Consider the following 57,671-nt stretch of genomic DNA (forward strand, 5'->3'; position numbering starts at 1 on the left):
ATCTGTAGCACCTCGGCGATTTGCTCCGCTGTCCAGCCGGTCGCGAGCAGAACAACCGCCTTGATCCGATCAGCCTCGCGTTTATCGCGCGTACCTCGGTGGGCCGCACGCAGTTCCGCGAGTTGCTTATCAGTGAGGTGGTAGTCAGGCATGGCGAAGATTCTACAGATTCGGTTGAGTGTCACAAAATGCCTGTCCGCAAAAAACTCAAATGAGAGCGGTATAGATGGAACATCTGACGCATGCGCCTATTCAACATCAGCGCAACGTGCGGTTGTGTTCCATATCCATCCACATCGCGAACAGCAAGAACTGCAGGCCGCTCATAAACAGGAACATCGCGAACAGGGCCGAGGTCGCGGCGACCGGACCATGGAAAAGCCGTAAAGTCACCAGATAGAATCCGAACAAGAAGCCGGTTGGGAACAAGACAGTGCCGGCAATATAGAAGAACAGCAACGGATGAAAGTCCCGGATCACATATTTCTGGAGCATCCGGTACCAGAACAGCCGATGCAGCAGCAATGACAGGCGCGGGATCATCCGCAACGGACGAATTCCAGACTTCTCACCGATCCCATAGATGGGCCGGATCGGAATATCTTTGACACGAAAGTCATAGATATTGAGCCGGGTCAGCAGGTCATTGGGCTGACCGTAGCGCCGATACATCTGGTCCCAATCGATGGTACGCAACGCCTTGAGGCTGATCGCGGTGTAACCCGACTGCGAGTCGGCCACATTCCAGTAACCGCTAGCGATCTTGGTCAGAAGCGACAGCATGGCATTACCCAGATAGCGCACGCGGGGGATCATCTGCCAAGCCTCGCCGCTGAACAGCCGATTGCCCTTAGTGTAATCGTACTCGCCGCTCAGTACGGGCTGGACGATGGATTCGAGTTCAGCCGGATCCATCTGGGCGTCGCCGGCCATGACGGCGGTTACCTCAATGCCCTCGTCACGCGCTGCCTTGTAGCCGGTGGCGATGGCGCCACCTACGCCCTGATTGACCGCATGCCGGATCAGCACCAACCGATCCGGGTCTTTGTCCACATAGCCCTGAACGATGGTACAGGTCTCGTCCCTGCTCACGTCGTCCACCACGAAGATACGGTCGACGAAAGCGGGCATGGTCTCGATAACCCGGCCAATCAGCAGGGATTCGTTGTAGCAGGGGACGACGACGGCGATGTGTTGAGCGTTGAGCATGAGTTCATTCCGGGCTACAGTGCGCCTCGTTTTGCCTTGTTTTGCCTTGTTTTGCCTTTTTTCAGGCTCAGGCGCGAGAATGCGGCCTCGCCGCCTTAGCGATCATTAATTGACGTGATTCCCTAACCGCAGAGATTCTAGCGCGTGGGGACCAGAGACAAAGTTCAGAGATTGCCATCCATCTGCTATGGCGCTGATATTGATTGGGTCTTCATGTCCTTCTTCATCAGCCTGATCAGCCGCTCGATCTCAGCGATCTTATCGTCGCGCCAGAGCCGTTCGCCCTTGGATCTGGGTGGCGTCTCTCGCGCCTTCTGTAAATATGTATCCGCGTCCTCGAAAAGCCCGGCGGTCGCAAGCAACCAGGCTTGATTGAGCGCCACATCGAAACTTGGGCGGGCCGCGTAGGCGAGGTCCAGCGACTGTATGGTCGCATTAAGATCGCCTCGCTTTCTTTGGCGGTCTGCCAAAATGCGGTAGAGGAGAGTCCGCGCCGCCTCATTTCCATAAAAGCGGGGATTACTCAAATAAAGATCGATAATCTTTTCCAGGTCATCCTCTTTGAAATCGCAGCCCTCCTTTTTTGCATTCTTGGCAATCCAGTCAATACCTTCCAGGCTGCCATGCTCGAAGTGTGCCGAGGGCACCATTTGCTCCAATGAGCCCATGTCACCCCCGATGGGAGGGGCTGCGGGGTTTCGGCAGCGCTGAATGATAAGGCGCAATAAAGACAAACCCGCGTCGTTAGGATTCAGACGTTGCGCAAGATCGAATTGCTCGATCAGTCGCTCTGAATCACCGATCTTTGACCAAAATCGAATGGCGCCGATCTGCGCCCGTGCCGAGCCTGGATGCTCGGCTGCCCAGACAGTCGAGATCTGATTCGCATCACCCCACACCCTCGCGGATAGAAAGGTGATCAACAGCGTTAAGCTCAGAAACGCGGCGACGCCAACCCGGCTAATGACAGCCAATTTCCCAGACTGATTCATCACCCAATAGCTCACAGCGAAGGCAAAACCAAACATAGGCAGATAATTACGATGCTCGAAATAGAGCTCGATCGGCAGAATGGTCGACTCCAGCAGGTGCGCCAGAAAGAACCAGAGGATCGCAAAGGCCAGTAATGGATTACGCCGCCTCCGCCAGATGGCAAAACCAATGAGGCTGAAGATGGTGATGATCGACAGCAGGGTGGTCGCGGGTTCAAGCAATCCGCGCGAGATCATAAAGTCGTCGTGATAGGGGCCGGAGGCTGAAATCGAGGGCAACAGAATCACCCGCAAATATTGCATCAGAACGCGCGACTCGGTGAGCAGCCGCTCGATCATGTTGAAGTCGCGCTTGAGATAGAGTTGATCGATATAAGGCAGAATTGAAAAGAAGTAGGCGACGATGGCTAGAAGGGGTACGCCCAGGAACAACCAGGCCCAAAATCGCCAGTAATCAGGTCGTGGCGGACGATCGCGCGCAAGCAGGGTCGCCTCTATAACCATTACATAACAGACCGTCATGATAGCGGTCTCTTTACTGAAGATGCCCAACACGAGAAAAGAACCGAACCCAAGAATCATCCATCGGTAGCCGGCAATTGGACGGTCAACTGCCAGGCGTCGGCCATGCAGATAGGAAACAAGCGCCAGGAGCGAAAAGGTGCCCGCCAGCAGGGTCATACGCTGGATCACCATCATTGTCGGTGATAGATGCAGGGGGTGAACCAGCCACAATGACATGACCAACAGCGCGATCCAATCGGCGTGGTTCGGGTCGGTATCTCGATTACATATCAGATTCGCCAACATGCGAGCAAACAGGAAGACGAGCACACCGTTCAAGAGATGCAAGAGCACATTGAGGCGCTTAAAACCATATGCAGTGGTCGGCCATGCATTATCGTTGATAAGAAGTGACAGATAAGAGAGTTGGCGCCCGATTGCGCGCTCGCCACTAAATATCAGTTGATAGACATCGGACAGGGTATCGATCTGACCATTGTCGCCGGCCAACTTTGGTAAATGGATAAAATCATCTAACAGAAAAGGGCCGGAGAGTCCGGGGGAGAGGATTGCAAACCCCAACACAAGGATTAGCGGGAACAGGACAACAACGATTAGCGAGGATCGCTTCATAAAAAATTAATAACAAAATCAGCGTGCAAGTACTGCACTAGAATAATTCATGCAGCGCACAAACATTAGAAAAGTTTCACTAACAAGTTACGCATGGTTTTAATTGAAAGCGCCTAGCAAAGATGCTTGCTAATAACATAGCGCATAACTCGTTGTCTCTCTCGCTACTTAAGTATTGATGCGTCGATCATCGTTCCGGCCACCCTACAGCGATCCACGCGTAGCAATATATAAAATCACCGAGTTGCGAAGCAAAGACCATGCGTTATTTCTGGTTTTGGCCGGAACGATGATCGACCCCAGTATTGACTTGCTTCATATCAATATAAAACCCCCGAAGTCACCTTAGGGGGTTTGTCTGGTCCAGCACCCAGGCTTAACGGCAGTTTGCGGGCAGATATTTACGCGCGACGGTGTTAGACGTTGTCGCCGTATCGCAAACCCAGTTAATGTTGCCAGGAGTAAAAGAACCTTGATAAATGAGGGTATTACTCGCCGCTGCCAGGCCAATCGCAGTCGCTCTGTAGGTAATCGTAATCGTACGACCACCGATTGCAATACCCTGTACGTATTGGCTGCTTGGTGAGGTAAACCCTGCCGAAGTATTATTGGTAGGCCATGTATTCATCGCAAGCCGATGCTCCGAAACGGCTGTTTTAGCTGAGGTAGCAAGGCCAATACCCTCAGAGACTTTTGAGCGAATGATATAATCCTGATACGCCGGAATCGCAATCGCCGCCAAAATACCAATGATCGCCACAACGATCATGAGTTCGATTAGGGTAAAGCCTTGTTGAACCTTTTTCATGGATTTCTCCGCAATGGATGTTGAAACCGTCTGAGCGAGCGGGGAGGCTTGATGCGGCCTGATGCGTCTCGCCGCGCCGCTGATGTCTCCCGAGGCGGATAAAGCAGCTTGCATGCCATTTTTCAATGGTTTTGCGGTCAAGGCTCAGGAACCCACGCCATGACTAGAGCCGAGACGCCAGACGCCCCGTCTTCGCCCACCCAATCGGCCTCACCCGCGCATGTCCCTAATTCCAAAATCGTCACATGCTGACCAGAAATGTCAGCAACTGTGCCCTCCACCATTGTGCGGCGAGGACATCGACCTGCTCGCCCAACCCGACGCACTCTATCAGGCGGCCAAGGCCAAGCAAGCATCCCGAACGCTGGAGCACTGACACGCGCAACTGGTAGCCCGATACCACCGTCTTCCTCACCCCCCTGAAAACCCATGTGCCCTTAATGCGTTTCAGAAAGCGCATCAATCGACTCGCCGCCAATCGGCCTGCACCAAATTCCGAACCTGACCATCGAAAACCAGTCCAAGCTCGAACAGCCCCTTGCCGGGTAGATCCCGGTATTTAGCGCTGTAGTCGCGGGCGCGGATCTGGGCCAGGGCGGGGTTGGTGGATTCGCCCTTCTCCCCTGCCCCACTTCCCTCCGGTTTGCGGTTGAGCTTGATCTCGATGACGTAGATGTAGCCGGCGAGCTTGGCGGTCAAATCGACCTGGCCGTGATTGCTGATGTCCTCGGGAATGATCTCGGCGTTGAGGCTGGCGAGGAAGGCGTAGAGCACGCTGGCGTAGTAGCCCTCGCTTTCGGGTAGGTCGTTGTGGGTGAAGTTGCGCCAAGGAATGCCAGCGAACAGGCGCTTGATGGCGGCGATGAATGCATCGACGTCGCCGCAAGACAGGGGGCCGTAGACGGATTTCTGCCATTCGAGCCGCTCGCTAGGCAGGCGCTCAGTGTAGGCGTCGATCAGGTGATTCGCCAAGGCGTGGCGGACCTCCTGGTTGGGGATGCGCAGGGCGAAGAGCCATTGACCGAAGCGCTCGCGCGTGTCGGCGATGGTGAGATAACCGGTCTGGAATAGCAGGGTCACCGGGTCGATGCGTTCGATGTCGAAGGAGTCGAGGATCTCCTCGCTGGCTTCGATGCCTTCGAGGTCGGGCAGGAAGAGGCGACGGTTCCGAAGCAGCTCGATCAGAAAGCTGGGGTTGCCGGTCTCGAACCAGTAGTTGCGAAATTGGTTCGCTTCGCTGATGAAGAGCAGGATATCGAAGGGGTTATAGACCGATTCACCTCGAAAGGCATAACCGTTGTACCACTGCTTAAGACGCGCCCAGTCGACGCCCCGCAGATGCTCCCTAAAACTCGTCTCCAGATCCAACTGGGTGTAGCCGCAAATGGCGCCGAAGGCGGCGGACAGCGTGATGTCGCGCAGTTGGTTGATACCCGAGAAGAGGCTGACCTTGCTGAATTTGGTCACGCCGGTCATTAAGACGAGCTGAATATGGGCATCCTGCCCCTTGATGGCCGAGTAGAGATTCTTCAGCCCTTCGCGCACCTCGGCGGCACGGGCGAGGTCGGTGATGTTGTCGAGGATGGGCTTGTCGTATTCGTCGACCAGGATCACGACCCGCTGACCGGCTGCGGCGTGGGCGCGGATGATCAGCTCGGACAGACAGCCAGGAATGTCGTTGCGCGTCCGGTCACAAAACACGCCCAGGCGCTCGGCATTCTCCTTCAACATCCATTCGATGCGTAGATCCAGTTCGGCACGACTCCGCAGCACACCAGCGGAAAAATCGAGCCGGATCACCGGATGGCGCTTGCTCCAGTCCCAGCGTTCATGGATGTAAAGCCCGCGAAACAGCACCTCGCTGCCTTCGTGAAGCTCTTTGAGGGTGTCGAGGAACAGGCTCTTGCCGAAGCGGCGCGGGCGTGAGAGGAAGTAGTATTTGCCGCTGCTCGCCAACGCCCAGGCGTGGTCGGTCTTGTCGACGTAGACGTAGCCCTCCTCGATGATCTCGCGGAAGGTTTGGATGCCGATCGGGAGTTTTTTCAGCATGGCGTATCGCTCGGATGTTGCTCGTCCGCTGAACGCAGTGCGACCGGGCATTCGATCGCATCTCGATACGAACTAGCCCATCCTATCAGTGAATCAGGCCGGGATTGCGGCGAGTGTAGCGCGCCGACCCAAATGCCGGCGCAAATCTGACCCAAACGCGCTGAATCACGTATAATCGGCGCCCTTTCGTGACTCATTGCCGACCCCGACTCCCAGCAAATCCATGAGGCTTATCCGAGGCTTGCACAACCTGCGTCCCGATGACCGGGGCTGTGTCGCCACCATCGGCAATTTCGATGGGGTCCATCTTGGCCACCGGGCCGTTTTCACGCGTCTGCTCGCGCGAGGGCGTGAATTGGGGCTGCCGGCGACCGTCATCATTTTCGAGCCTCAACCGATGGAGTATTTCGCGCCCTCCACCGCGCCGGCGAGGCTCACTCGACTGCGCGAGAAATTGACGGCGATCCGCGAGGATGGCATCGAAAGGGTCATGCTGCTGGAGTTCGGCCCCAGGCTGGCGACGCTGGACGCACGGGCCTTCGTTCAGCGGCTGCTGATCGATGGGCTCGGAGTGAAATTCCTGCTGGTGGGGGACGATTTCCGCTTCGGGCATGCTCGGACGGGAGATTACGCCCTGCTGCGCGAGATGGGTACGTCCGCGCGTCGTGACGGCCACGGCTTCGAGGTCGCAAACCTGCACACCATCACCCAGGCCGAGGAGCGCATCAGCAGCACGCGGGTGCGTGAGGCGCTGGCGCGCGGCGATCTGGAACAGGCCAGGCATCTGCTCGGGCGGCCCTATCGCATGCAAGGCCGGGTGGCGCATGGCGACAAGCGTGGTCGCTCGATCGGCTTCCCCACCGCCAACATCCATCTGCATCGACGCGCAAGCCCATTGCGCGGCGTCTTCGCCGTCATGGTCGATGGGGTCGGAGACAGTCCCTGGCCGGGTGTCGCCAACGTTGGCAGCCGTCCGACCGTCGACGGTCACGAAGATCGGCTGGAGGTCCATCTGTTCGGGTTCGACCGAACGATTTATGGCCATCAACTCACGGTCGAGTTCCGGCTCAAGCTGCGCGACGAGATCCGTTTCGATTCCTTCGAGGCGCTCAAGACACAGATCGCACTGGATGCGGCAGCCGCGCGGTCTTTTCTGGGCGTTCCGCCCGTTTAGAGACCGCCTATTCGAGCCACGAAAAAAGGGGCGCCAGGCGCCCCTTTTTTCATTCAGAACTTGGGGTTCAATCGTAGATGAGTTCGGACCAGCGACCGTCCTCGATCATCTTCCGCTTGATCTCTTTCCAAGCCTCCTCGGATCCGGCCTGCTCGGCCATCACCTTGTCGAACACCGTCGCCACCTTGCCGAGTCCGGAGAGGAAGACGTGGGTATTGGATTCGTTGATCAGACGCCAGGCATCGGCAACGTTATGGGCAAGACCCTGCTCCAGCGCCTGCGAGGAGGTCTCCAGCGGACGGGTGCCGAGCGCACGGAAGGCCTTGAAGGTCTTGTCGTCGTAGTAGTTGGCGAGGTCGGTGGTCTCGTCGTTGGCGTACATGAGGTCGAGACCGCTGTGGCCGCCGTAGTAGAGACGCACCTGGCCCTTCCAGTCGCCGCGACGCTCGTAGATGAGCTGGGCGAAGGCGCGGAACGGGGCGATGCCGGTTCCGGTGCCGATCATGAGCAGGTTGGCACGGTTGTCCAACGGCATCTTGAACGGGCTCAGATGCGGACCGTTGATGCTGATACGATCGCCGACCTGGGCGTCGCAGAGATAGTTGGAGGCGACGCCCGGATAGCGCTCGCCACTCACCTCGTCGAGATAGAAGCAGCGACGCACCAGGATGTCCACCTGCACGCCCGAGCCCACCGGAAGGTTGCGGGCGTTGGCGATCGAATAGCGACGCAGATGGTAGGCGTTGCCGAAGTCGTGCGGACCGGGCACCAGCACGCCGATGCTCTGGCCTTCGACGAACTGGAAGGCGGGATCCAGCACCTCCAGCGTGATATGGCGCACCTCATCGGTCTGTTCGGAAGTGACCCGCTGCGACGCCTTGATGACGGCCTCGGTCGTCGGGCCGATTTCCGATGGGAACTGACTCATCCGATAACTCCTCGACCCTGTGCCGATGGGCACGGGATCATACGTTGGTCAAGTGGGATGTTTCACCGCCGATGGCGGTGCGGGCGGCGCGACGGATCGCGACCGCTGGGGTTGTTCGCAGTGCCCACTGCCACAGGAACAACCGCCGTCTTCCCGACGGAAGGGGCCGAGTTCCGGATTGCGGGCGGCAAAGCCGGCATAGAGCCGCTGGACCAAGACCCAGCCGCCCAGCACGATGAAAACGATCAGCGGTGCCAGCAGCACCTTAACCATGCCCGCCTCCGAGGCCGGCGAAGCCCATGAACGCAAGCGACAGCAGACCGGCGAGCATGAGGCTCATGGCCGCCCCCTGACTGACGCTCGGGACTCTGGCCAGGGCCAGCTTCTCGCGCAGGCCCGCCATCAGCATCAGCGCCAGGGTGAAGCCAGTGCCGGCACCCAGGGCATAGACCAGACTCTGCACGAAGTCGTATTCCTTGGCCGTCTGAAACAGCGCCAGACCCAGGATCGCGCAGTTGGTCGTGATCAAGGGCAGGAAGATACCGAGCGAGCGGAACAGCGCCGGACTGAAACGCTTGACGAACATCTCCACCAACTGCACCGCCGAAGCGATGACGGCGATGTAGCAGATCAGACGCAGGAACAGCAGGTCCAGCTCGGTCAGCAGCCAGTTGATGCCGAAGGCGGCGGCAGAGCTGACCAGCATGACGAACATGGTCGCCAGCCCCATGTTCCAGGCCGTCTCCCGCTTCCCGGAGACGCCGAGGAAGGGACAGATCCCCAGAAAGAGCGCCAGGACGAAGTTGTTGACGATGGCCGCGTTCAGAAAAATCAGCGACAAGGGCTCAGCGTGCATGGGCGGTCACTCCGATCTGCTCCGCCTGTTTGCGCTCCTTGCGCAGACGCAGCCAGTTGAACAACAGGAGCCAGGCGCCGAGGACGAAAAAACCGCCCGGCGGCAGGATCATGACGACCCAGGGTTGGAAATCGGGCGAGAACAGATGGATCCCGAGGATGGTTCCGTTGCCCAGAATTTCGCGCACCGTGCCCAGCGCCAGCAGCGCCAGGGTGAAGCCGGCGCCCATACCGAGACTGTTGACGAAGGTCGTCGTGAGCCGCTGTTTGGAGGCATAGGCCTCGGCCCGGCCAAGAATGACGCAGTTGGCGACGATCAACTGAATGAAGGCCCCGAGCGCGGCATAGAGCTCCAGACTGATGGCCTGGATGCTGTAGTCGACGATGGTCACGAAGGTGGCGATGATGACGATATAGCTGGCGATACGCACCTGCTTGGGGATCCAGTTGCGCAGCAACGAGACCAGCAGGCTCGAACAGACCAGCACGAAGGTGGTCGCCAGCCCCATGGCGAGGGCGTTCATGGTGGTGCTGGTCACGGCCAGCACCGGACACATGCCAAGCAGCATGACGAACACCGGATTCTCTTCCCACAGACCGCGCAGGAAGGTATCCGGGGTCAGCGTCTCTTGTGTATTGGGCAATTCAGCCATGGGTCTCGCCTCAATGTTGTTGCTTCAGCCAAGCCAGATCGCGCTCGATGGCCGGCACGGCACGCTGTGCGGCCGCGTTCGCGGCACGCCCCATGGCCTTGGAGGAAATGGTCGCGCCCGAGATGCCGTCGATCTCCCAGGGCTGGTTCTTGGTGCCGTGCTTGACGGTGACGATGGGGTTCGCGAGCGCCCTGCCCTCGGCATCGAGTCGCGCGTCCAGTGCCTCGAAGTTCTTGAGAAACTCGGGATCGAAGTCCAGCTTGTCGCCGAAGCCCGGCGTCTCGTTTGAACTCAACACCTTGCTGCCGTTGAGACAGCGGCACTCGGGATCGTAGGCGAACATGACCCGGATCGGTCCCGCGTAGCCGACGGCGACACCCGTGAAGGCCACGCCGACCAGATTGCCGGCGGCATCGTATCCGCCATAGACGTGCTCGCCGTCGACACCCTCACCGACGGGCGCCAAACCGCCCTGCTTCGTGAGGACGAAATCGCGCTTGAGGCTGGCCTGTGGCAAGACGCGAAAGACCGCCTTCTCGGTCAGGACGCGCTGATTCTCGGCGATGATCGGCAGTGTGACCTGATAGACCAGGGCGACCAGCAGACCCGAGAGCAAGGCGATGCCTCCCAAGGTGCGCAGCATGGCCCAGGTCGGCGTCGCCGCTGCGGGCCGGGATTGGTTCTGTGCTTCCATAGTCTGTTCAGTCTTCAGTGATCGGTGGACGGACGCGGCGAATCGGACGGGATAGCCAAACCATCAAGCCGCATCCCGTTTGTCTGCGGACTTCCGCGTCACGCCGTACACCCTGGGCTGGGTCCAGCTGGAGATGAGCGGTCCGACCGCATTGCCGAGCAGCACCGCGTACATGACACCCTCGGACAGTCCGCCGAACAGACGGATCACCACCGTCAGCGCGCCGATGAAGAGACCGTAGAGAATGGCGCCGCGCGCCGTCACCGGCGAGGCCACCATGTCGCTCGCCATGAACCAGGCCGCCAGCATGAGTCCGCCCGAGCAGAGCACGAACCAGGGGCTCGGATAGGTTGCGCTGTCCATCAGCCACAGGGGCAAGGCGACCATTACCGCGCCGGCCAGGACGCTGAGCGGAATGCGGATGTCCAGCATCTTCTGCCAGGCCAGCCAGAGCCCGCAGATGAGGATGAGGATGGCGGAGGTCTCGCCCGCCGAGCCGGCGACCATCCCGGAGAAGACGTCGGCGATCGGTGTCTCGATGTGCTGGAACTTCTGGATCGCCAGCGGCGTCGCGCCGGTCCAGGCGTCCATGTTCAGACCGGCGACCCATGCATCGACCGGGATCGGCTGCATGAAGGGCAGCGTCAGGGTCGAAGGAATCAGCTCGCCGAAGCGTCCGGGCGCGAAGGCTGGGGTCCAGGTGGTGATGGCCACCGGAAAGGCAGCCTGCACGAAGGCGCGTCCGACCAGCGCAGGGTTCATGACGTTGTAGCCGAGCCCGCCGAACAGTGACTTGCCGAGCCCGACGCCGACGAAGGCGGCGACCGCCGCCATCCACAGCGGAAAACCGGGCGGCAGGGTCAAGCCGAGCAGCAGCCCGGTGATGACGACCGACCAGTTGCTGACCGTATTGCCCTGCCCCGAACGCCGCGAAAAGAACCATTCCGTAAGGATGGACACCCCGGTCGTGGTGAGGAGGAGCAGGAGCGCGCTCAACCCGAACTGGTAGACCGCAAAGGCGCAGATGGGCAGCAGCGCCAGCACCACGGTGCGCATGATCCGCTCGACCGACATCACCCGCTTGAGGTGCGGGGAGGTCCTGATTTCAATGCCTTTTGCCATATGACTTCTTCAAAACCGCAAAGGCGCCGGAGGCGCCGAGGAATCATCGGGGATCGTGCGGCACGCGCGGGCTCGCGCACGCCACCTCGCGTTTCGTTTCACGCCCAACGCCCATGGCGAGGCCCCGCGACGGCGGAGACACAGGGCGTGGGTTGGGCCGATCTTCGCCCCCCACCCACGACCAAACGGCCTCCCGTGTTCAACCCTTGTCCCGATTCAGCGACTTGGCGATCCGGAAATACTGGGTCAATGGGATATTGGACGGACACACATAGGCACAGCAGCCGCATTCGAAGCACTGATCCAGATGGAACTGCTCGGCCATGATGCCGTACTCGCGGGCCAACGCCAGCTCGCCCAGCATGGATGGATTGAGCGAGATGGGACAGGCATTGAGGCACTCGCCGCACTTGATGCAGGGATGCACCTTGCGCCGGGCCAGATCCGGATTCTCCGGCTCCAGGGCCACCACGCCGGACACGGCCTTGGTCACGGGCACGTCCAGCGAAGACACGGCCATCCCCATCATGGGGCCGCCGAGAATCACCTCGCCCGGCTCTCCGCGCAGCCCGACCTGTTCGAGCAGGAAACGCAGCGGGGTGCCGATCGGAACCATGAAGTTGCCTGGATTCGCGACCGCCGGACCGCTGACAGTCACCACGCGCTCGATCAGGCCACGGCTCTTGGGCAGCAGATCCCCGATCTGGGCCAGGGTCCCGACGTTGAAGACCGCGACGCCGACATCCGAGGTCAAGCCGCCGGCTGGCACCTCCAGACCGAGCAGGCTCTTGATGAGCATCTTCTCGGCGCCCTGGGGATACTTGGTACGCACCGCCTCGGCCGTGATCGGCAGATGACGGGGGATGCGCGCGCGCAGATGGGCGACCGCGTCGAGCTTGTTGTCCTCGACGCCGATGATGGCGCGCTTGGCGCCGGTCGCGCGCAACGCCATACGGATCCCACGGATCAGCGCATCCGTATGCTCCAGCATGATGCGGTGATCGCAGGTCAGATAGGGCTCGCACTCGCAACCGTTGACCAGCAGGGTCTCGATCACCCGTCCAGCCGGCGGCTTCATCTTGACGTGGCTCGGGAAGGCTCCACCGCCGAGCCCGACCAGACCGGACTCCTGGACCGCCGCGATGATCTCATCGGGCGCCATCCGCTCCGGATCGCGCTCCATGTCGTAGAGCACCTGCTGACTGGCCGCGTGATAGACCTTGAGGTAGATCGCCTGGACCTTGGGACCTTCGGCGCTCGGCGCGAGACCGATCGCACGCACCACGCCGGTCGCCGGCGCATGCATGGGGACCGAGACGAAACCATCGGCGCGGGCGATCGGCTCGCCACGCACCACCTCCTGTCCGACCCTGACCAGTGGCTCGGCGGGCTTTCCCTTGTGCTGAGACAGCGGGATGACGAGCTCGGGCGCGAACGGCATGCGCCGAATCGGTTTGTCTGCGGTCAATTCCTTGTGCTCGATCGGATAGATCCCGTGATCGAACGTCTTGGACCGACGAAAGAATCTCATGAGACCTGTGCCCGAATGACCGTCTTTCCGTGACGACCGAGCCGTATCCGGCGCAAAGGTAGGGTCGAGTACCGCTATGTGATCTTGCATCGTTGGAGTGCCGACGTTGGTTAAAACTCTGCTGAGAAACCCGGATCCGACCGAGGCCGAATCCGGATCGCGACGCGAACGTCTTACTGGAACTTCTCAGCGCGCTTGATCAGCTTGTCCAAGCCGGTCTCAGCCGGATTCCATGGCATTCCGGGATGGATGCAGTTCGCACCGCACTTCTCCGCAGCCTTGACGATATCCTTGAAGGGACCGCCCTTGGGGTCGAGGATCTCGACCTTCTTGTCGGTGTTGTACTTGAAGATCTTCGGATTGATTGTGATGCACTCGTCACAGGCGGTGCATTCGGGCGTCTCGACCCACACCGGATCCGCGTCGGCACCGGCGCCATTGTTGCCGGAACCATTGGCCCCGGCATGGGCAGCACCATTACCGTTGTGACCACCGCCGTTGACGGGCGCCGCGCCGACCAGACCGGCGAGTCCATTGCCCTCACCGACCGCCATCGCCAACAGACTGCTGGTGAGCTTCTGCGCCATCTCGGCCTTGGCCTGGTTGCGGACCGCCTCGACGTCGACCTTGTTGAGCTCGCCGCAGATGCCGCGAATCTGGGTCCAGAAGTGACGACGCTCCTCGCAGCTCAACACCAGCTCCTGGGACACCAGCACCCGCATCAGACGATTCTTGGCATCGACCGCCCAGATATAGGGATAGAGCCCGTCGCGATCGGAGTCGTCCAGATTCAGGAACTCGTCCATGCGCACCATGGAGTCATTCCAGGTCTCGGGCGGCGCCTTGCGGAAGTGCTTGCGGAAGCGGCCCTCGCTCATGGCGAAGTCGACGAAGGTGAAGGGGACCTCCATCTCGGCCGGCTCGCCCTTCTCGTTGATGTATTTCAGCGACCAGGAGATCCAGTCCTGATCGACGTTGGGATTGCCCTCGATCGAGCAGCACTCCTCGAAGCTCGTTCCGGCGTCCGGGTCGAAGCGGAACAGCGGATAGGCGCGCGACTCCACCGCCATACGGGCATGCTTGTTGGACATGTCGTCGCCGATGCCATGCTCGGGCTGGCAGGAGGTGTAGACGTTGAACAGCGCCGGACGACGCGAGTTCAGGCCGTCGATGTAGCCTTCCAGCAGATGGGTCAGGTGCGACGCCGAGCTGTTCAGCACGAAGCTGGTGCGGTGCGCCATGCCGATCAGGCCCATCTCCTTACGCACCTCGGTCTTGCCCTTCCACTGCTTGCCGTAGGGTGCCATGTCGGCGACCTGACCGATGAAGCCCGAGGTACAGGACTGACCGCCGGTGTTGGAGTAGGCCTGGGTATCCAGCACCAGGATCTTGACCGGGTGGCCCGACATGAGGGCACGCGAGAGATTCTGGAAGCCGATGTCGTACATGGCGCCGTCACCGCCGATCGCGACCACGGGCGGACACAACTTCCATTCCTCGTCGGAGAAGTCCTTCCAGCCGAAATAGGTCAGATTGGACGCAGGATTGGCCGCGTTGAACGTACCGTCCAGCTCCTGACGCGCCTGACGAATCGCCTTGAAGCCCTCGCCCATCTTGCGCATGTGGCCCTCGAACAGACCCAGCGCCATGGAGGGGGCATCCTGGAACAGGTTGTTGGACCAGGGGAAGGGATAGGGGTTGTAGGGGAAGGTCGCACCCCACACCGAGCTACAGCCGGTGGAGTTGACGATACCCATCTCGGCACGCGGCTGAGCGGCGGTGTACTGCGACTTGAGATGACGCAGCTTACCGAGCAGCGCGGTGACCCACTTGAGCCAGTCTGGGTCGACCGGCTGGGCGCGACGATCCTCCAGCTCGGCGGACAGATCGGACAACATGAGATCGTTGTCCTTGTGCGAATCCAGCGCCTTGCCGATCGCCGAGGTATCGCTCAGATCCATGCTCGAGGCCAGCTTGAGCCGGATATGGGTCTCCAAACGATTGATGAGGTCGTCGATCTCGGCCAGATGGCGCTTGACGCGCGGCTGCATCAGGGCGGTCACCGTGGAGGTGAAGAGATGCAGCGCGGTCTTCTCGCCGCAGCCCATGCAGGAGCCATCGCCCGAGACCATCGACTGATAGTTCTTCTTGTCGAGCAGCAAGGTCTCCAGCGCGCCGACCTTGTCGTCCAGGTCGTCGATACGGATGAAGTCGGGATCGGTGGTCGGCAGATCGAGCCACATGCCCCAACGCGCCTGCATCTCCTTGATGCGGTCCTCGGTCTGGGGCTCGTCGATCAGGGCGCCGTCGTTACAGACCTCGATACACTCCATACAGCCCTTACAGGTGTAGGGATTGACGGTGATGCTGAAGAGTCCGCCGCTGCCCTTCTGCTTCTTCTCACGGTTGGTCCAGTAGGGCTTGGTGATGGCGAACTGATAGTCGGCCAGGGCCTGCATCATGAGACCGAATTCCTTCTCTGCGGCCTCCTTCTGCTCCGGCTCGCCGCTAAAGGCGGCCAGGGTCTCCAGCACAGCCTGGTCCATGAGCGCACGCATGTCGGCGGTCTCGCCGGCGGCCTCGATCAGCGCGCGCAGACGCTTCTCGACAGTGCGGGTCTCGCGACGCAGATACTGGGTCGGCATACCGCGCTCGACACGGGCGATGGCCGTGGCGAAAACGTCGGAGATCTTGTTGACCAGACCCGGCAGCGCGCTGTCCGGACAGACGGAGAAACAGCTGCCGCACGCGGTACAGTTCTCCGGGACGAACTTGGGATAGGCGAAGCGGATCTGGGTCATGTCGCGGTAGACGCCGGTGGAGGCAGGCATCAGCGACAGCGCCATGTGCGGATCGGTCAGATTGTCGCTACCGCGACCGCTGGCATAGAAGGAACCCGTCTGCTCCCAGAAACGATGCACGTCGGAGACGCCACCGTCGCCCTCGGGCAGGGTCTTGAGCATGATCGGCAGACCCGGTTCCTTGCGGGCCAAGAACTGGCCGGAGACCAGCGGCTTGTCGGTGATCTCGAAGATCTCGTCGAAGCCGCGACGCACGATACGCAGGTTGTCCTGCACCACGCGCTCGCCCTTGCCGCCGAACTTGGAGCGCAGCTGCTCCTCGATGGAGGCGAACAGCCCCTTCTCGTCCAGACCGGAACGCTCCATCAGCGGAGAGGCGGCGAAGAAGGCGCCCTGGAAGGCGTTGCCCTGCATGCGGAACTGGAGTTCCGGATTGGACGCCTCCTCACGAGCGATCTTGAAGCCGTCGATGTAGAAGACGCGGATCTCGCGCTCGACGATGAACTTGCGCGCCGCCGGCGGGAAGCTGGCCCACACCTGCTCGGGATTGTCGAGGCTCGACTGGATGACGAAGCTGCCGCCGCGATCCAGACCGGAGAGCGGATCGGAATGGGTGAAGACGTTCGGGTCCGGGCTCAGCACCACGTCGACGTAGGTGTACTCGCAGTTGAGTCGGATCGGCTCGGGCGCGGCCGAGAGGAAGTAGGTGGTCGGCTGACCCTTCTTCTCCGAACCGTACTTGGGATTGGCGCGGATGTCGTAGCCGAGCAGGTCATAGAGGGTCATGGCCAGGTTCTTGCCGGTGGTCACGGCACCCCAGCCACCGACCGAGTGCATACGCACGGTCACGGCGCCCTTGGGCAACAGATTCGGGTTTTCGCTACCGCGCAGCGCCATGTCGCCGATGTTCGGATAGGCGTCCTTGAGCGCCTGAATCCGGATCTCGTCCTTCGGATCTGCGGCCGCGCGCATGAAATCGACGGAGAGGTAGAAGAACTTGCGGCGCTTGGCCTCGGGCAGCATGTTTTCGACCGCCGCGATCAGCCCCTCGGGCTGCAGATCGCGCGAGCCCAGACCGTAACAACCGGAATAGAGACGCGGCATGTCGCCCGACTTGTAGGTCGGATAGAGCGGATACGGCATCTCCTCGTTCTTGGAGATCATGCCGTTTTCCAGACACTTGGTCAGTGCCGCGCGCGTCTCGCGCATGATCGGCAGATCCTCGGCCAGCGGCTGGTCGGTGCGCTCCAGGATGGCCACGCCCTTCTTGCCCTGCAGCAAACGGGCGATGGCATCGCCCGGGAAGGGGCGGAACATGGTCATGTTGACCACGCCGACCTTCAGGCCACGACTCTCGCGCAGATAGTCGGCGACCGCCTCGGCCTGGGTCACCATGCTGCCCTGACCGATGAGGAGATAGTCGGCATCTTCGCAACGATAGGGGGTCGCGCGATGGTAGCGACGGCCGGTGAGTTCATAGAACTCGTCCATGACCTGATCGGCGATCTGTTCGATGTGATCGAAGAAATAGGGGCGCTGACCGGCGACCGCCTGCATGTAGGCGTCCTGGTTCTGCACGGTACCGGAGGTGAAGGGGCTATCGACATCCCAGACCAGGGGAACGCGACGACGGGTCGGACCGTAGACCAAACGCTGAGCGGGGGTGGGACACTCGATGACATCGTCCGGGCGGCCGAGGAACGCCTCGATCAGCGCACGCTCGGGAACCATCAGGGGCTCGATCAGGTGCGTGGTGAGAAACCCGTCCTGACCCACGGCGGCAGGCGTCAGGGTCAGCTCGGCGATCTTGCGGGCGATCAGGTTGAGGTCGGCCGCCTCCTGGGCGCTCTTACCGAAGACCTGGAAGAAGCCGGTATCGTCGATACAGTGATAGTCGTCGTGCGCACAGTGGACGTTGAGGCTCGCCTTGGTAATGGCGCGCGAGCCGATGTTGAGCACGTAGGGCAGACGCTTGCCGACTGCGGCATAGAGCGACTCGTGCATGAAGGCCACGCCCTGCGCGGAGGAGAAGTTGGTCGCGCGCAGGCCGGTCATGGACATGCCGGCGGTCACGGCCGCAGCGGCATGCTCGGATTCGGGCTCAACGAAGATCAGTGGGTTGCCAGACACGTTGAGATGGCCGCTGGCGACCTCCTCGGCCCAGTATTCGCCCATCTGGGTGGACGGCGTGATCGGATAGGCGCCAGCGGCGTCGGACGCCTCGCGCTCACACATGACGACGGCGGTGTTGCCGTCCATCGCCATACGGGTGCCAGGATACTTGAACTGCTTTTCGTCTTTCTTTCCGAACATTGGCCTTCTCTCAGTGTTGAACCGCCACGACGCCGAACCAAAGCCGAAAAAGGCCAAGGCCGCGCACAAGGGGTCATTATTCTTAGGTTGCGGTCCGGTGCGCTCGTGCCAGCGCCAGACCACGGATTCAAGCTGCTCCGGACACCCGCATGCGGGCGGTTCATCACCGCATGCCTGGCAATTCCGGGAATCGAACCTGGGCGGACCGCCTCCCACCGCTCACTGCGGGATCCCGGTCCGCCCTAGCGCAGTCGCGGGGCGCTCCTCACGCCACCGGTAGCGCACCTTTGCGAACCACCTTGCGGGCATCTCGACCCTTGACCACAGTGCCGTCCTGCTGCAGCCAGAGAATGGCCCCTGTGGGACATCGCTCGATCGCGACCTTGGAAGCGATGTCGTTCTTGGCGTAATCGATGATGGCGAGATTGTCTTCGATCCGAATCAAGCCTTCGGGAGAATCCTGGGCACAGCGGCCGCACGCCGTGCAAGCCACCTCACAGTGGTGCTCGGCCTGGTCGCCGAACTCGAGGTTCTTGCAGGCCACCCACAAACGATGGCTCGCCAAATGCAGACTGAAGAGATCCTTGGGGCAGACGGTCACGCAATCGCCACAGGCGGTGCATTTATCCTCGATCACCACTGGAATCCCCTGGGGATTCATATAGATGGCACCGAAATCGCAAACCTGCTCGCAATCGCCGAAACCCAGGCAGCCCCAGGAGCAGCCACGCCCGCCGCCCGACACCAGCGCCGCAGCCCGACAGGACGGAATGCCGCTATAGGTTGCGCGCACATAGGCCACGTTGCCGCCACCGGCACAGGCCAAACGGGCCACCCGTTGCTCGCCGCCACCCACATCCACGCCGAGGAAATCGGCGATGATCTGGTTCATCGACTTGGAGTTGGCGGTGCATTTGCCCGGCTCGACCTCGCCATTGACCAGCATTTCGGCAAAGGGGCGGCAGCCAGCCGTCCCGCAGGCGCCGCAATTGGCCTTGGGAAGCAGGTCTTCGACCTGGTCGATCCGAGGATCTTCATAAACGTAAAGCCGCTTGTTCGCTACGACTAACATCGAGGCGAGAATCAGGCCGAGCGCGGCCATGAAACCAACGGCAGTTAGGATGGTTGCCATAAACTGCTAAATCCGGCGAAGGGCGATCAGGAGAGTGCGGCACCGAGGCTCGAAAGTCCCGCTCACCGAGCAACAGGACCCCTGATAGCCGCGATCAGGAATCGCTCAAGGAGAAGATTACGAAAATATGCCGTTAGAGAAACCGGCGGGAGTTTACGAAATTATTATGCATTAATATGGCCAATTATGTTAATCATAAGCATTGGAAATTCAAAATGATTCATCGCATGGCATTAGACAGACCCCCAGATCATCACGGGGATCGAAACAGGACGGGCTATCCGCTGGACCGGGCCGCTAATCGAAGCCCTCGACCACGCCCGTGACCAAACCGGTCGCCAAGGCGTCGGATAGCGGAATGATGAGAATCTTGTCGTTGGGAACGGACGCCGCCGCGATGGCCACGTCCGGATCGATGCCCATCTCGCGCAGATAGAGGAAGGAGTCGGCAACATAGCGCTGCCCGCCCTCGTGACTGCTATAACGGCTCGGCACCTTGCTCTGATGGATGCCGAGTTTGGCATTCTGGGTGACATAGCGCTCGACCCCACCGGCGAGGACGTCGACGCAGGCCGAGACGCAGATCCGATCGACGGCGGTTCGCAAGCCGTTCGCGCGCAAATAGCGCCCCAGCGTGCGCGCCTCATAGACCGAGCCGCCGGGACTGTTGATCACCAATCCGATCGCACGCCGCCGCCGCAGCTCGACGATCGTCCGCTTGGCAAAGCCCGGCAGGATTTCCGCGTCATCGACCCTCAACCACGAGGTCCGCAACTCGCCGTCGGGCTCGAAACGCACCAATCCCGAGACCACGCCAGTCACCTCCGATAGCTGCTGACAGGCATCGTTCGCGATCGCGATCAGCTCTGGCGCGCGGGACTGGTATTCGAGAAGCAAGGCGTTGGCGCGCTCGACCACGACATCGATCGGGATTCGATAACGGTCGACGGCGACGAGAACGGCGGCATCCGTCGCCGCCACCTCATTGGTCTGCCCCACGCGCAGAAGATGACAGGCAGCAACCGCCGAGATCAGATTCTCGCGAGACATCCCCTCCAGCGCTGACCCACCGACTTGGGAGGAGTCGCCGATCGGCGCACCGACCATGGCACAGCCGACCAACGCGCAGAGCAATGCGCCTAGGGCAGCGGTGACGACCCGTCTTGGCATAATCAGGCCGGTCAGGCCCGGATCTCGATTCCCTGCTCGCGCAGATAGGATTTGACGGCTTCGATCGGCACCTCGCGGCGATGGAAGATACCGGCGGCCAGCGCGGCCTCGACATCGGTCGCCGCGAAGACCTCGGCAAAATGCTCGACGCAACCGGCACCACTGGAGGCGATCACCGGGATGCTCACCGCCGCGCTGACCGCTCCGATCAGTTCGTGATCGAACCCGGCCCCGGTTCCATCGCGGTCGATCGAATTGAGCAAGATCTCGCCCGCACCTAGATCCTGACAGGCCTTCGCCAGCTCGACCGCATCGACGTCGCGTCCCTCGCGACCGCCTTTGACGGTGCACTGGAACCAGCAATAGCGCTCGCCATTCGGACCGGGCGTCGCGGTCTCAACCGTGAAATGGCGCGTCGCCTCGGGCGTTTCCACATAGACCCGGCGCGGGTCGATCGAGATCACCACCGCCTGGGCGCCGTAGACCTCGGAGATCTGCTCGATCGCGCTGGAACCGTCCTTCGCGCCACCGCGCTCAAGATAGCGCTCGACCGTGTAGACGGCGTCGGAACCGATCGAAATCTTGTCCGCGCCGGAGCGGAAATACTCGTCGGCGACATCCAGGGCGGAATAGCTGACCCCGTTGGCGTCGGTGAAGGAGCGGATGCCGCCGCCGATGGTCAGTGGCACGAACACCCGCTCGGAGGTCCGTCGCAGCACCTCCAGCATCGGCTGGTCGGCGAGCGGGAAGTCGCGAAAGGCGGTGATGTTGAGGAAGGTGACCTCGTCCGCCCCCTCCTCGAAGTAGCGTTGCGCCAGCTCGACCGGCTTGCCCAGGTTGCGAACCTCGCCGGCCTCGCGCACATCGTATTGGTCGCCCTTGGTCACCACCAGGTCGCCGGCATCGTTGGTCCGCACGTCCAGACAGGCGATGACGCGCTTGGCAAAACGGGTGTCGGCGCCCGCGACCCCGGCATCACTCATGGAGGCCGCCTCGTCCCCGGCAAGGAAGTGACGCAGCAGACGCAAGCCGGCCGCCCCGCTCTTCTCCGGGTGGAACTGAACGGCGGCAACCTGTCCGCGCTGGACCGCACTCAGGAAGGGCGTGCCATAGTCGGTCGTCGCGAGCCGCCAATCGGCATTCTCCGGGCTCGGCTCGGCCCGATAGGAGTGGACGAAATAGAGCTTTTCTCCGGCATAGCCGGCGAAGAGCGGAGACGGCCGCTCGACTCGCACGTTGTTCCAGCCCATGTGCGGCACCGACAGACGAGTGGCGTCGAAACGGCGAATCTGGCCGGGAATCAAACCGAGCCCTTCCACGCCTGGGCACTCCTCGCTGCCCTCGAACAGACTCTGCAACCCGATGCAGATCCCAAGAAAGGGACGATCGGCGGCGAGATATTCCTTCAGCGGCTCGACATATCCGAGCCGATGCAAACGCTCCATGGCAGCGCCGAAGGCTCCGACACCCGGAAAGATCAAGCGCTCGGCTTTGAGAATATCCGAGGGTTTTTCGATGTCGGTAATGGAGAACCCGAGGGCCTGTATGGCATTGCGCAGACTGCGGACATTGCCTGCGCCATAGTCCAGGAGCGAAATCATACGTCGAATCCGAGGGGGGTCGTTGATGAGCGGGACAGACGGCATGGAGCCGACTGGAAGGTCAGTATTTTAGCGCCAAGTCGCCATCCCGTTGAGTCTTTTCTTGGTCATCGCGCCTTTTCGCACCACGAAATCGCCATCATTCCGCCGAATCAGTCGTGTCGACATCGCAGTGATCGCCCTCGGACAGGTCCAGTGAACGCGAAAGCCCCTCCTCCAGAAGCGCACGGGCCTGAGCCGCACACGCCTGAACGAGCGCCTGCGCGGCGCTAGCCGCGCCTTCGCGGATCGCACACTCTCGACTGTAGGACTCGAAGGCATAGAGCGCGGAGATGAGATCGACCAAATGACGATGGCAGTCGCAGGGGCTCGGACGCGCGCTTGCGATCGCTGCGAGTTCCGACGCACTGAACTTCGGTCCTGGGGCTGGGCGCGCAAGGTCGACACCAAGACGTTCGAGCGGATCGGACGGAGGAGGAGCGACGGGTCTAAAGGCCTGACAGCAACGCCGAAGGTCGGCCATGCCAATCGGCGAACGCCGCGCAACCAGCCGATCCGAGACCAGCTGTTCCAACACGCCCTGCCCCGCGAACCCATAGACCAACACGCAATGGGTGGCACCGGAGCGCGCCAGCAAACGGTGAACCTCGCCGACCTGATCGGCATGAATCCCCGGGTACTCCAAGACCAGAACATCCGGAGCCGGATCGCGATCGAAGGAGAAGATGCCCTCGCGCGAACTCAGAAAGCCAAGACATTCGAAATCCGCCGCCCCGCTTGCCTCGACCCGGAGGCGATCGGCCAGATAGGGACCGGACACGAGCAATCGCCAGGGCCGCGTGCGCGCGACTGGCGAACGATCAATGAGATCCGCGCTGCGCAGTCGCTCGCGCAGGGCGTCGAGTGAGAGATTGGCGACGCTGCTGATCGCATCCCCTCGATCGACGAGTCGCTTGATGAGCGTGAGGCGTCCGACATCTGCCGAATCGTAGAGCCGGGTTCCCGAATCCGAACGGATCGGCGTCGTGACATGGTAACGACGTTCCCAGACCCGCAGGGTATCGGCAGGAATGCCGGTGAGCCTGGAAACAGCGCCGATACGATAGGTCTGCCCCTCTTTCGGCGGAGAGCGATCTGCCAAGTTCTCTGTCCTCGTCATGTTCTCGTGGCCGCCAGTCCCTATTGGCGCTTTGCGTCCTACACTTAATGGGAGCGACGGGAGTGGCCTCCAAGCCCATGGCGCTGCGAACGGATGTACAAATTCCGCATCACCGTCAAGCCTTGTAACAGGATTGCGACGGAAACGCCCGGACAAACACCGCGAGCAGCGGGATTCGCCGAATGAAAACCGCTTGGGGCCTGACTTGAGGGCATTGGCTCGAATTCTGCTTAAATAATTCCCGTCTGCCAACCTGAACCCACGGCGACCAGATTGAACCTCGCCAGAGGCAGATTCAATGCAATCGACGTGGACGCGACTACACCTTGAATCACACAACACGGTGAAACGACGCCCACCAGGTTTGGCCAACCCAAGCAGACAGAGACCGGAATCATGAGCAGCAGATTTTTTTCGATCGCCTTGCCACTCCTGGCCGCACTCACTTGGGCGAACACTGCGTCAGCGGCCACCATCGTCGTCACCGACAAGGCCACATGGGAGACCAAGATCCTCAACCTGACCCATGCCTTCAACACCGAGAACTTCGACGACTCCACACTCAACCACGAGCTGAGTTACAGCACGAGCGCGGGCGGCGTCTACGAGCCGGAGATTGGGGCCGGAGATGACGATGGCGTCTGGAAAGATCTCGTCGCCAAACCAAGGGGCCAGTACGCCAAGCTCACCACAACCTTCGAGATCTTCGGCGGCAGCTATGGAATCGGAGGCAATTGGGATCTGAGACCCGCCGGTCACGGCTCACATATCGAGATCACACTTCTGGACGCGGCAGGTCTGGAGATCGCGTCTCACGAGATCCCTTATCTGAAAGGCGAATTCTGGGGGGTCATCTCGGACCAGAAATTCAGCGCAGTGAAATTTGCCAGCTATTACGGCGCCAACAATGAGACTCAGGAGACCTATTATCTCGAAGACATGGTCTATAGCCGGGGAGACATCATGGCCTCAGCAACCTCAGTGCCCCTGCCCGCAGCCTTCTGGCTCTTTACCTCCAGCCTGCTGGGCCTCGTCGGGATCGGGCGCTGGCGCGGCGGCACATCCATGACGCCACCCGAGATGGCTTAGAAGCCACGCAACCGGCGCAAGGACATAGACAGCCCCAAAACCTTCCACCTCCTCCCCATCCCGCCAACCCTCTCTCACACAGCGCACGTCCGACGACGCGCGCCTGTCTTCATCTTGTCATGCGCGCGACACTCGACTTGAGCTAGCATTGCGCGCACGCGAGCTTGATAAAACGCGCGCCCATCGAGCCATCGGCGATCGATTCATCCAAACATTACGGGGATTCAAAACGTTGCGAAGCCTGTCACTGCGCCACCACCTCCTGCCTCTCGCATTGTCCATCCTGGCCGCCCCCCTCTTCGCCCACGCCGAAGAACAGGTTCATCTCTATAACTGGAGCGACTATTTCGCCGAGGACACGCTCTCCGACTTCGAGTCGCAGACCCATATCCGCCCGGTGCTGGACGTCTACGACTCCAATGAGGTATTGGAAGCCAAGCTCTTCGCAGGCAGCAGCGGTTACGATCTCATCTTCCCCACGGCCCGACCCTTCGCTGCGCGTCATATCAAGGCGGGACTGTACCAGCCGCTCGACAGATCAAAATTGCCCGGACTGGACCAGATTGACCCGGACATCATGAAAAGCCTGGAGGGCATCGATCCGGGACACGCCTATCTGGTTCCCTATATGTGGGGCACCACCGGACTCGGGGTGAATCTGAAGAAGGTCAAGGCCGCGCTGGGCGAGGACGCCCCAATGGATACCTGGGGGCTCATCTTCGACCCGGACAAGGCATCCAAGCTCGCCGGCTGCGGCATCGCCCTGCTCGACGACGCCACCGAGGTCTTTGCGGCCGCGCTCGCCTATCTAGGCAAGGATCCAAACAGCCTCGCCAAGGACGACCTCGCCGCTGCAGCCGAGTTGATCAAGGGCGCGCACCCCTATATTCGCTATTTCCATTCGTCCCAGTACATCACCGACCTCGCCAATGGCGATCTGTGCGTAGCCCATGGCTACTCCGGCGACGTACTCCAGGCCAAGGAACGCGCCGAGGAGGCCGGCAAGGGTGTCGAGGTCGGCTACCGAATTCCGCGTGAGGGCGCGGTACTCTGGACGGACGTGATGGCAATCCCGAAGGACGCCCCCAATCCGGCCGGAGCGCACGCCTTCATCGCCTATCTGCTCGACCCCAAAGTGATCGCCAAGATCTCAGACTATGTCTTCTACGCCAACCCGAACCTGGCCGCGACCCCCTTGGTCGACGCCAAACTGCGTGAGGATCCGGGCATCTATCCTTCGTCCGACGTGAAGGTGCACCTGTTCGTGCTCACTGAGCGCAACGACCGCGACATGCGCGCCCTGAACCGGCTCTGGACCCGGCTCAAGGCCAATCGCTGAACACAGGTCAAGACGCTATCCATGGCCGCAACCCCAGAACGGCGCCTGCTCGAACCCTGGCAGGATCCCAAAGCCGCACCCTATGTCCGTATCGAGCGCCTCACCAAGCAGTTCGGCGATGTCTACGCGGTCGATGACATCAACCTCAACATCTTCAAGGGCGAGTTTTTCTCCCTGCTCGGAAGCTCGGGCTGCGGCAAATCGACCCTACTGAGACTGCTTGCCGGGCTCGAATACCCGACTGCAGGCAAGATCTATATCGATGGGGTGGATGTGACCCGGGTGCCGCCCTACTCGCGCCCGGTCAATATGATGTTCCAGTCCTACGCGCTCTTTCCGCACATGAGCGTGGAACAGAACATCGAGTTCGGCCTCAAACAGGATCGCCTGCCGCGCAAGGAGCGCACGGAACGGATCGCCGAGATGCTGGATCTGCTCAAAATCACGGATTTGCGCAAGCGTCGTCCGAACCAGATCTCGGGCGGTCAGCGCCAACGTGTCGCGCTGGCGCGCAGTCTGGCCAAGCACCCCAAGCTCCTGCTGCTCGACGAACCGCTCGGCGCACTGGACAAACGTCTGCGCGAGAACACCCAGTTCGAACTGGTCAATCTGCAAGAGCGGCTCGGCACCACCTTCGTGACCGTCACCCACGATCAGGAAGAGGCCATGACCATGTCGACCCGGATCGCGGTCATGGAGGCCGGGCAGATCATGCAGGTCGACACCCCGACGGCGATCTACGAGTTCCCGACCTGCCGCTTCGTGGCCGAGTTCATCGGTTCGGTGAACCTCTTCGAAGGCAAGGTGATGGCCAGCGAGGGCAACGAGATTCTGGTCGAGGCCGCAGCGGGATTCACCATCCGCATGCGCAGCTACCAACCGCATCCGCTCGGCACACCGGTGACGGTCGCCATCCGACCCGAAAAGATGCGGCTCTGCCCGGCCTACGATCCGAACGGCGTCAATCAGATCAAGGGGATCGTGGAAGACATCGCCTATCTCGGCGACGTCTCCATCTACCGCATCCGTGTCGGCGAAGGAAAATTGGTCGAGATGACACTCACCAACATCCAGCCGCGCACCGAGCAGGCACTGACCTGGGAACAGGAGGTCGCCATCGAATGGTCGCCCACCAGCGGCGTGGTGCTCTCCGAATGACTCCCCTGATCGATCCAATCGCATGAGTCAGCCCCCGCACACCCACGGGCCGCACACCAGCCGCCTGAGCCGCCTGGTCAACATCGGCATTCCCTACCTCTGGCTGGGACTCTTCTTCCTGCTGCCCTTCGTCATCGTGCTGCAGATCAGCGTGGCCGAGCCGGCGCTCGCACAGCCGCCCTATACCCAGCTCTGGGAATGGGTCGAGGATGGCCTGCTGCAGATTCAGATCAACCTGCAGAACTTCATGCTCATCTGGGAAGACGAAATCTATCTCGCCGCCTTCCTGAACTCGCTCTGGGTCGCCTTCGTCTGCACCCTGATCTGTCTGCTGCTCGGCTACCCCATGGCCTATGCCATCGCCACCGCACCGGAACGGCGCCGGACACCCTTGCTGATGCTCATCATCCTGCCCTTCTGGACCTCGTTCCTGATCCGGGTCTATGCCTGGATCGGCATCCTCAACACCAATGGCTTGCTGAATCATTTTCTGCTCTGGCTCGGCGTCATCGACGAACCGCTACAGATCCTGCACACCCAGACAGCCGTCTACATCGGCGTCGTCTATTCCTATCTGCCGTTCATGATCCTGCCGCTCTACGCCAACCTCACCCGGCTCGATCCGACCCTGCTGGAGGCCGCCGCCGACCTCGGATGCCGCCCACTGCGCGCCTTCCTGCGGGTGACGCTACCGCTGTCCATGGCCGGTATCATCGCCGGCAGCATGCTGGTCTTCATCCCGGTGGTCGGCGAGTTCGTGATCCCGGACCTGCTCGGCAGCCCCGGCAGCCTCATGGTCGGCAAACTGCTCTGGACCGAGTTCTTCTCCAACAAGGACTGGCCGCTCGCCTCGGCGCTCGCGATCGTGCTGCTCGGAACCCTGGTGGTTCCATTCGTGCTCATGCAACGCCTGCAACAGAACATGGACGAGAACCAGACATGAAGCGCCGCTCCTGGCCCCTGCTCGGCATCCTCGCATTCGGCTACGCCTTCCTCTACGTGCCGATCCTGCTGCTGATCCTCTACTCCTTCAACGAGTCGCGACTCGTCACCGTCTGGTCCGGATTCTCGTTCAAGTGGTATGGCGAACTGATGCACAACCATCAGTTGCTCGATGCGGCCTGGCTCAGCGTTCGCGTCGCCGCAACCAACGCCTCGGTCGCTATCGTGCTGGGCACGCTCGCCGCCAACGCACTGGTCAGACATGGCCGTTTCCGGGGGCGCTCCGGATTCGAGCTGCTCCTGACCGCTCCGCTGGTGATGCCCGACGTCATCATCGGACTCTCGCTATTGCTGCTGTTCGTCGCCATGCAGCACACCATCGGCTGGCCCGACGGGCGCGGATTCACCACCATCACCATCGCCCACATCACCTTCAGCACCGCCTATGTCGCCGTCGTCGTGCGTTCGCGACTCGCCCAAATGGATCGATCCCTGGAGGAAGCAGCGATGGACCTGGGCGCCCGCCCGCTCGGCGTCTATACGCGCATCACCCTGCCACTCATCGCCCCTGCACTGTTCTCAGGCTGGCTACTGGCCTTCACCCTCTCGCTCGACGATCTGGTCATCGCCAGCTTCGTCTCAGGCCCCGGATCGACGACTCTACCCATGGTGGTCTATTCCAGCGTGCGCATGGGCGTCTCACCCCAGATCAACGCACTCGCCACACTGATCGTCGCCGTCGTCACCCTCGCCGTCCTCATCGCCGGCATTTCACTGCGGCGCGACTCAAAGCGTTAGAGGCATACTAGACGGCGCCGGATCGAGGTCCGCCGTCCAAAAGCGACCGCACCAACTGGCGCTGCGACCGCTCCGAGATCGATCTGCAGTTGACCAGCGGGGATTGGCGAGGCGACGAGGGTCGGATGCGGCTCAGCTCGCGAGGGCGGCGGCAGGTTCGATCGAATCGCCCGCCATAGCCGCCGACGCCGACGCCTCGTGCAGCAGCGCATCCAGCAAACGGCGGCTAAGCTCTGACTTCGAGGCGGTCGCACAGGGATATGAGCGCGTCCACCTTGGCGACGATGCGATGTGGTTCGGGGACGAGGGAGACGTAGGAATGACGCCTCTTTCAGCCTCACCCCATCTGCGACGTTAGGATGGACGCCCTGAGAAGAGTCGACTGCGAGCGCCGCGCAATGCCTATGCCACGCACTTCAGCCCTGACCGCAAAGTCTCATGCGCAGATCCTGCCATGGCTCGTGCTGGCGGCAGGCTTGGCCCTCACCTACCTGTCCTGGCAGCACGTGCGTCAGGAGACCGCCCAGGCCCTGGAGGCCGATTTCCAGTTCTGGGTCACCAAGGTCGCCGACAGCATCGAGTCGCGCCTCGCGCGCGATGTCCAGATTTTGCGCGGTGCGGCCGGACTCTTCGCGGCGTCGGTCGATGTGAACCGTCAAGAGTTCCACGATTACATCACCGCCCTGCGGCTCGGAGAGCGCCACCTGGGCATCCATGACATCGGGTTTTCGCTGCTCGTCCCTGCCGACCAGAAGGCGGCGCATGTGGCAGCCATCCGTCGCGAGGGATATCCCGACTACAGGATTCGATCGCCGGAGGGACGCACGTTCTATACCTCGGTGATCTACATCGAGCCGTTCTCCAAGCCCCACCAGCGGGCCTTGGGGTTCGACATGTCGCTCGATCCGGCACTCTGGGCGGCCGCCGAGCAGGCGCGCGACGCGGGCGCGGCAATGCTTTCGGGACCAGTCGAGCTGGAGCATGAAAAGGAGCCCAACGCCCAGACCAGCGCGCTCCTGCTCATGCCGGTCTATCGCATTGGGATGCCGCACGAAACCCTGTCTGAGCGGCGGAAGCATGTGCAGGGTTGGATCTTCTCGCTCCTGCGCCTGAACGATCTCCTGACCAATGTGATGGGTGCGGTCCAGTTCTCGGAGATGCGATCCGTCTTGCGGCTGACCCTCTATGACGGGACCGAGCCTGCAGATGCCGCCAAGCTGTTCAGCCTAAGCCCGGCACAGACGGGAACCGACCGCCAACCAGGCTTCCGGTCGACACGAGAGATCCGTTTCGGTGGACACTCCTGGCTGCTGGAAATGGCCTCGACCCCGCAGTATGAGTCGCGCCTGGACAGCCGCCAGACGCTCCTCATTGCACTCGCGGGCTGTATCGGCAGCGCCATGATGGCACTCCTGGTGCGAGTACTGCTCACCGGCCAGCACCGCGTCGCCGCCGCCTTGAGACAGGCCAAGCAGGCGCTCGAAGCGAATCGAGGGACAGAAGCCGCGCTGCGCCAAAGCGAGCAGCGCTATCGCGAACTGGTGGAACAAGCCAATAGTGCAATCCTGCGCGTGGAACGCGACGGACGAATCCTCTTCATCAATCCCTGCGCACAGCGGCTCTTCGGTTGGAGTGAAGACGAGATCCTCGGTCGGCCAGTCGATAGCCTGCTGCCTGAGCAAACCGCTCAAGACGACGATCATCAGCCTCTATTTCAGAACGTCGTTGCCCGTCCCAATGACTTCGCCAATAACCTGACCGAAAATCTGTGCCGGAATGGACGCCGCCTGTGGATGATGTGGACCAACTATGCCATCCGCGACGACGATGGCAGGGTGCGGGAGATCCTCGCCATCGGCAACAATATCACCGAGCAGAAGCGCCTGAGCGATGCCCTGTCGAAAGAGCGGGGTTTTCTGTCCACCCTGATCCACGCCATTCCTGATCTGGTGTGGCTCAAGAGCCCGGACGGCGTCTTCCTCGCCTGCAATCATCGGGTCGAGCGTTTGTTCGGGGTCGAGGAGGGGCAGATCCTGGGCCGCACCGACCACGATTTCATGTCCGATGAGCAAGCGGACTTCTTCCGCGCCAACGACCTCAAGGCGATGGTGGCCGGCCGCCCCTGCGTGAACGAGGAGCGACTGACCTTCGCCGACGACGGTCACGAAGAGCTGGTCGAAACGATCAAGACCCCGATGTATGACGCAGAAGGGCAGATCATCGGCGTGCTCGGCATCGCACGCGACATCACCGAGGCCCGCCGCGATCGGGAGGCACTGATCGAGGAGCGAGATCTCTCCAACACCCTGATCGACACCATGCAAGCCATCGTCGTCTTGCTCGACCCAGAGGGACGGATCGTTCGCTTCAATCACTACATGGAAGCGTTGTGCGGTTATAGGCTGGCCGAGTTGAAGGGACGTTCCTGGTTCGAAACGCTTTTGCCGGAACGCGAGCGCGATCCCATCCGCAACCGGTTCGGCGCTGCGCTGCGCGGCTCGTCCACCTGCGGCGCGCTGAGCACCATCCTGACGCGTGACGGTGAGGAGCGACTGATCGAGTGGCACGACAAGGCGCTTGCAGGACCCAGCGGGGACGTGATCGGTCTGCTCGCGACCGGCCAAGATGTCACCGAGCAAAAACGCGCGGAGACAGAAATTCAGGCCCTGAACGCAGGGCTCGAAAATCGCGTTGCCGAGCGCACCACCGAGCTCCAGGCCGAGATCGCCGAACGCAAACGCATCGAGCAGGTGCTCCAGGCCGCCAAGAGCGAGGCGGAGGCCGGCAACCGGGCCAAGTCGGAGTTCCTGGCCAACATGAGCCATGAGATCCGCACACCGATGAACGCCATCATCGGCATGACCCATCTGGCCTTGCAGACCAAACTCGACCGCAAACAGCGCAACTATATCGAGAAGGTGAGCCACTCGGCCGACGCGCTGCTGGGCATCATCAACGATATCCTCGACGTCTCCAAGATCGAGGCCGGCAAGCTCGCCATCGAGCGCATCGATTTCAACCTGGAGGACATCCTCGGCACACTGGCCACGGTCGTCGGCCTCAAGGCCGATGAGAAAGGTCTCGAGCTCGTCTTCGACCTGCCGCAAGACTTACCCCTCGCCCTGATCGGCGATCCGTTGCGTCTGGGACAGATTCTGATCAACCTCGGCAACAATGCGGTCAAATTCACCCAGCACGGCGAGATCGTCATCGGGGCCGAGGTGCTCGAACAGGATGCGAGCCAATGCCGGCTGCATTTTTTCGTTCGAGACACCGGCATTGGCCTGCCCCCCGAGCAACAGCGCTCCTTGTTTCGCGCCTTCAGCCAAGCGGACACTTCGACCACCCGTCAATTCGGCGGCACCGGGCTGGGACTGTCCATCTCCAAGCATCTGACCGAGCGCATGGGCGGTGAAATCTGGGTCGAGAGCACGCACGGGGTCGGCAGCACCTTCCATTTCACGGTGCAGCTCGGCAAACACCGGGCTGCGGCGCACCTGCCGCAGAAGGGCGCGGACGCACTCGCGGCGCTGCGGGTACTCGTCGTCGACGACAATGCTACGGCCCGTCATACCCTCTCCACCATGTTGAAGGCCATTGGTCCACAGGTGGACGAGGCCGACAGCGGAGAGGCGGCCTTGGAGTGTTTGCGCGCGGCCGGAGACGATCCCTACGGTCTCGTTCTGCTCGACTGGAAGATGCCCAGGATCGACGGTATCGCCACTGCGCGCGCCATCCTCGAAAGCACGGACACGGGTCCGCTACCGACCCTGATCATGGTCACCGCCTACGGACGGGAGGAGGCGATGAACGCCGCCAAGGACGTCGGCATCAGTGGCTTTCTGACCAAGCCCGTCACGCCATCGAGCTTGCTCGACGCCATCATGCAGTCCCTTAGAAGTACCGCAATCAGCGAGCGCCCCTCCGCTCGGAACCGGATAGCCACGGCTGACGACCTAGCCAAGCTGAGCGGAGCCAAGGTACTGATCGTCGAGGATAACGACGTCAATCAGGAGCTGGTGCAGGCGCTGCTGTGCAGCAATGGTCTCTCCGTGGAGATCGCCGACAACGGTGAAGAGGCGCTTGATTGGCTCGACCGAGAACCCTTTGACGGCGTGCTGATGGACCTTCAGATGCCGGTCATGGACGGCTATACCGCGACCCGCGCGATACGCGCGCAACCGCGTTTCAGGGACTTGCCGATCTTGGCGATCACCGCCAACGTCATGACCGGCGAGCGTGAGCGGGCGATCGCCGCAGGAATGAACGACCAGATCGCCAAGCCCATCGATGTACCAACGCTCTTTGCCACCTTAGCCAAATGGATCGTGCCCGCACGCCCGCTCGCAGTCTCCCCTGAGGCACAACCGATCCGCAGGTTCGATATCCCGGATCTGCCGGGGATCGATCCAACCGCCGGTCTCGCGCATACCCAAGAGCGAGCGGCACTCTACCGCCAGCTTCTGGTCCGGTTCTATGAGCAGCAGCAGGGTTTCGCGGAGCAGTTCGAGCGGGCGCGCCAAACGAACGATACCGAGGGCGCCACCCTGCTAGCGCAAACCCTCAAGGGTCTCGCCGAGACGATCGGGGCCCACGACGTCCAGGTGGCGGCACACGCATTGGAGTTCGCCTGCGCGAACAGCCAAGATGTCGAGACTATCGACCGACGGTTCACCGACACACTCGCCGCCCTGACCCCAGTGCTGGCTGGGCTCGCAAGCCTCGCTCCCTCTATCAAAGATGGATCGCGGAGCATCGATCGCGCCGCGCTTGCCCCCCTCCTCGCAAGGCTGCAGACCCTTGTGAAGGACAACGACACGGATGCCGCCGAGCTGATCGACGCCCTGAATCCCCTCCTATCCGAAACCCTGCATTCGGAGCATCTACGATCGGTCGTGGACGCGATCGAGAAGTATGACTTCGAGGCGGCCTTGGCGGCCTTGACTCGATTGGAGAAGTCGATCGATGGAGAGGAAAACGCCAATTCATAACGTTTTCCGTTAGCGCCAAGCATGGCCCGACATGTTCAAGCGCCCAAGTGCTTGAAACCGAACGACGGAACGGATCAGTCCTGTTCGGCGTACTGCTCTTTGATGGCAAGGATCTCGGGCATGACATCGAAGAAGCGTGCGACCAGCGCTGGATCGAAATGTCTTCCGGAGTCGCGCCCCAACTGATCGATCGACTCCTCGACCGACCAAGCCGCCTTGTAGGGACGCACGGAGGTCAGTGCATCGAAGACGTCGGCAATCGCGACGATGCGTCCTACGCGTGGAATGTCCTCTCCGGCCAGTCCGGCCGGATAGCCTGAGCCGTCCCATTTCTCATGATGGGTCAAGGCGACGACACGCGCCATTTCGAGGAGCTCCGAGCCGCCAGAATCGCCGAGGATCTCTACACCCATCCGGCAGTGACGACGCATGATCACCCACTCCTCGGCGGTCAGTTTGCCCCGCTTCTGCAGGATACTGTCCGGGATGCCGATCTTGCCGATATCGTGCATGGGGGCGGCGTTCAGCAGCAGGTCGGACTGTCTCTCACCCATACCAATGGCGGCGCCCAGGATGTACGAATAGTGGCTCATGCGGACTACGTGCAGCCCGGTCTCGTTGTCCTTGTACTCTGCGGCCCGCCCAAGCTGGCGAATGATGCGCAGACGCGTCTCGTGAAGTTGAGCGGTGCGCTCTCTTACCCGTTGTTCGAGGACCCGGTTCTGATCGTACAGCGCGAGCTGTGCGCGCACACGCGCAAGGACGATGGGGGGACTGATCGGCTTGCTGATGTAGTCGACCGCACCGAGATCGAACCCATGGATCTCGTCATCGGATCCGATTCGGGCGGTGACGAAGATGACTGGAATATGCCGCGTGGTGAAGTCATCCTTGAGCAGACGACAGACCTCGTAGCCATCCATCCCAGGCATCGTGATGTCGAGCAGGATGAGATCGGGCGGCCTGCCCGATCGTGCGATCTCAAGGGCCTTCTCTCCCCGTGTTGCCGCCTTCACGACGTAACCGCCCTTCAGGATGTTGACGAGTAGGTCGATGTTCGCCGGCTCGTCATCAACCACGAGAACCGTCTGGCCCCGCGAAGTGTCCAAGATCATCGCCCCCCAGCACTGAGGAATCTCAAAAGATTCAGACCGCACGCCGCGAATCCGCAGACAGCGCATGATGTGAATTGCAGCCGATTCTTCGACTCGCCGGCGCGCGCCAAACGCATCGGACACAGGACCCGGTAAACGGCGTCCGATATCGGCGTGTCGATTATCAGGGACCACGGACCTCCAGGCACCTCCATGCCCACCCCATAAAACGCTCGCCAACCTAATGTTATGCCATAACCGGCATTCCATACCGATCCCAACGGGCGATCGCTGTCGGCTGAAGACCGCGTAACGAGCGGACGGTCATTCCCAAGATGGGCCATCGTCTCGAAATCTCCAGTGCGCTACAGACAGTTCGAGACCGTCGGCTCGCCGAGGGTCGCCTCCCCCTCCCTTGGCCGATCTGAACCGAGCCCTCACCACCCTGCCCCGAAGATCGCACGTTCGGACCGGCCACAGACGACGTCCGGGTCCGCTCCATGCTGCGGACGCGAACGTCCGATCGCCGGACGCCCGCACCCTCGATCGGCCAGCCACGAAAGACTAAAAGCAATTATTTTTCAGCGTGTTGGACAGAAAAAGCACGTCTGGCATGGCGTTTGTTAAAGAACGACATGCACGGCGCCACGCGCAGCCTGCATACAGCGGACGCCCAGAACAGTCCGCAACGACAACATTCGAGGAGGAACCAGAGTGCAAGCACCCAACCATAGAGTCGAGGTGATGGGCATCGATGCCGGGGGCACGATGACCGACACCTTCTTCGTACGCGGCGACGGACGCTTCGTCGTCGGCAAGGCGCAAAGCAATCCGGGAGACGAGTCCTTCGCAATCCTGGAATCGTCCCAAGACGCGCTCGCACACTGGGACCGGGATGTCGATGCGGTCTACCCGGAGCTGGTGACCTGCGTCTATTCCGGTACGGCGATGCTGAACCGGGTGGTTCAGCGCAAGGGGCTCGAGGTCGGCCTGATCGTCAATCGCGGATTCGAGCAGGTCCACTCGATGGGACGGGCGATCCAGAGCTATCTCGGCTACGCGCTGGAAGACCGCATCCATCTCAACACCCACCGCTATGACGAGCCGCTGGTGCCGCTGTCGCGGACGCGCGGGGTGACGGAGCGCACCGACGTTCAAGGCGAGATCGTCATCCCCTTACGCGAGGACGAGGTCCGCCAGGCGACCCGCGAGCTGGTGGAGGCCGGCGCCAAGGCCATCGCCATCTGTTTCCTGCAATCCCACAAGAACGAGGCGAGCGAGCTGCGTGCCCGCGACCTGTGCCGCGAGGAGCTGGCGCGCCTGGGAGCGGACATCCCGGTGTTCGCCTCGGTGGACTACTATCCGCAGCGCAAGGAGAGCCACCGGATGAACACCACCATCTTGGAGGCCTATGCCGCCGAGCCTTCGCGCCAGACGCTGAAGAAGGTCAGCGAGCGCTTCCACAAGCACGGCGCCAAGTTCGATCTGCGGGTGATGGCGACGCACGGCGGCACCATCAGCTGGAAGGCGAAGGAGCTGGCGCGCACCATCGTGTCTGGCCCCATTGGCGGCGTCATCGGTTCCAAGCTGCTGGGCGAGGCCCTCGGTTACGAGAACATCGCCTGCTCCGACATCGGCGGCACCTCGTTCGACATGGCGCTCATCACCAAGGGCAATTTCGCCATCGCCTCCGATCCGGACATGGCCCGGCTGGTGCTCTCGCTGCCCTTGGTGGCCATGGACTCGGTCGGCGCGGGCGCCGGCAGCTTCGTACGCCTGGACCCCTACAGCGGCGCCATCAAGCTCGGTCCGGACAGTGCCGGCTATCGTGTCGGCACCTGCTGGCCCGACAGCAGGCTCGACACCGTCTCGGTCACCGACTGCCACGTGGTGCTGGGCTACCTGAACCCGGAGAACTTCCTTGGCGGCGCCATCCAGCTCGACGTCCAGCGCGCACGCGACCACATCCAGGCACAGATCGCCGGTCCGCTGGGCCTCTCGGTGGAGGACGCGGCGGCCGGGGTCATCGAGCTGCTCGACCTGCAACTGCGCGAGTATCTGCGCGCCAATATCAGCGCCAAGGGCTACAGCGCGACCGACTTCGTCTGTTTTTCCTACGGCGGGGCGGGACCGGTGCATACCTACGGCTACACCGAGGGCGTCGGCTTCAAGGACGTCATCGTGCCCGCCTGGGCGGCGGGCTTCTCGGCCTTCGGCTGCGCCTGTGCCGATTTCGAGTACCGCTACGACAAGAGCGTGGACGTCGCCCTACCGCAGTTCGCGGACGATGCGGGCAAGGTCGCCGCCTGCACAACGCTTCAAACCGCCTGGAGCGAATTGGCCCAAAAGGTCGTCGAGGAATTCGTCATCAACGGCTTCAAGCCCGAGGACGTCATCCTGCGTCCCGGTTACCGCATGCAGTACATGGGGCAGCTCAACGACCTGGAGATCGACTCGCCGGTCGGCAACGCGGGCACGGCCGACGACTGGGACCGCATCGTCGGCGCCTTCGAGGACACCTATGCCCGCGTCTACGCCAGTTCGGCACGCTCGCCGGAGCTGGGCTTCAGCATCACCGGGGCCATGATGCGCGGTCTGGTCACGACCCCGAAGCCGTCGCTGCCGGAGGATGAGGAGGTCGGCCCTATCCCGCCCGCAGCCGCCCGTATCGGCTCCCGTCCCTTCTACCGCCACAAGCAATGGATCGACGCGACTGTCTGGAAGATGGAGTCGCTCCAGCCGGGCAACCGCGTGCGCGGTCCCGCGATCATCGAATCGGACGCCACGACCTTCGTCGTGCCGGACGGCTTCGAGACGGCGATCGACAAGCACCGGCTGTTCCACCTGCGCGAAGTGAAATGAGGAGATCCGTCATGAATCAACCAGCCAAGATCGCACTCGACAACCCGGGGCTGCTCGGCAACCGACAGACGCTCAAGCAATTCCGCGATGAGGTCCTCGCACGCACCAAGGCGAATGGCCATTACAACGGTCTGGAGCACCTGGAGCTGCGCGAGGCCGACCCGATCCGCTACGAGAAGATCTTCTCCAAACTGCGCGGCGGTCTGGTCCATGCCCGCGAGACCGCGAAGAAGATCGCGGCCAGTCCGATCGTGGAGCAGGAGGGCGAGCTCTGCTTCACCCTCTACAACGCCGCAGGAGACTGCGTGCTGACCTCCACCGGCATCATCATCCACGTCGGCACCATGGGCGCGGCGATCAAGTACATGATCGAGAACGACTGGGAGACCAATCCCGGCATCGAGCCCGGTGACATGTTCACCAACAACGACTGTTCGATCGGCAACGTCCATCCCTGCGACATCATGACCATCGTGCCCATCTTCTCCGGCGACACGCTGGTCGGCTGGGTCGGCGGCGTCACCCATGTCATCGACACCGGCGCGGTCACGCCGGGCTCCATGTCGACCGGCCAGGTGCAGCGCTTCGGCGACGGCTACCAGGTGACCTGCCGCAAGACCGGGGTCAAGGATCGCCTGCTGAAGGATTGGGTGCACGAGTCGCAGCGCTCGGTGCGCACGCCCAAGTACTGGATCCTCGACGAGCGCACCCGCATCGCCGGCTGTCACATGATCCGCGACCTGGTCGAGGAGGTGATCGCCGAGGAGGGAGCCGAGGCCTACGAACAATTCGCCTTCGAGGTGATCGAGGAAGGGCGTCGCGGACTCCAGACCCGGCTCAAGGCGATGACCCTGCCGGGTAAATACCGCAAGGTCGCCTTCGTCGACGTGCCCTACAACCACCCGGACGTGCAGACCCCCTCGGCCTTCGCCAAGCTCGATACCATCATGCACTCGCCGGTCGAGATGGAGATCCGTGGCGACGGTTCCTGGCGACTGGATTTCGAGGGCGCGAGCCGCTGGGGCTGGCATAGCTACAACGCCAACCAGGTCGCCTTCACCAGCGGCATCTGGGTGATGATGACCCAGACGCTGATCCCAACCCAACGCATCAATGACGGCGCCTACTACGGCACCGAGTTCCGACTGCCCAAGGGCACCTGGATGAACCCGGACGACCGCCGCACCGGGCATGCCTATGCCTGGCACTTCCTGGTCTCGGGCTGGAGCGCCATGTGGCGCGGGCTGTCGCAGGCCTATTTCGCGCGCGGCTATCTGGAGGAGGTCAACGCCGGAAACGCCAACACCTCGAACTGGCTGCAGGGCGGCGGCATCAACCAGGACGGCGAGATCCACGCGGTCAACAGCTTCGAGGCCAGCTCCTGCGGAACGGGCGCCAGCGCCATCAAGGACGGACTGAACCATGCCGCCGCCATCTGGAACCCGGAGGGCGATATGGGGGACATCGAGATCTGGGAGATGGCCGAGCCGCTCCTCTATCTCGGGCGCAACGTCAAGTGCAATTCCGGCGGCTACGGCAAGTACAGCGGCGGCTGCGGCTTCGAGACCCTGCGCATGGTCTGGAAGGCGCAGGACTGGACCATGTTCTTCATGGGCAACGGCTTCATGAACTCGGACTGGGGGTTGATGGGCGGCTACCCGTCGGCAACTGGCTACCGCTTCGAGGCACACGACACGGGTCTGAAAGAGCGCATCGCGCTCGGCGACTCCCTTCCCCTCGGCGCCGACATCAACCCGGACCGGCCGGACTACGAGCACCACATCGACGCCAACGCGAGGATCAAGCGCGACCAGCAGTGCATGACCACCGAGGACTGTTACGCCAACTACGACCTCTATCTGAACTATCTGCGCGGCGGTCCGGGCTTCGGCGACCCGCTCGACCGCGACCCGGAGGCGATCGCCCAGGATCTCAACCTCGAAAACCTGCTGCCGGAGTATGCCCGCAAGGTCTATGGCGCGGTGATCGCCCAGGACGCGAGCGGAATCTGGAGCGTCGACGCGGCCCAAACCGAGCAGCGGCGCGCAGAGATACGTCAGGAGCGGCTGGCGCGCTCGATGCCGACCCGCGACTGGATGAAGGAGGAGCGCGAGCGGATCCTCACCAAGCATGCGTCGCTCCAGGTGCGGCACATGTATGCGACCAGCTTTGGGCTATCCCAAAAATTCCTCGACAGCTTCAAGCAGTTCTGGAGCCTGCCGGACGACTGGACCCTGAACGAGGACGAACTCGGCGTCCCCTCCTACGGATCCACCTACCGCATGGATCTGTCCCTGCTGCCCGACGTGAAGACCGTCACGCTCGTGGACGAATAACCGGTTCGCCAACCGTCTCTCAACCCGATTCAGGAGCCATCCGATGTCTACCTATACCAAAGAGCAGGTCAAACATCTGGTCGAGGGCCAACTCGACTGGGACACCACCATGCGCATGCTGTCGATGCCGAAGGATCAGGAGCGCTTCACCCAATATCTCGAGGTGCTGCAGTCCAAGGTGGACTGGCCTGACCGCATCATCCTGCCGCTCGGTCCGCACCTCTATATCGTGCAGTCCGCCGAGAACCAGCGCTGGATCATCCAGTGCGGGTGCGGACATGCGTTCTGCGATCACACCGAGAACTGGAAGCTGCACGCCAACATCTATGTGCGGGACACGGAGGAGGCGATGGCGGAGGTCTATCCCAACCTCATGGCGCCCGACACCCAATGGCAGGTCTACCGCGAATACTACTGCCCCAACTGCGGCGTCATGCACGACGTCGAGGCCCCCACCCCCTGGTATCCGGTCATCCACGACTTCGAGCCGGACATCGAGACCTTCTACGAGCAGTGGCTAGGTCTGCCCGTGCCGGCCAAGGCCGCCTGACGGCCTGATGCGAGTCTGGGCCGCCCGCCGCTGGCGGCCCAGCCATGGCCCTTGCATGTCTCGATCCAGACCAATCCGAAAGGGGCGCAAAGCCCCTCGGATTGCCCCATCAAACCCGACCGGCGCGAAGGTCGTCCAGATGGCCAGACAACCCGAAACGCTTGAGCTTGAGGTAGACCGTGCTCTTGGCGATGCCCAACTCCCTGGCGACCGCCGCCATGTTTCCGCCACAACCGCGAATGGTCCGCAGGATGACATCGCGCTCGACACTCTCCAGACCCATGAGTGCGGGACCGCTGTCCTGGCCGCCCGATGCGTCCACCCGGACCTCGTCCAGGATCTCGGGCGGCAGGTCGCGCTCGGTCAGGATCAGGTCCTGGGACATGAGGAGCATGCCCTCCATGACATTGCGAAATTCGCGGATGTTACCGGGCCAGGCATACTGCTCGAGCGCGGCGAGGACGGCGGGCGAGAGGGTACGCGGCTCCAGGCCGTGCTCGTGCGCCAGGAGTGCCAGATAGTGCTCGGCCAGGAGCGCGACGTCCTCGATCCGCTCGCGCAGCGGCGGAATTTGGATGCTGGTGACGGCGATCCGGTAGAAGAGGTCCATCCGGAAGCGACCGGCCGGGATCTCGCTGCGCAGGTCGCGGTTGGTCGCTGCGATGAGCCTGAAATTGATCGTGCGCGGCTTGTTCTCTCCGAGCCGGTAGACCTCCCCCTCCTCCAGTACGCGCAGGAAATGCGGTTGGAGATCGATCGGCATCTCCCCGATCTCGTCCAGGAAGAGCGTCCCGCCGTCCGCCGCCTCGATCTTGCCGATCATGCCACCACGGCGCGCACCGGTGAAGGCGCCCTCGGCGTAGCCGAACAGCTCGCTTGCGAGCAGGTCGCGCGTGAGCCCGCCGCAGTTCAGCGCAACGAAGGGGCTGTCCTTGGCGGCGCTGGAGGCATGGATGCAGCGGGCGAAGACCTCCTTGCCGACACCGGTCTCGCCGAGCAGCAGGACCGACACGCGCGAACGGGCCAGTTGACGGGCTCGGTTCAGGGACTGAATGAGCGCTGGAGATTGGCCGATCACGCCTCCGAAGGGTCCGCTGACCGGTTCCTGAACGGGTTTGTTCAAACCCTCAGGTCGCCTGGAACCCGAACTCCGCACACGCGGCGCTGGAATCGAGAGCACGGCGCCGATCCGTTCGCCGTCCAGCACCACCGGCTCCAACCACTCGGGGCGCAGCCAGTCCGGCAGGGTTTCCGGAACCACCTGGCGCTTCGTCCAGCGCAGCCTCAGATGCCCCAATCCGTCACCAATCACGCCGGCATCCGATGCTCCGAGAACCGCCAGCGCCAGCGCCGCCCGCTCGTTGGCCTTGATCGCCCGACCGTGCCGGTCGAAGACGATCACGCCGTCCGATCCCGCGCTCGAGAGCCGATCGACGCAGTGTTCGAGCAGCCGATATCGGGCACCGAGCTCGATCCTGGCAAGCCGGTTCTCGATGCGTCCGGCCGTCGTCACCACCAGCGCAAGGCTATGGCGGCTGTAGGACGGCCCCAGTCCGGAGACGTCGACCACGCCCAGGATGTCGCCGTCGTAGGGGTTGCGGATGACGGTGGCCGAGCAGGTCCAGCGCTTGATACCGGAGCAGTAGTGCTCGGCGGAATGGATCTGCACCGGCTGGCCGACCTCCAGCGCGGTGCCGATGGCATTGGTTCCGCAGGCCAGTTCGCTCCAGTCGGCACCGGACATGAGCTGGATGTCCTCCGCAGCGGAGCGCGTGATGTTATCGCCCTCCGTCGAGAGGATGACCCCGCTGGGATCGGTCAGGACCATGAAGGTCCCGGTCTCGGACAAGAGTTCGCGCGCGGAGGCCATGACGGGCGCCCCGGCCTCCAGCAGCTCGCAATAGTCGTCGCGCAAGGCATCGAGCGAGCCCGCGCCGAGCGGCGGGGCCGCCGTTCGCCGACTCGGATCGACGCTCGCTGCTTGGCAGCGGTGCCAGGAGTCGTCGATCAACCGTCGCAGCGCGTCGGAATCGGCCTCCTCGCCGTTGAGGAACCGCTCCCAGAGATCCATCACACGATGATCGTTCTCCGGGATCGAAAAGATCTCGCCCAGTCTTGCGACAGGCATGGCCGCTCTCCTCTCTCGTGATGATCGACCGGCATGGCTCGCGAAGGGCGCGAGGTCGCCCATGAACCAAGAGCCGTCGAACGGCGCGACTGAATCGCCGCGTTTCTATTTATGTTTTCAGTGGCTTGACTCTTTTCCGTCACAGCGGTCTTGTCAAGCCGTATCGCGACTCGAACCGAACGGCGCGGATCGATCGCGAGCACATGCCAAGCAAGGCATGCGCCAGAAGCGATCCACGGGGCACTTCGCCCCTTGCCGGCACCGCGAACGACACCGAGCAGCGGCCGCGCCCCCAGACGACCGCATCGCTTGGCGCGTCCGAAAATCGGTCGACCGCGACAGTCTGAACGTCCGATTTTCGAACGCCAGGGACGGGGTTGGCATCAGCCCCGATTCAGCCCCCACAGAGAAGAGCATCGACGGAGGATACCCGTATGTCGAACGCAACCGACCAACCGATTTGGACGCCATCGGCCGACCGCATCGCCGCAGCCAACATCACGGCCTTCCGCGTGGCCGCAGCGGCGCGATGGGGCCTCCACCTGCCCGATCAGGACAGCCTCTATGCCTGGTCCGTCTCGTCGCCCGAGCAATTCTGGATCAGTGTCTGGGAGGACGGCCAGGTGATCGGCGATCGCGGCGCGCGGGTGCTGCTCGACGCCGATCGTATGCCGGGCGCGCGCTGGTACCCCGACGCGCGGCTGAACTATGCGCAGAACCTGCTGCGCCGACGCGATACCACCGACGCGGTCGTCTTTTGGGGCGAGGACCGCGTGAAGCGGCGTCTGTCGCACGATGGGCTCTATCTGGACGTTGCGCGTCTCGCCGCAGCGCTGCGCGGGCTCGGGGTCGAGCCGGGGGATCGGGTCGCCGCCTATCTTCCCAATCTTCCCGAGACCCTGATCGCCTTGCTGGCGACGGCCAGTATCGGCGCCATCTTCACCTCGGCCTCGCCCGACTTCGGGGTGCAAGGCGTTGTCGATCGCTTCGGCCAGGTGCAGCCGAAGGTGCTGATCGCCAGCGACGGCTATTTCTACGGAGGCAAAACCCTCGATTGTCTCGGCAAGCTCGCGGAGATCGTCGAGCGTCTGCCGACGCTGCGCCGTGTCCTGGTCGTGCCCTATGTCCAATCCAACCCGGACCTGAGCGCCATCGACCGGGCCGAAACCCTCGCGGCGTTCGTCGAGCCCTACCGAGACGTCGACGAGATCCAGTTCGAGCCGCTCCCATTCGATCACCCGCTCTTCATCGTCTATTCGTCGGGCACGACGGGCGTCCCCAAATGTATCCTCCACGGCGCCGGCGGGATCCTGCTGCAGCACCTCAAGGAGCACCGGCTGCACTGCGACATCAAGCCCGGCGATCGGGTCTTCTACTACACGACCTGCGGCTGGATGATGTGGAACTGGCTCATGTCCGGCCTTGCCAGCGGCGCCACCCTGCTGCTCTACGACGGCTCGCCCTTCGCCGGCGACGGCCGCGTCCTCTTCGACTACGCGGAGGCCGAGGACATGACCCACTTCGGCACATCCGCCAAGTTCTTGGACGCGGCGGCCAAGCAGGGTCTCGAGCCGCGCGCGACGCATCGGCTCCAGGCGCTGCGCGTCATGACCAGCACCGGCAGCCCCTTGATGCCGGAAGTCTTCGACTATGTCCATGCGCGGATCAAGCCCGACCTGCAGCTCGCCTCCATCTCGGGCGGGACGGACATCCTTTCCTGCTTCGTCCTCGGCAACCCGGCGCTGCCGGTGTGGCGCGGCGAGATCCAGTGCCGGGGGCTCGGCATGGCGGTGGACGTCTGGGACGACGATGGGAATCCGCTGCGGGGCGCGAAAGGCGAGCTCGTCTGCACCAAGCCCTTCCCGTCCATGCCGATCGGCTTCTGGTCCGACGCGGACGGCAGCCGCTACCGTGCGGCCTACTTCGAGCGCCTTCCCGGCGTCTGGTGTCACGGCGACTTCTGCGAGATCACCGCCCATGGCGGGCTCGTCATCCATGGCCGCTCCGACGCCACCTTGAATCCAGGCGGCGTTCGCATCGGCACGGCGGAGATCTATCGTCAGGTCGAACGGCTGGAGGCAGTGGTGGAGTCGCTCGTCATCGGCCAGGACTGGCCGCCGGAGCGTCCAACCGATGTGCGGCTGGTGCTCTTCGTCAAGCTGCGCGAGGGGCTGGAGCTAAACCAGGCGCTCGCCGAGCGCATCCGCCGGACGATCCGCGACAATGCCACCGTGCGCCACGTCCCGGCGCGCATCATTCAGGTTCCCGACATGCCTCGTACCCGCAGCGGTAAGCTAGTCGAACTCGCCGTCCGCAACCTCGTCCATGGCCGGACGGTGAGCAATCGCGAGGCGTTGGCGAACCCAGAGGCGCTTGATCACTTCCGTAACCGTACCGAGCTTGCGTTTTGATCCAAAATCTTGCCAGTCTCTTCGGGAACCGCGTCCAAAACAAAAGGTTTAGGTTAGACTCGATCAATACTGGTAAAAATTATGGGAAAACGCAGCGATAAAAAACTCAGCTACTGGGAGGTCACGTCAATAGGAATCGGCGGGATGGTCGGCGGAGGCATTTTTGCTGTTCTCGGCCTCTCGGTGGAACTGACCAATGGAGGCGCTCCGGTCGCCTTTCTGATTGCAGGAATCGTTGCCCTCGTCACGTCCTACTCGTATGCAAAACTCTCCGTCGCATTTCCAAGTCAAGGAGGAACGGTCACATTCCTAGATCAGGCGTTTGGCCCAGGTTTGTTGACAGGGAGCGCGAACATCCTGTTATGGATCGGCTACATCGTCATGCTATCGGTGTATGCCTATGCCTTCGGTAGCTATGGCGCATCATTCTTTCCGAAGGCCTCACAGGAATTCTGGAAACATATTCTAATCACCGCCAGCATCCTTGGCATTACCGGGCTAAATCTATTCAACGCTAGACTGATTGGCAAGGCCGAAGACTGGATCGTACTCCTCAAACTGTTGATCCTCTCCCTCTTCATTGGGGTTGGCATCTGGGGCATTGACAGCGCAAGGATTGCACCTGCTTCATGGTCGTCCCCTGTCAGCCTGATTGCAGGCGGGATGATCATCTTTCTCGCTTATGAGGGATTCGAGCTGATTGCCAATACCGCGCAGGATGTACGAGACGCACCGAAGACGTTGCCTCGCGCGTTCTATTCAAGCGTTGGCTTCGTCATCGTGCTCTATATCCTGGTTGCCATCGTTACCGTTGGATCATTGCCGGTCGACACGATCGTAGAGGCGAAGGATTACGCACTCGCCGAGGCGGCACGCCCGTCACTGGGTCAAGCAGGATTCGTCTTGATTGCCATCGCGGCCATGCTTTCGACGGCTTCAGCCATCAATGCCACGGTTTACGGTGCTGCTCGTCTGAGCTACGTCATCGCAAAAGACGGTGAACTCCCAAGCATTCTTGAAAAGAAAACATGGGGGAAACCGCTGGATGGACTTCTGATCACATCGGGAGCCACATTATTAATCGCCAATCTGACCGAACTCTCCAGCATGTCCACGATGGGCAGCGCTGGTTTTCTTTTGATTTTTGCAGCGGTCAATGGCGCCAACCTGGTATTGGCCGACGACACACGAAGCAGTCGTCTTCTTTCGCTAATCGGTATTGCGCTCTGCCTCGGCGCGCTAGGAAGCCTGATTTGGCAAACCGCAAACGATTCACCCGAACAGCTTTGGTTTTTGTTCGCAATGGTAGCGACAGCGGTCTTTATCGAATTGTCGTTCCGGATCATTACGGGACGAAAAATGAACATTTCAAAGCCTCGAAAGACATCATAGAACGCTCGATACAGCAGAACAGCACATGAAGAAATCTGGCTCCGTGAAACAAATGACGGACCAGAACTGGAAGGGGTGAAAACAAAAAGATGCCACAGGATGCCGGAGCCCGGATCCGATCGGCCTCGGACGCATTGGTCACCAGACCGCCGGAGACGCTCGATACCGGATCCTTCCCCCCGGGCGTCTACCACCGTTACGATGACGCATTCTGGTACCGCACAACCTGGAACAGAACGTGAAAACCCGTAGCGTGCGCTATCTGGCCAGCGAAGCAACCAAGGTTTGGGCGTCGACGAGACAGACCGGATCGCTGTCCATTCCCATGCCGGCCAAGCGCCCAAGAATTTGGCGCTTGGCCCAAACGAGGAACATTGAATCATGAGCATCAAGGAATACCGCACCGCCATCGAAGCCAGGGGCGGCCTCCTGGTGGTCAAGAACACCCCTGGCGTGGCATTCGGCGACCGAGTGCGGATCGAGGACCATGCGGGTCAGATCCGCAACGGTCAGGTGATCCGCGCAGCGGACGACGAGGTGCTGATACTGGTCTTCGAGGGCACGGACGATCTGGACCTGGAGAACACCTGGGTCCGCTTCATGGACGAGCCGATCGAGATCGCGCTTTCGCCCGAGATCCTGGGACGCGAGTTCAACGGGCTCGGCGAGCCGCGCGACGGACGTCCGCCGGTGCTCTCCAACCTGCGACGCCCGGTGGGCGGCTCTGCGATCAATCCAGCCGCCCGCACCTACCCGCGCGAGTTCATCCAGACCGGCATTTCGACCATCGACGGGCTGAACAGTCTGGTGCGCGGACAGAAACTGCCGATCTTTTCGGGCTCGGGTCTACCGCACAACCGGCTGGCGGCGCAGATCGTGCGCCAGGCCAAGCTGGTCGATCAGGACTCCAGCTTCTCGGTGGTATTCGCGGCCATGGGCGTGTCCTACGCGGACGCCAAGTTCTTCCGCGACGAGTTCGCCAACTCGGGCGTGCTGCGCAACGTGGTCATGTTCATCAATCAGGCCGACGATCCGCCGGTGGAACGCCTCACCCTGCCCCGCACCGCCCTGACCGCAGCCGAGTATCTGGCCTACGACCTCGACCGCCATGTGCTGGTGGTGCTGACCGACATGACCAACTACGCCGAGGCGCTGCGCGAGGTGGCGACCGCCAAGGGCGACGTGCCGGCGCGCAAGGGGTATCCGGGCTATCTCTACTCCGATCTGGCCGAACTCTACGAGCGCTGCGGACGCATCCACGAGCGTCATGGCTCCATCACCATGATGCCGGTGGTCTCCATGCCTTCGGACGACATCACCCATCCGATCCCGGACCTGACCGGCTACATCACCGAGGGTCAGATCGTGCTCTCGCGCGAGTTGCACAACCAGGGCATCTATCCGCCGGTGCACATCTCACCGAGCCTGTCGCGTTTGATGAAGGACGGTATCGGCAAGGACGACACGCGCGAGGACCATCCGCGCGTTGCCGCCCAGCTCTATGCCCTCTACGCCCGCGCCCAGGAAACGCGTAACCTGGCGTCCATCATCGGCGCCGACGAACTCTCCGAGCGCGACCGGCGCTTTCTCGGTTTTGCCGACGCATTCGACCAGACCTTCGTCGGTCAGGGCGAGTCGGAGGACCGCTCGATCGAGGCGACACTGAATCTTGCCTGGGAGCTGATGAGCGGCTTCCCGCGCGATGCGCTGACCCGAATGAACGAAACCGATCTGGCCAAGTACTACCATGAACGCGACTGACGACGATCCGCCCGACGCGCCACCCCCAGCGGTGACCTGCGACTCCTGCGCGGCGGCCTGCTGTCGTCTGGAGGTCATCTGTCTGACCGACACCGGCGTTCCGGAGCGCTATACCACGCATGACGCCTGGGGATCGGTCACCATGAGACGTCTGGACGACGGCTGGTGCGCCGCGCTCGATCGCGACACGCTCCTGTGCCGTATCTACGAACAGCGGCCACTGCTGTGCCGCGAATACGAGATGAGCGGCCCCGATTGCCTCGCCGAGCGGGAGGACGCATGGCACAACAGTTGATCAAGGTTCCACCGACCAAGAACACCCTGCTTCGGCTCAAGAAACAGATCAAGTTTCTGGAGGACGGGCACGACCTGCTCGAACGCAAGCGCGAGCTGCTGACGCGGCTGGTCTACGAGCGCATTGGTGAATACCGCGAGCTGCGCGCGGCGGCGGAGGACACGCTTGCCCAGGCCTATCGCTGTCTGAGCATCACCCATCTACGCATGGGCAGCCGAGGCATCCAACAGGCGGCGCTCGGGGCGCAACCGGCGCTCAAGGTCGACATCCTGCCGCGCCGGGCGCTGGGCGTGGAGTATCCGGCAGTGACCAGCGAGCGCATTCCTCTGACCCCGGTCGGTCTGCTGGGAAGCGACGCCAGCTTCGACAGCACACGAGACAACCTCGCCGACACGAGCGTCTTCCTGGCGCGTCTCGCCGAGGTGGAGATCGCCCTGCATCGTCTGCTGGAGGAGCAGCGCAAGACCCAAAAGCGGGTCAATGCGCTCAAATACAACATCATCCCCCGCTACCAACGCACCATCCATTTCATCCAGTCGTCGCTCGAAGAAGAAGAGCGCAACACACTCTTCCAGGTCAAGCTGCTGCGGCAGAAGGCGGAGGCATAAGGCGAAGGAATGGATTCGGACCTACGGCAGCCGGTCGAGGATTCCGAAGAGCACGCCATTGATGCGCGCGTAGTCCTCGTCGGTCGCGGCCAAGATGCGCTCGGCGCTCTGGATGTACGCGCCCGGAGTCAGTTCGTCGGCGCAGTGGGTGGTGATGTCGGTCACGCTCTGCGGGGTCGATTCGATATGGAATTGGAGTCCCAGCACTCGCCCCTCGTAGAGATAGGCCTGGTTCCGACAGGCCTCGCTGGAGGCGAGATGTACCGCACCCGGCGGCAGATCGAAGGTGTCGCCGTGCCAATGGAAGACCTCGACACTCGGCGGCAGGAAGCCGGCGACCTCGGAGTCACGTCCCGCCTCACTGAGATCGATAGGAAACCAGCCGATCTCGATGTGCGGATTGCGATGAACTCGCGCCCCGAGCACGTCGGCGATCAGTTGCGCCCCGAGACAGACGCCGATCACGGTTTTTCCAGCGGCGATGGTCTCGGCGATGAAGGCCTTCTCCCGGATGAGCCAGGGATGTTCCGCTTCGTCGTAGATTCCCATCGGACCGCCCATGACGAAGAGTCGATCGAAGTCATCCTGTGCAGGCAGCACCCCGCCGGAATAGACCGGCGTTCGGGTCAGCTCATGGCCGCGCTGGGCGCACCAGTCGGCAATCGCCGCAGGTCCTTCGAAGGGAACGTGCATGAGACAGTGGTTACGCATGGAACGATCCTGCATCGGAGAGTGATTTAAGGTCCCGCGTCAGCATCCCGGATCCTCCGACAGCATCTCGAAGGCGTTCTTGATGTAGGCGCCGGCGCGGTAGAGCCCGATCAGGGTCTTGCTGTCGGTGATGGTACCGTCGTTGCACCAGTCGAGCGCCTGGGACAGCGGCAGCCAGTGGACCTCGATGACCTCGCCGTCCTCGTGCGCCAGCGGCTGGCTGTCGAGACCGCGCGCCAGCCACAGATGGATCACCTCGGTAAAGATACCGGGTGAGCTGTGCATGAAGCCGAGATCCGTCCAATCCGCCGCATTCAGACCGGCCTCCTCGGCCAGTTCGCGCCGGGCGGTCTCGAACGGCGTTTCACCAGGATCGATGCGGCCGGCCGGAAGCTCCCACAGCCAACCACCGCTGGCATGGCGGAACTGACGCAGCAGACAAACGCGGTCCTGATCGTCGAGAGCGACGGCCGCCGCACCGCCGGGATGTCGCACGATCTCGAGTTCGACATGTCCGCCATTCGGCAATTCGACCGTCTCCAGTGACAGGTCGATGACCCGCCCCTGATAGATGGACTCGCCCTTCAGGATCTGGCCTTCACTCATCGCAATACCTCTCATGACGTTTGACCCGCCGTCTGATGCCCACCGGAACCAAAAGGCCGGGAGAGTCGGGTCGAGCCGAGCAGCGACCGGCGAGGGACGACGAAAACGCAGCCTCGCGGTAGCCTCGGTTGGAAGCCGCTTTCGAGACGCTCTAAACTAGCCGCCTCTGCTCGATTCGACAACCCGAATCGACGTCCCGTAAGGAGTGACGAGTGACCCAACATCCCGCCATCATCGCCCTGACCTTTGGGGTCTATTTCGCCGTCGTGCTGCTAATCGGCTGGTACGCCTATCAGCGCACGCGCGATCTATCGGACTTCATCCTCGGTGGACGCAAGCTCCGAAGCGGTGTCGCCGCCCTGAGCGCCAGCGCCTCCGATATGAGCGGATGGCTCCTCCTCGGACTGCCCGGGCTGGCCTATGCTGCCGGACTGGAGTCTCTATGGCTCGCCGGCGGGCTGCTGCTCGGAACCTGGCTCAATTGGCGCATCGTGGCGCGACGGCTGCGGGTCTTCAGCGCCGCCTATGATGACGCACTGACACTACCTGAATATTTCGGCAAGCGTTTCGACGATCGTTCTGGAGTGCTGCGTGGGCTGGCCGCATTCTTCATCCTGGCCTTCTTCCTGATCTATACGGCCTCGGGCCTGGTGGCCGGGGGCAAGCTGTTCGAATCCGTCTTCGGCGTCGATTATGTCGTCTCGGTCAGCCTGGCGGTGCTCTCCATCCTCATCTACACCGCCTTCGGCGGCTTCCTCGCCGTATCCTGGTCCGATGTACTCCAGGGGCTGCTGATGGCCCTGGCGCTGATCCTGGTCCCAGTGATGGGACTGGAGCTGATCGGAGGCATCGAGCCTGCTCTGAGCCGCATCGCGGAGGCCAACCCCAATCTGCTCGATCCCATGACCCATGCCGACGGCAGCCCGCTCGGACTCATCGGCATCCTCTCGCTCGCGGGCTGGGGGCTCGGATATTTCGGGCAACCGCATATCCTGGCCCGCTTTCAGGCGATCGCGTCGCACCGCCAGGTCGGCACGGCACGGCGCATCGCGGTCACCTGGGTGGCGCTCACCCTGATCGGAGCGGTCCTCACCGGTATGGCCGGCATCCTGCTGATCGACCCGCCACTTGCCGATGACGCGCGCGAAACCGTGTTCATCGTGCTAACCAACCTGCTCTTCCACCCGCTGGTGGCCGGCATTCTGCTCGCCGCCATCCTGGCCGCCATCATGAGTACGGCCGACTCGCAACTCCTGGTCTGCTCCTCGGCCTTCACCGAGGACGTCTACCGCACGCTCTTCAGACGCTCGGCCAGTCAGTCCGAGCTGGTCATGGTCGGACGCATCGCGGTCGCGCTGGTGGCGCTGGGCGCCCTCCTGATCGCGCTGGATCCAGACACACTGGTGCTGGATCTGGTCTCCTATGCCTGGGCCGGATTCGGTGCCGCCTTCGGGCCCGCTCTGGTGTTGTCACTCTACTGGTCGCGCATGACCAGTCTTGGAGCCCTGGCGGGAATCCTGACCGGAGGACTGACGGTCGTGATCTGGAAGCACCTGGACGGCGGACTCTTCGATCTCTTCGAGCTGGTTCCTGGAATACTCTTCTCGACCATCGCCATCGTCCTCGTCAGCCGATTCGACCGCGCGGACAAGGCCGAACGATTGGCCAAGGAATTCGAGCGGGTAAGAGACAGCGATCCAGACGCCGCTCCATCGCCAAGCTGAGGCGACGTGAACGGTCCGAAATCACAGTCATCGGACCGTCATCAGTTGTCCATAAAATGGGTTCCAATACCCCTCGTCCGGTGTCGGGCAATCCGATCCGGACGAGACCCCAAACCTCATTGAAAGGCGCCCAAAACAGGCGTTTCGCACCCCCAGGACCCGTGGCCATGGCAACCATTCTTGTCGTCGATGATGAACCCGATATCCGCGAAGTCATGCGCTTCGCGTTGGAGAGCGCGGAGTATCGCGTCATGGAGGCCGGCCATGCCGACGATGCGCGCCGGCTGCTCTCCAGCGACAACGCGGATCTGATCCTGCTCGACTGGATGCTGCCGGGCCGCTCCGGCCTGGAGCTGGCGCAACAGCTCAAACAGAACCCCAAGACCCGCACCGTGCCGATCATCATGATCAGCGCGCGCGGCGAGGAAGAGGATCGGGTCAAGGGACTGGACACGGGTGCCGACGACTATATCGCCAAGCCCTTCTCGCCCCGCGAGATGGTGGCCCGAGTCAAGGCGGTACTACGCCGCACCAAACCCGACGAGCCGGCGGACGAGATCGACATCGGCGGACTGCGCATCGACAACATCAGCCACCGGGTCAGCGCCGAAGGCCGCGCCATCGAGGTCGCCCCGACCGAGTACCGTCTGCTGCATTTCTTCATGACGCACGCCGACCGCGCCTTCAGCCGCTCGCAGTTGCTCGATCAGGTCTGGGGCGATCAGGTCTACGTCGAGGAGCGCACGGTCGATGTGCACGTACGCCGGCTACGCAAGGCATTGGAATCGACCGGTCACGACGGTCTCCTGCAGACGGTACGCGGAGTCGGCTATCGGTTCTCCGACAAAGTCTGATCCACCTTGGGAAACAAGGTCGCCTCACGCGGGGAGTCCATGCGACGCCCCCTGCTCTTCGAACTGAATCTGCTGCTCCTGCCGACGTGCGCCAGCTTTGCATTGGCCTCGCTGCCCGGCATGGATACGGCATGGTTCTGGCTGCTCGCCGTCCTCCCCTACATCCTGCGCTCACTCTATTATCTGATCCGGCTCACACGCCTGATCCGACGGCAGCACCGCCTGGCGCCACCCTTTCCGCGCGGTCTCTGGGGCGAGGTCTATCGCACCATCGCCCGCTATCAGCAGCGCGCGCGCAAGGGCCGCAAACGCCAGATCCGTTTCAGTCGACGCTTTCGCGAGGCCGCCAACGCGGTCCCGGACGCCCTGGTCATCCTCAACAAACAGTTGCGGATCGACTGGGCCAATCCGGCTGCGGCGCGACTCATGAACATCCATTGGCCGGAGGATGACGGACAGCTCTTCACCGACATCCTGAACAACCCGGAGCTTGACGAATTCATCGAGACCAGCGAATACATGCGCCCGCTCGACATCGCTCCGGAGCACAACCGGGCCATCATGCTGTCGCTTCGCATCACGCCGTTCGGCGAGCGTAAGAAACAGCGTCTGGTGGTCGGGCGCGACATCACCAAGATCTACCACCTGAATATGATCCGACGCGATTTCGTGGCCAATGCCTCACACGAACTACGCACCCCGCTGACGGTCATCGCGGGCTTCGTCGAGAACCTGATCGACACCCCGACGACACCCATCACGCACCGTCGCCCACTGACCCTGATGCACAATCAGACCGAGCGGATGTGCTCCATCATTGAGGATCTACTGACGCTCTCCCGACTGGAAATGGACGAGAAGCCGGGCGAACAGCGGGCGGCGGACATCCCGGATGAGCTACATCTCATCATGCAGGAGGCACAGGCATTGAGCGGAGGCCAGCATCGGTTCGAGATAGAGGTCGATGATGCGCTACTGCTGCTCGGCAGCGAACCCGAACTGCGCAGCGCCTTCTCGAACCTCGTCTTCAACGCGATCAAGCACACGCCGGCCGGAACGCGCATTCGCGTCCGTTGGAATAGCGATGAGGATGGCCCTATTTTCGCCGTCGAGGATGACGGTCCGGGGATCGCGACCGAGCACCTGCCTCGACTGACCGAGCGCTTCTACCGCGTCGACCGCGCACGCTCGCGCGAATCCGGCGGAACCGGTTTGGGATTGGCCATCGTCAAGCACGTCCTGAACCGTCATGAGGCACGCCTGACTATCTCAAGCGAGCCGGGGCGTGGATCCATCTTCTCTTGTCGTTTTCCGACGAACCGGATCATCCGGCGAGACGAGGAGCCGCAATCCAGGAGGGCAGGATAATCCCAACTGGTCACTAGAAGGCGCGGGAATCGGACCGCACCGGAAACCTCGCGCCATGCGAGCCGAACGCAGGCACAAGGACCGGGCTGAATGGGTCCGATCGACGAACGAAGGGTTGCGATCTAAAAGCGAAAAAGGCACCGCGAATGGGATGCCCGAAGCGTCGAATTAGCGGGATACCGCGACCGGAACGCGTTCCGGCTCTTCATCCGACGAGGACTCGCCATCTTCCGAGGAAGACGTTTGACCGTCGAGGGTCGCCTGGAAGGCCTGATTGACGCGGTCTCTCAGCTCCTTTCCGGGCTTGAAATGGGGTACGTGCTTGCCAGCCAGTGACACGGAGTCACCTGTCTTGGGGTTGCGCCCAATACGCGGCGGGCGGTAGTGCAGCGAAAAGCTTCCGAATCCGCGAATCTCGATTCGCTCACCGGACGCGAGCGCAGTGCTCATACGCTCGAGGATCTTTCTGACGGCCTCTTCGACATCTTTATAGGGAAGATGGTCCTGCTCGGCGGCCAGAATGTCGATCAGCTCCGATTTCGTCATGGTTTCGACTCCTGGGAAAAGCCAGTGGGGCCCATGACGGGCCCCACACTCACATAGGAACAGCGGAAATCAGTTGCCCCGCTGAGCCTCTTCCATCTGCTCCTTCAGGATGTCGCCCAGGGTCGCAGTGCCGTTGGAGGCCTCGCGCGAGTAGCCCTTCATTGCGGTCTGCTCGTCTTCCATGTCCTTCGCCTTCATCGACAGCGACAAGCTGCGGTTTTTACGATCGACGCCGAGGAACTTGGCCTCGACCTCTTCACCGATCTTCAGAACCGAACGCGCGTCCTCGATACGATCGCGCGAGATCTCGGAGGCGCGCAGGTAGCCCTCGACACCATCGGCCAGGGTGATGGTCGCGCCCTTGGCATCGACATCGGCGATCACGCCAGTCACGACACTGCCCTTCTCATGCAACGCCACGAAGCTGGAGAAGGGATCCTTGTCGAGCTGCTTGACGCCAAGCGAGATACGCTCGCGCTCGGGATCGACCGACAGGACGACGGTTTCGAGCTCGTCGCCCTTCTTGTAGCGACGCAGCGCCTGCTCGCCAGCCTCGTCCCACGAAATGTCGGAGAGGTGGACCAGACCGTCGATGCCGCCGTCCAGACCGATGAAGATACCGAAGTCGGTGATCGACTTGATCTTGCCGGAGACGTGATCGCCCTTCTTATGGGTCACGGCGAACTCGTCCCAAGGATTCATGGCGCACTGCTTAATGCCGAGCGAGATGCGGCGACGCTCCTCGTCGATATCCAGCACCATGACCTCGACCTCGTCGCCCAGGGCCACGACCTTGCTCGGATGGATGTTCTTGTTGGTCCAGTCCATCTCGGAGACGTGCACCAGACCCTCGACACCCTCTTCGATCTCGACGAAGCAGCCGTAGTCGGCGATGTTGGTGACCTTACCGAAGACTCGGGTGCTCTCGGGATAGCGACGGGAGATGTTGACCCACGGATCCTCGCCCATCTGCTTGAGGCCGAGAGAGACGCGCTGACGCTCGCGGTCGAACTTGAGCACCTTGACGCTGATCTCGTCGCCGATCTCGACGACCTCGGACGGATGCTTGACGCGGCGCCAGGCCATGTCGGTAATGTGCAGCAGGCCGTCGATACCGCCCAGATCCAAGAAGGCGCCGTAGTCGGTGAGGTTCTTGACCACACCCTTGACTTCCATGCCCTCTTCGAGGTTCTTGAGGAGTTGCTCGCGCTCGGCGCTGTACTCTTCTTCCACCACGGCACGGCGGGAGACGACCACGTTGTTGCGCTTGCGGTCGAGCTTGATGACCTTGAATTCCTGCTCTTTCCCTTCGAGGTAGGTGGTGTCGCGCACCGGACGCACGTCGACCAGGGAGCCCGGCAGGAAGGCACGCACGGTACCCAGGTCGACGGTGAAACCGCCCTTGACCTTGCCGTTGATCATGCCCTTGACGGTGTCAGCGTTCTCGAATGCCTTCTCCAGGAAGTCCCACGCGGCGAAACGCTTTGCCTTCTCGCGGGACAGGCGGGTGACGCCGAAGCCGTCCTCGACGGCATCCAGTGCGACTTCCACGTCGTCGCCGACGGCAACCTCCAGCTCACCTTCGGGCGACAGGAACTGACTACGAGGAACGATGCCCTCGGACTTGAGCCCGGCATTGATGACGACGTTGTCGGAGGTGATCTCGATCACGGTTCCAACGACGATGGTTCCCGGCTGCAGCTGGGTAGTATTCAGACTCTGTTCAAAAAGTTCGGCAAAGCTTTCGGTCATGAGATCCAGTTATCCTGAGAACGGCGCGCTATCCCGCCCCATCCGGAGCGAGGGGTATTTAAATAAACGAAAAGGCCGGCGCATTCTGCACCGACCCACCATAAGAGGACGCCCGAGCCCACGGATTGCCGCGGGACAATACGCCCACCCATCAGAGGACCAGTTTCGGGAAGACGCGCCTCACCTCTTCCAGAACCCGATCGAGCACTTCAGCGATAGACATGGCGGTGGAATCGACCAGGATCGCATCATCGGCCGCACACAGAGGCGCCACCGGTCGATTGCGATCTCGCGCATCCCGCTCACGAATGTCTCGTACAAGTTGGGGGAGGTTAGCATCCAACCCCTTGCCTTTCAACTGTTTATATCGACGCTCGGCACGCACCTCGGGGCTGGCGTCGAGGAAAATCTTGAGCGGCGCGGAGGGAAATACGACGGTTCCCATGTCGCGCCCGTCCGCAACCAAACCGGGCTCGCGGGCCATGCGACGCTGCCAGTCGAGCAGACTGGCACGCACCTCGGGATGGGCAGCCACCTTGGAGGCAGCCATGCCGGCCTCTTCCGTGCGGATCTCGGCCGAGACATCGTCCTCGCCGAGCAAGACCTGGCCGGAGACGAAGCGCACCGGCAAGGTGTCGGCAAGCCCCGCCAACACGTCGGCATCGTCCAACGCAACGCCCTGGCGTCGCGCGGCGACACCCAGCACGCGATAGAGCGCCCCGCTGTCGAGGCTGCTCCAGCCCAAGCGTTCGGCGAGCAGATCGGTAAGGGTTCCCTTACCGGTCCCGGACGGACCGTCGATAGTGATGACGGGGATCATGCCCGAACCTCCCGAACCCCCAGACCGATTCCTGACGCGAGGCTGGCGAAACCTGGAAAGGAGGTCTCGACATTCAGACAGTCCTGGATCTCGACCGGCCCGCTCGCGCGCAGCCCGGCGATGGCGAATGCCATGGCGATACGATGATCGCCATGGGCATCGATGGCGCCACCCTCGGCGGCCAGCGCCGAACCGAGCGTCCCGCCGA

Annotated in this window: 42 protein-coding genes (1 of these 42 running past the window's edge); 18 read left to right on the forward strand and 24 right to left on the reverse strand. The window is 62.1% G+C overall.

Features of this window, described 5'->3' with window-relative positions:
* Positions 1–258: 258 nt before the first annotated feature.
* From THIDRDRAFT_RS09715 to THIDRDRAFT_RS09735, 4 genes are all read right to left on the reverse strand, one after another.
* Complete coding sequence (locus THIDRDRAFT_RS09715; RefSeq protein WP_007040664.1) at positions 259–1,209, reverse strand: glycosyltransferase family 2 protein; 951 nt, start codon at positions 1,207–1,209, stop codon at positions 259–261.
* A 185-nt stretch (positions 1,210–1,394) separates the two neighbouring features.
* Positions 1,395–3,338, reverse strand: a complete 1,944-nt coding sequence (locus tag THIDRDRAFT_RS09720) for a hypothetical protein (protein ID WP_007040665.1) — start codon at positions 3,336–3,338, stop codon at positions 1,395–1,397.
* Between the two features lie 376 nt (positions 3,339–3,714).
* On the reverse strand, positions 3,715–4,287 hold the full coding sequence (locus tag THIDRDRAFT_RS27100) for a pilin (protein WP_281054763.1): 573 nt from the start codon (positions 4,285–4,287) through the stop codon (positions 3,715–3,717).
* Between the two features lie 318 nt (positions 4,288–4,605).
* Positions 4,606–6,195, reverse strand: a complete 1,590-nt coding sequence (locus THIDRDRAFT_RS09735; RefSeq protein ID WP_007040667.1) for an ATP-binding protein — start codon at positions 6,193–6,195, stop codon at positions 4,606–4,608.
* A 223-nt stretch (positions 6,196–6,418) separates the two neighbouring features.
* Between THIDRDRAFT_RS09735 and ribF the strand changes: the two genes are divergently transcribed.
* Complete coding sequence (gene ribF, locus THIDRDRAFT_RS09740; protein ID WP_007040668.1) at positions 6,419–7,369, forward strand: bifunctional riboflavin kinase/FAD synthetase; 951 nt, start codon at positions 6,419–6,421, stop codon at positions 7,367–7,369.
* Positions 7,370–7,436: 67 nt separating this feature from the next.
* Here ribF and THIDRDRAFT_RS09745 read toward each other — a convergent pair whose 3' ends face one another.
* The 12 genes from THIDRDRAFT_RS09745 to THIDRDRAFT_RS09800 all read right to left on the reverse strand — a co-directional run bounded on the left by THIDRDRAFT_RS09745 (position 7,437) and on the right by THIDRDRAFT_RS09800 (position 23,310).
* Positions 7,437–8,297, reverse strand: coding sequence for a ferredoxin reductase domain-containing protein (locus tag THIDRDRAFT_RS09745; protein WP_007040669.1), 861 nt, complete (start codon positions 8,295–8,297; stop codon positions 7,437–7,439).
* 48 nt (positions 8,298–8,345) lie between these two features.
* Positions 8,346–8,570 (reverse strand): hypothetical protein, encoded by a 225-nt coding sequence (locus THIDRDRAFT_RS09750; RefSeq protein ID WP_007040670.1) that lies wholly within the window; start codon positions 8,568–8,570, stop codon positions 8,346–8,348.
* Positions 8,563–9,153, reverse strand: coding sequence for an electron transport complex protein RnfA (locus THIDRDRAFT_RS09755; protein WP_007040671.1), 591 nt, complete (start codon positions 9,151–9,153; stop codon positions 8,563–8,565). Before THIDRDRAFT_RS09755 ends, THIDRDRAFT_RS09750 begins: the two co-directional genes overlap by 8 nt.
* Positions 9,143–9,805: an electron transport complex subunit RsxE gene (gene rsxE / locus THIDRDRAFT_RS09760; protein ID WP_007040672.1), complete on the reverse strand. Its 663-nt coding sequence runs from the start codon at positions 9,803–9,805 to the stop codon at positions 9,143–9,145. Before rsxE ends, THIDRDRAFT_RS09755 begins: the two co-directional genes overlap by 11 nt.
* 10 nt (positions 9,806–9,815) lie before the next feature.
* Positions 9,816–10,499, reverse strand: coding sequence for an RnfABCDGE type electron transport complex subunit G (locus tag THIDRDRAFT_RS09765; RefSeq protein WP_007040673.1), 684 nt, complete (start codon positions 10,497–10,499; stop codon positions 9,816–9,818).
* Positions 10,500–10,562: 63 nt separating this feature from the next.
* Positions 10,563–11,621: an RnfABCDGE type electron transport complex subunit D gene (locus THIDRDRAFT_RS09770; RefSeq protein ID WP_007040674.1), complete on the reverse strand. Its 1,059-nt coding sequence runs from the start codon at positions 11,619–11,621 to the stop codon at positions 10,563–10,565.
* Positions 11,622–11,820: 199 nt separating this feature from the next.
* Positions 11,821–13,152 (reverse strand): electron transport complex subunit RsxC, encoded by a 1,332-nt coding sequence (gene rsxC, locus THIDRDRAFT_RS09775; RefSeq protein WP_007040675.1) that lies wholly within the window; start codon positions 13,150–13,152, stop codon positions 11,821–11,823.
* A 173-nt stretch (positions 13,153–13,325) separates the two neighbouring features.
* Positions 13,326–18,266, reverse strand: coding sequence for a 2-oxoacid:acceptor oxidoreductase family protein (locus THIDRDRAFT_RS09780; protein WP_007040676.1), 4,941 nt, complete (start codon positions 18,264–18,266; stop codon positions 13,326–13,328).
* A 265-nt stretch (positions 18,267–18,531) separates the two neighbouring features.
* Positions 18,532–19,398 carry an RnfABCDGE type electron transport complex subunit B gene (locus THIDRDRAFT_RS09785; RefSeq protein ID WP_007040677.1) on the reverse strand — a complete coding sequence of 289 codons (867 nt, stop codon included), beginning with the start codon at positions 19,396–19,398 and terminating at the stop codon, positions 18,532–18,534.
* A 297-nt stretch (positions 19,399–19,695) separates the two neighbouring features.
* Positions 19,696–20,568 (reverse strand): COG3904 family protein, encoded by an 873-nt coding sequence (locus tag THIDRDRAFT_RS09790; RefSeq protein WP_007040678.1) that lies wholly within the window; start codon positions 20,566–20,568, stop codon positions 19,696–19,698.
* Between the two features lie 11 nt (positions 20,569–20,579).
* The gene (locus THIDRDRAFT_RS09795; RefSeq protein ID WP_007040679.1) at positions 20,580–22,169 is read right to left on the reverse strand and encodes an imidazole glycerol phosphate synthase HisHF; all 1,590 of its coding nucleotides are present in this window, start codon (positions 22,167–22,169) and stop codon (positions 20,580–20,582) included.
* 139 nt (positions 22,170–22,308) lie between these two features.
* Positions 22,309–23,310, reverse strand: coding sequence for a MerR family transcriptional regulator (locus THIDRDRAFT_RS09800; RefSeq protein WP_007040680.1), 1,002 nt, complete (start codon positions 23,308–23,310; stop codon positions 22,309–22,311).
* Between the two features lie 414 nt (positions 23,311–23,724).
* Between THIDRDRAFT_RS09800 and THIDRDRAFT_RS09805 the strand changes: the two genes are divergently transcribed.
* The 6 genes from THIDRDRAFT_RS09805 (at position 23,725) to THIDRDRAFT_RS09830 (ending at position 33,645) form a co-directional block, all read left to right on the forward strand.
* On the forward strand, positions 23,725–24,417 hold the full coding sequence (locus tag THIDRDRAFT_RS09805; RefSeq protein ID WP_007040681.1) for a hypothetical protein: 693 nt from the start codon (positions 23,725–23,727) through the stop codon (positions 24,415–24,417).
* A 232-nt stretch (positions 24,418–24,649) separates the two neighbouring features.
* Complete coding sequence (locus THIDRDRAFT_RS09810) at positions 24,650–25,756, forward strand: polyamine ABC transporter substrate-binding protein (RefSeq protein ID WP_050984686.1); 1,107 nt, start codon at positions 24,650–24,652, stop codon at positions 25,754–25,756.
* A gap of 21 nt (positions 25,757–25,777) precedes the next feature.
* Entirely contained in the window at positions 25,778–26,914 is a 1,137-nt protein-coding gene (locus tag THIDRDRAFT_RS09815; RefSeq protein ID WP_007040683.1) for an ABC transporter ATP-binding protein, read from the forward strand.
* Positions 26,915–26,936: 22 nt separating this feature from the next.
* Positions 26,937–27,857, forward strand: coding sequence for an ABC transporter permease subunit (locus THIDRDRAFT_RS09820; protein ID WP_007040684.1), 921 nt, complete (start codon positions 26,937–26,939; stop codon positions 27,855–27,857).
* Entirely contained in the window at positions 27,854–28,654 is an 801-nt protein-coding gene (locus THIDRDRAFT_RS09825) for an ABC transporter permease subunit (protein WP_007040685.1), read from the forward strand. Before THIDRDRAFT_RS09820 ends, THIDRDRAFT_RS09825 begins: the two co-directional genes overlap by 4 nt.
* Positions 28,655–29,058: 404 nt before the next feature.
* The gene (locus THIDRDRAFT_RS09830) at positions 29,059–33,645 is read left to right on the forward strand and encodes a PAS domain S-box protein (protein ID WP_050984685.1); all 4,587 of its coding nucleotides are present in this window, start codon (positions 29,059–29,061) and stop codon (positions 33,643–33,645) included.
* Positions 33,646–33,719: 74 nt separating this feature from the next.
* Here THIDRDRAFT_RS09830 and THIDRDRAFT_RS09835 read toward each other — a convergent pair whose 3' ends face one another.
* Positions 33,720–34,760, reverse strand: coding sequence for an HD-GYP domain-containing protein (locus THIDRDRAFT_RS09835; RefSeq protein WP_007040687.1), 1,041 nt, complete (start codon positions 34,758–34,760; stop codon positions 33,720–33,722).
* A gap of 693 nt (positions 34,761–35,453) precedes the next feature.
* On the opposite strand from THIDRDRAFT_RS09835, the gene THIDRDRAFT_RS09840 reads away from it, so the two are divergent.
* From THIDRDRAFT_RS09840 to THIDRDRAFT_RS09850, 3 genes are read left to right on the forward strand one after another with little or no spacing between them, the layout of a single operon-like run.
* Positions 35,454–37,601, forward strand: a complete 2,148-nt coding sequence (locus tag THIDRDRAFT_RS09840; RefSeq protein ID WP_007040688.1) for a hydantoinase/oxoprolinase family protein — start codon at positions 35,454–35,456, stop codon at positions 37,599–37,601.
* An 11-nt stretch (positions 37,602–37,612) separates the two neighbouring features.
* The gene (locus THIDRDRAFT_RS09845) at positions 37,613–39,937 is read left to right on the forward strand and encodes a hydantoinase B/oxoprolinase family protein (RefSeq protein ID WP_007040689.1); all 2,325 of its coding nucleotides are present in this window, start codon (positions 37,613–37,615) and stop codon (positions 39,935–39,937) included.
* Positions 39,938–39,980: 43 nt separating this feature from the next.
* Positions 39,981–40,487: an acetone carboxylase subunit gamma gene (locus tag THIDRDRAFT_RS09850; protein ID WP_007040690.1), complete on the forward strand. Its 507-nt coding sequence runs from the start codon at positions 39,981–39,983 to the stop codon at positions 40,485–40,487.
* Between the two features lie 109 nt (positions 40,488–40,596).
* Here the strand turns inward: THIDRDRAFT_RS09850 and THIDRDRAFT_RS09855 are convergent, their stop codons facing one another.
* Positions 40,597–42,615, reverse strand: a complete 2,019-nt coding sequence (locus THIDRDRAFT_RS09855) for a sigma-54-dependent Fis family transcriptional regulator (RefSeq protein ID WP_007040691.1) — start codon at positions 42,613–42,615, stop codon at positions 40,597–40,599.
* A gap of 434 nt (positions 42,616–43,049) precedes the next feature.
* Here THIDRDRAFT_RS09855 and THIDRDRAFT_RS09860 point away from each other — a divergent pair, with 434 nt between their 5' ends.
* The 5 genes from THIDRDRAFT_RS09860 (at position 43,050) to THIDRDRAFT_RS09880 (ending at position 49,082) form a co-directional block, all read left to right on the forward strand.
* The gene (locus tag THIDRDRAFT_RS09860) at positions 43,050–45,026 is read left to right on the forward strand and encodes an acetoacetate--CoA ligase (RefSeq protein WP_007040692.1); all 1,977 of its coding nucleotides are present in this window, start codon (positions 43,050–43,052) and stop codon (positions 45,024–45,026) included.
* Positions 45,027–45,107: 81 nt separating this feature from the next.
* A complete protein-coding gene (locus THIDRDRAFT_RS09865; RefSeq protein WP_007040693.1) occupies positions 45,108–46,418 on the forward strand; it encodes an APC family permease in 1,311 nt (436 codons plus the stop codon).
* A 381-nt stretch (positions 46,419–46,799) separates the two neighbouring features.
* Positions 46,800–48,179 carry a V-type ATP synthase subunit B gene (locus THIDRDRAFT_RS09870; protein WP_007040694.1) on the forward strand — a complete coding sequence of 460 codons (1,380 nt, stop codon included), beginning with the start codon at positions 46,800–46,802 and terminating at the stop codon, positions 48,177–48,179.
* Positions 48,166–48,474, forward strand: a complete 309-nt coding sequence (locus tag THIDRDRAFT_RS09875) for a YkgJ family cysteine cluster protein (RefSeq protein WP_007040695.1) — start codon at positions 48,166–48,168, stop codon at positions 48,472–48,474. The genes THIDRDRAFT_RS09870 and THIDRDRAFT_RS09875 overlap by 14 nt, the downstream gene beginning before the upstream one ends.
* Positions 48,459–49,082 carry a V-type ATP synthase subunit D gene (locus tag THIDRDRAFT_RS09880; protein WP_007040696.1) on the forward strand — a complete coding sequence of 208 codons (624 nt, stop codon included), beginning with the start codon at positions 48,459–48,461 and terminating at the stop codon, positions 49,080–49,082. The genes THIDRDRAFT_RS09875 and THIDRDRAFT_RS09880 overlap by 16 nt, the downstream gene beginning before the upstream one ends.
* 21 nt (positions 49,083–49,103) lie before the next feature.
* Here THIDRDRAFT_RS09880 and THIDRDRAFT_RS09885 read toward each other — a convergent pair whose 3' ends face one another.
* Together THIDRDRAFT_RS09885 and THIDRDRAFT_RS09890 are read right to left on the reverse strand one after the other, a co-directional pair.
* On the reverse strand, positions 49,104–49,793 hold the full coding sequence (locus THIDRDRAFT_RS09885) for a type 1 glutamine amidotransferase (protein ID WP_007040697.1): 690 nt from the start codon (positions 49,791–49,793) through the stop codon (positions 49,104–49,106).
* Positions 49,794–49,832: 39 nt separating this feature from the next.
* Complete coding sequence (locus THIDRDRAFT_RS09890; RefSeq protein WP_007040698.1) at positions 49,833–50,399, reverse strand: NUDIX hydrolase; 567 nt, start codon at positions 50,397–50,399, stop codon at positions 49,833–49,835.
* Between the two features lie 212 nt (positions 50,400–50,611).
* Between THIDRDRAFT_RS09890 and putP the strand changes: the two genes are divergently transcribed.
* The 3 genes from putP to phoR all read left to right on the forward strand — a co-directional run bounded on the left by putP (position 50,612) and on the right by phoR (position 54,345).
* On the forward strand, positions 50,612–52,123 hold the full coding sequence (putP, locus tag THIDRDRAFT_RS09895; RefSeq protein WP_007040699.1) for a sodium/proline symporter PutP: 1,512 nt from the start codon (positions 50,612–50,614) through the stop codon (positions 52,121–52,123).
* 167 nt (positions 52,124–52,290) lie between these two features.
* Entirely contained in the window at positions 52,291–52,977 is a 687-nt protein-coding gene (phoB, locus tag THIDRDRAFT_RS09900; RefSeq protein WP_007040700.1) for a phosphate regulon transcriptional regulator PhoB, read from the forward strand.
* Positions 52,978–53,016: 39 nt separating this feature from the next.
* On the forward strand, positions 53,017–54,345 hold the full coding sequence (gene phoR / locus THIDRDRAFT_RS09905; protein ID WP_007040701.1) for a phosphate regulon sensor histidine kinase PhoR: 1,329 nt from the start codon (positions 53,017–53,019) through the stop codon (positions 54,343–54,345).
* Between the two features lie 168 nt (positions 54,346–54,513).
* On the opposite strand, the gene ihfB is transcribed toward phoR, so the two are convergent.
* From ihfB to aroA, 4 genes are all read right to left on the reverse strand, one after another.
* The gene (gene ihfB / locus THIDRDRAFT_RS09910; RefSeq protein ID WP_007040702.1) at positions 54,514–54,891 is read right to left on the reverse strand and encodes an integration host factor subunit beta; all 378 of its coding nucleotides are present in this window, start codon (positions 54,889–54,891) and stop codon (positions 54,514–54,516) included.
* Between the two features lie 69 nt (positions 54,892–54,960).
* Positions 54,961–56,643, reverse strand: a complete 1,683-nt coding sequence (gene rpsA, locus THIDRDRAFT_RS09915; RefSeq protein ID WP_007040703.1) for a 30S ribosomal protein S1 — start codon at positions 56,641–56,643, stop codon at positions 54,961–54,963.
* A 151-nt stretch (positions 56,644–56,794) separates the two neighbouring features.
* Entirely contained in the window at positions 56,795–57,463 is a 669-nt protein-coding gene (gene cmk, locus THIDRDRAFT_RS09920) for a (d)CMP kinase (RefSeq protein WP_007040704.1), read from the reverse strand.
* On the reverse strand, positions 57,460–57,671 hold the end of the coding sequence (aroA, locus tag THIDRDRAFT_RS09925) for a 3-phosphoshikimate 1-carboxyvinyltransferase (RefSeq protein WP_007040705.1). 1,129 nt of this gene lie beyond the right edge of the window; only the last 212 of its 1,341 coding nucleotides appear in the window; its start codon lies off the right edge, out of view — the gene reads right to left on this strand; the stop codon is at positions 57,460–57,462. The genes cmk and aroA overlap by 4 nt, the downstream gene beginning before the upstream one ends.

Origin of the sequence: Thiorhodococcus drewsii AZ1, from assembly GCF_000224065.1 — a bacterium.
GTDB classification, from domain to species: domain Bacteria; phylum Pseudomonadota; class Gammaproteobacteria; order Chromatiales; family Chromatiaceae; genus Imhoffiella; species Imhoffiella drewsii.

Coding starts and splice junctions, on each gene's coding strand:
- THIDRDRAFT_RS09870 (WP_007040694.1), top strand. CDS start 46,800: ATGAGCATCAAGGAATACCGCACCGCCATCGAAGCCAGGGGCGGCCTC.
- THIDRDRAFT_RS09750 (WP_007040670.1), bottom strand. CDS start 8,570: ATGGTTAAGGTGCTGCTGGCACCGCTGATCGTTTTCATCGTGCTGGGC.
- rsxC (WP_007040675.1), bottom strand. CDS start 13,152: ATGAGATTCTTTCGTCGGTCCAAGACGTTCGATCACGGGATCTATCCG.
- THIDRDRAFT_RS09770 (WP_007040674.1), bottom strand. CDS start 11,621: ATGGCAAAAGGCATTGAAATCAGGACCTCCCCGCACCTCAAGCGGGTG.
- THIDRDRAFT_RS09850 (WP_007040690.1), top strand. CDS start 39,981: ATGTCTACCTATACCAAAGAGCAGGTCAAACATCTGGTCGAGGGCCAA.
- THIDRDRAFT_RS09880 (WP_007040696.1), top strand. CDS start 48,459: ATGGCACAACAGTTGATCAAGGTTCCACCGACCAAGAACACCCTGCTT.
- THIDRDRAFT_RS09875 (WP_007040695.1), top strand. CDS start 48,166: ATGAACGCGACTGACGACGATCCGCCCGACGCGCCACCCCCAGCGGTG.
- rsxE (WP_007040672.1), bottom strand. CDS start 9,805: ATGGCTGAATTGCCCAATACACAAGAGACGCTGACCCCGGATACCTTC.
- ribF (WP_007040668.1), top strand. CDS start 6,419: ATGAGGCTTATCCGAGGCTTGCACAACCTGCGTCCCGATGACCGGGGC.
- ihfB (WP_007040702.1), bottom strand. CDS start 54,891: ATGACGAAATCGGAGCTGATCGACATTCTGGCCGCCGAGCAGGACCAT.
- THIDRDRAFT_RS09715 (WP_007040664.1), bottom strand. CDS start 1,209: ATGCTCAACGCTCAACACATCGCCGTCGTCGTCCCCTGCTACAACGAA.
- THIDRDRAFT_RS09720 (WP_007040665.1), bottom strand. CDS start 3,338: ATGAAGCGATCCTCGCTAATCGTTGTTGTCCTGTTCCCGCTAATCCTT.
- THIDRDRAFT_RS09885 (WP_007040697.1), bottom strand. CDS start 49,793: ATGCGTAACCACTGTCTCATGCACGTTCCCTTCGAAGGACCTGCGGCG.
- phoB (WP_007040700.1), top strand. CDS start 52,291: ATGGCAACCATTCTTGTCGTCGATGATGAACCCGATATCCGCGAAGTC.
- cmk (WP_007040704.1), bottom strand. CDS start 57,463: ATGATCCCCGTCATCACTATCGACGGTCCGTCCGGGACCGGTAAGGGA.
- THIDRDRAFT_RS09765 (WP_007040673.1), bottom strand. CDS start 10,499: ATGGAAGCACAGAACCAATCCCGGCCCGCAGCGGCGACGCCGACCTGG.
- THIDRDRAFT_RS09830 (WP_050984685.1), top strand. CDS start 29,059: ATGCCACGCACTTCAGCCCTGACCGCAAAGTCTCATGCGCAGATCCTG.
- THIDRDRAFT_RS09815 (WP_007040683.1), top strand. CDS start 25,778: ATGGCCGCAACCCCAGAACGGCGCCTGCTCGAACCCTGGCAGGATCCC.
- THIDRDRAFT_RS09890 (WP_007040698.1), bottom strand. CDS start 50,399: ATGAGTGAAGGCCAGATCCTGAAGGGCGAGTCCATCTATCAGGGGCGG.
- THIDRDRAFT_RS09745 (WP_007040669.1), bottom strand. CDS start 8,297: ATGAGTCAGTTCCCATCGGAAATCGGCCCGACGACCGAGGCCGTCATC.
- phoR (WP_007040701.1), top strand. CDS start 53,017: ATGCGACGCCCCCTGCTCTTCGAACTGAATCTGCTGCTCCTGCCGACG.
- THIDRDRAFT_RS09735 (WP_007040667.1), bottom strand. CDS start 6,195: ATGCTGAAAAAACTCCCGATCGGCATCCAAACCTTCCGCGAGATCATC.
- rpsA (WP_007040703.1), bottom strand. CDS start 56,643: ATGACCGAAAGCTTTGCCGAACTTTTTGAACAGAGTCTGAATACTACC.
- THIDRDRAFT_RS09820 (WP_007040684.1), top strand. CDS start 26,937: ATGAGTCAGCCCCCGCACACCCACGGGCCGCACACCAGCCGCCTGAGC.
- THIDRDRAFT_RS09865 (WP_007040693.1), top strand. CDS start 45,108: ATGGGAAAACGCAGCGATAAAAAACTCAGCTACTGGGAGGTCACGTCA.
- THIDRDRAFT_RS09755 (WP_007040671.1), bottom strand. CDS start 9,153: ATGCACGCTGAGCCCTTGTCGCTGATTTTTCTGAACGCGGCCATCGTC.
- THIDRDRAFT_RS09845 (WP_007040689.1), top strand. CDS start 37,613: ATGAATCAACCAGCCAAGATCGCACTCGACAACCCGGGGCTGCTCGGC.
- THIDRDRAFT_RS09780 (WP_007040676.1), bottom strand. CDS start 18,266: ATGTTCGGAAAGAAAGACGAAAAGCAGTTCAAGTATCCTGGCACCCGT.
- THIDRDRAFT_RS09785 (WP_007040677.1), bottom strand. CDS start 19,398: ATGGCAACCATCCTAACTGCCGTTGGTTTCATGGCCGCGCTCGGCCTG.
- THIDRDRAFT_RS09825 (WP_007040685.1), top strand. CDS start 27,854: ATGAAGCGCCGCTCCTGGCCCCTGCTCGGCATCCTCGCATTCGGCTAC.
- THIDRDRAFT_RS09805 (WP_007040681.1), top strand. CDS start 23,725: ATGAGCAGCAGATTTTTTTCGATCGCCTTGCCACTCCTGGCCGCACTC.
- THIDRDRAFT_RS09795 (WP_007040679.1), bottom strand. CDS start 22,169: ATGATTTCGCTCCTGGACTATGGCGCAGGCAATGTCCGCAGTCTGCGC.
- THIDRDRAFT_RS09860 (WP_007040692.1), top strand. CDS start 43,050: ATGTCGAACGCAACCGACCAACCGATTTGGACGCCATCGGCCGACCGC.
- THIDRDRAFT_RS09790 (WP_007040678.1), bottom strand. CDS start 20,568: ATGCCAAGACGGGTCGTCACCGCTGCCCTAGGCGCATTGCTCTGCGCG.
- THIDRDRAFT_RS09835 (WP_007040687.1), bottom strand. CDS start 34,760: ATGATCTTGGACACTTCGCGGGGCCAGACGGTTCTCGTGGTTGATGAC.
- THIDRDRAFT_RS09855 (WP_007040691.1), bottom strand. CDS start 42,615: ATGCCTGTCGCAAGACTGGGCGAGATCTTTTCGATCCCGGAGAACGAT.